Here is a 56,528-nt window from a genome sequence, read left to right as displayed (position 1 = left end):
ATGCCGGGGCCGGCGTCGTCGACCGAGAGCTCGAGCAGCCCGCGCCCCACCTCGGCCATCCCGACCCGCACCTGCGCGCCGGCCGGGCTCCACTTCGCGGCATTGTCGAGCACATTGAGGATCGCCCGTTCCAGTCCGGCCTCGTGGCCGTAGACGAACCACGGCCGCAGCGCCGCGACGAACTCGATGGAGCCGCGGCGGCGCCGCGCGCGTTCGAGAGCGCGTTCGGCGACCTCGCCGAGATCGACGCGCTCGTAGACTGTTTCCGGCGCGTCTTCCCGAGCCAGGTCGACCAGGTCGCCGACGAGGGTGGACAGCTCTTCGATCTGGGCGACCACATCGGCGCGCAATTCGGCCATGTCTTCGTCCGGAATCCGCGGCGCGCCGGGCCTGCCCGCGGCGATCAGCAGTTCCATATTGGTGCGCAGCGAGGTCAGCGGGGTGCGCAGCTCGTGGCCCGCGTCGGCGACCAGCCTGCGCTGCCGGTCGCGGGATTCGGCCAGGGCGCGCAGCATGGTGTTGAAACTTTCGGTGAGCCGGGCCAGCTCGTCGTCACCGGTGACCGGGATCGGCGTCAGGTCGTCGGTGCGGGCCACGCGTTCGGTGGCCGCGGTGAGCCGGGCGATGGGCCGCAATCCGGTGCGCCCGACCGCGGTACCCGCAGCCGCGGCCAGCAGCACGCCACACCCGCCGACCACGAACAGCAGCCAGGCCAGCCGGTCGAGCACCTCACGGGTGGGTTCCAGGCGCTGGGAGATCACCAGCGTGACACCCGAATCCATGCGCCGGGCCAGCACTCGCTGGTTGTTGTAGGTGCGCAGCGAGGACGTCTGTTCGCCCTTGGCGACCGCGATCTCCTCGGTGCCGATGGGCGGTTTGGTGGGCTGCGGCGGGATGTAGACCGGGAGGCTGTCGGGTGGACGCTCGCCCTCCGGCGCGGTCGGCGAGGACACCGAGAACGGGTAGATCAGGCCGACGCCGATGTTGTTGGAGAACAGTGTGGCCACCCCGAGCGATTGGAAGGCCATGCTGTCGATATCGCCGCTGATCATGGTCGCGGCCCTGGCGCGCAGCTGGGCGTCGACGTCGCCGTAGAGCGCGCGCGCGACCATCGCGTAGGCGGCGATGGAGGTGACCGCGACGGCGATGGCGACCACCGAGGCGGCCAGCAGCGTCACCCGCCAGCGCAGCGAGACCGTGCGGGTCAGCGGCGTCGGCGGGCGCATGGGCGCGGGCTCGGCGCCGCGACGGGGCTGCCCCAGTGGCGCCACACCCGCGGCGGTGCCGGATTTGCCCGGCCGTTTGGAAGCTGAACGTGCCATGTCCTCGCCCGCCTACGGCGGTGTCTCCCGTAGTACGTAGCCGACACCGCGCACGGTGTGGATCAACCGCGGTTCGCCCTCGGCTTCGGTCTTGCGCCGCAGGTAGCCGATGTAGACCTCGAGCGCGTTGCCGGAGGTGGGGAAGTCGTAGCCCCAGACCTCCTCCAGAATCCGGCCGCGGGTCAGCACCCGGCGCGGATTGGCCATCAGCATTTCCAGCAGTGAGAACTCGGTGCGGGTGAGGCTGATCGAACGGGATCCGCGCAGCACTTCACGCGTGACGGGATCCAGCGACAGATCGGCGAACCGCATCGTTTCCGAGGTCTCGCCCGGATCGGTGGTCCGGCGGCGCAGCAGCGCGCGCAACCGCGCGAGCAATTCTTCGAGCGCGAATGGTTTCGGCAAATAGTCGTCGGCGCCCGCGTCGAGACCGGCGACCCGTTCGGAAACCGAATCCCGTGCGGTCAAAACCAGAATCGGCAGATCGTCGCCGGTGCTGCGCAAACGGCGGCAGACCTCCAGGCCGTCCAGGCGCGGCATCATCACATCGAGGACGAGCGCGTCCGGTCGCTGCGCGGTGACTTTGTCCAATGCGTCGACACCGTCGACCGCGAGGTCGACGGTGTAGCCGTTGAAGGTCAGCGACCGTCGCAGCGATTCCCGGACGGCGCGATCGTCGTCGACTACCAGAATGCGCATGTCACCAGTTTGACCGCATCGACTGAGAGCGAACTGAGAGGGCTGCTCCGACACGCCGCCACCACCGCGTTCGGCGTCGGAAATGTTTGCCCGGTACCCGATAAACGATCTTGACCTGCGTATTTACCGGATTGCGCGGCCGCGGCTCTCGCGCGCGATCATTCGTTCGCGAATCTTGTTCTGCTCGGCCATATTCGAGGTTTAACGTGGGGAACGTCCAGATTGCCGATGCTCACTCTGCGGGGTATGTTCCCTGCGGTAAAAAGAAGACCTCAGGTTGGTTCTGGCGCGGTTCCCATCGAATCCAGAACTCCCCACGCACGGCCGGGGTCACTCGTGATGCGGAGGCGACACAAGCGGATGGAAGCTGCACCGCGACCCTGGCAATTCAGCCTGCCCAACTGGTCGGTTACCCGCAAGGTCGGCATCGTGCTGGTGCTGCCGGTGGTACTGGCCACCGCGTTCGCGGTGCTGCGGATCAACAACGAGCTCCAGACCATGGACCAGTTGGACGCGGCCACCGAACAGGCCATCATCATCCGGCCGATCGTGAGATTCGGCACCGCCACCGAACATCTGGCGGTGACCGCGACGTCGAGCTGGGGCAACCCCGCCGACCCGCGCACCGACGCCGCGCTGACCCGATTCGATCAGGCCTTGGCGGACATGGAAACCGCGCTCCAGGACACCGGCGTCAGCGGCAAGGTGACCGCCGAGCTGTCCTCCGCGGTGGCCATCGGCACCACCATGCGCAACAGCCTGCGCAGCGGATCACCGGCCATGGTCGGCGATCAGGCCGACGAGATCGGCATGCGCATCGGTAACGCGCTCGCGCTGTCGCCGTCGGTGGAAGACCTCGTCATCCAGCGATACTTTCTCCAGCTGACCACGATTCAGACCGCGCGCCGCGTGCTCACCGAGCAGCGCATGCTGATCAGCTCCCCCGACGCCGCCCGCAACCCGAGCATGCGGGCCAGGGTGCTCACCTCCGCCGGCGCCGAGCTGACCATGATCTACCAGTACGGCCAGATTCTGCCGGAGCTGGCCGGCAATATGCGTCCGCTGCTGGACGCGGTGCAGACCCGTCTGGCGACCTTCAGCCAGAACACCGCCGACCCGGCGAGCAATCCGGCGGTGCTGGACTCGTTGCAGGTCAGTGCCGACACCTATGACGCCACTACCGCGCAGCTGACCGACATCATCGACGCCGCACTGCTCGAGCGCACCACCACCGCGCAGAACAGCGCCCTGCGCGAGACCACGATCGTGATGGCGGTGCTGCTGGCCGGCCTGGCGCTGGCGCTGGCCGTCGCGCGGACCCTGGTGGTCCCGGTGCGCAGGCTGCGGCGCGACGCGCTCGAGGTCGCGCACGTCAAGCTGCCCGACGAGCTGTCGGTGGTGCGTGCCGGTGGCACCACCCCGAAGATCACCCCGGTCGCCGTGCACACCACCGACGAGATCGGTCAGCTGGCCCGAGCCGTCGACGAAATGCACGAACAGGCGCTCAATCTCGCCGCCGAACAGGCCCGCCTGCGGGTGCAGATCGGCAACATGTTCGAGACGCTGTCGCGGCGCAGCCAGTCGCTGGTGGAACAGCAGCTGGCGCTGATCGAGGATCTCGAACACGACGAGGACAACAGCGAACGGCTACAGAGCCTGTTCCGCCTCGACCACCTCGCCACCCGCATGCGCCGCAACGGCGACAACCTGCTGGTGCTCGCCGGTACGGCATTGCGCCGCGGCCAGCTGCAGCCGGTGCCGCTGTCGGACATGCTGTGGAGCGCGGTCTCCCAGGTCGAGGACTATCAGCGGGTCGAGATCGGCACCGTGCCCGACGGCGTGGTCGCCGGTGAGCCCGCGGTCGACATCGAGCATCTGCTGGCCGAGCTGATCGACAACGCGCTGCGCTATTCGCCGCCGACCACGCCGGTCGCGGTGACGGTCGCGCGCGCGGTCGACGGCGGCTACCTGATCGAGATCACCGACCGCGGCCTCGGCATGTCGGCCGAAGACCTGCAGGCCACCAACGAGCGCCTCGCCTCCGGTGGTGAGGTCACCGTCGAAACCGCCCGCCGGATGGGCCTGTTCGTGGTGGGCCGGCTGGCCAAGCGGCACAACATCACCGTCAGCCTGCGCCGCACCTCGACGATGGCCCAGCAGCCCGGTATCACCGCGAGCGTGCATCTGCCCGGTGCTCTCGTCGCGCCCGCGATGGACGACGCCGGCGGCAAGCCGCCGACCGATCCGTTCGCCGCGCTGCCGCCGGGCACGCCGCCGCAGCGCACCCTGGTATCGGTGCCGAACCTGCCGGAGGCCTCGCCGGCACCCGAATCCGAGCCGGTGCCGCTGTCGTCGTGGGGCACCACGAGTAACGGCCTGCCGCAGCGTCGCCCGTCCATCCGGGTGGCGGAGGCGCCGGAGCAGCCGTCGGTCTCGGTTCCGGCGAGCGCGCGCGCCGATTCCGGTTCGGAGCGTTCCGGCGCCGAGGACCGTTCCGGCAATACGCCGTTCGGCCCGCCGACGCCCGAGCCGCATCCGGGCGATGCCGAGACCGGCCCGAACCGGATCGTCAGCGCCGAACCGGAGGAAGAGCCGACGGGGCTGTGGGCCGAAACCACCGAGCACCCGATCGTCACCCCGCAGGCCGAACGCACTACGCCGCAGGCCGAACGCACGACCTCGCAGGCCGAACGCGTGACGCCGCAGGCGGAGCCGCAGCCGCGCGCCACCACCGCCGGGTCCGGTCTGCCGATCCGGCGTCCGGCTCCGGTGCGCGACGAGCCGCAGCAGGCGCCTGCGGCACCGCAGCCGCAGCAGCCCGAGACCGTCACCGTCACCGCCGAATCCGCGGCGGCGACCACGACCTCGACGCGCCTGCAGCCGGTCGGCGGCGATTCGCCGACCCCGATCTATCAGCGCATGGTCTCGGAGTGGCTGGTCGAGCCCGCCACCGCGCAGCCGTCGAGCGGCACCTGGTCCTCCCCCGCGGATGCGGGCTGGACGGCGGCCGAGGATGCCGCCAAGCCGACCACCAGCGGCCGGACGGTCGGCGGCCTGCCGATCCGCAGGCCTGGTGCGCAATTGGTGCCGGGTGGCCTGGCCCCGGTGGAAGAAGCGGGCGCTCGTGACCCGGAGGAGATCCGGAACAACCTGACCAGGCATCTCAGTGGGGTCCGCAGTGGACGGGCCGAAGCGCAGCACAACGACGGAGGGCTTGCATGACCAACCCGAACCCGAACAGCACCACGGACGAGAACCTGAATTGGCTGGTAGCCCGGTTCACCCGGGACGTACCCGGTGTCTCCCACGCGGTCCTGGTGTCGGCGGACGGCCTGTTGCAGGCCACCAGCCCGCATCTGCCCGCCGACCGCGCCGAACAGCTGGCCGCGGTGACCGCGGGCCTGGCGAGTCTGTCCACCGGTGCGGCACAGCTTTTCGACGGCGGCAAGGTGATGCAGTCGATCGTGGAGATGCAGCGCGGCTATCTGCTGGTGATGAGCGTCGGCAACGGCTCGCATCTGGCGGTGCTGGCGAACAAGTCGCACGATATCGGCCGCATCGGCTACGAGATGGCGCTGCTGGTCGATCGAGTGGGCTCGGTGGTTTCCGCCACCGCCCGCACTGCCGTCTGAGTGATCCATGTCCTCATTCGGCTCCGGGCCGTACAACCGGCCGACCACTCGCGTCAGACCCTATGCCCTGACGTCGGGGCGCACCGAGCCCGCGGTGGACCTGCCGCTGGAGGCGGTCATCGAGACCATCTCCTATACCCCGCGCGGTGATTGGCCCTCCGGTGATATCCGCATCGAGATCCTGCGTCTGGGTGCGCACCTGCTCTCAGTTGCCGAAATCGCCGCACACCTGGATCGTCCGCTCGGTATGGTCCGGGTCGTTATCGGCGATCTCGTCGTGGACGGGAACCTGCGAGTGCATTCGACTCTGACCGAACAGGCGAGCTATGACGAACGCCGTTCCCTGATGGAGAGGACATTGCGTGGACTCCGTGCCTTATAGGAGACCGGATCGGGGCTCCGCGCCCGAGGACACCGACAACCGCACCGCGTCGACCAAGATCGTCGTCGCCGGTGGTTTCGGTGCGGGCAAGACCACTTTCGTCGGTGCGGTCTCGGAGATCGTTCCGCTGCGCACCGAGGCGATGGTCACCCGGTTCTCCGACGGTATCGACGATCTGGCCGATACCCCGGAGAAGGAGACGACCACCGTCGCCATGGACTTCGGCCGGATCATCCTGCCGGGCAACCTGGTGCTCTACCTGTTCGGCACGCCCGGCCAGCGTCGTTTCTGGTTCATGTGGGACGACCTGATCCGTGGTGCCATCGGCGCCGTCGTGCTCATCGATACCCGCAGGCTGGAGGACAGTTTCGCGGCGGTCGACTTCTTCGAGGCGCGTAAGCTGCCGTTCCTGATCGCGGTCAACCGGTTCCCGGACGCGCCGCGCTTCCCGATCGCGGAACTGCGCGAGGCGCTGTCGGTGCGGCCCGGTGTGCCGATCGTGGATATCGATGCCCGCAACGCCGTCGAGGTGCGGCAGGCACTGGCCGCGGTGACCGAGTACGCGATCTCGGAATTGCAGGCCATGGAACTGGAAGGGGCCGCCAGGCATGGCTGACACGCTGGCTTCGGCGACCGGCCTGCTCGCGGCCGAGGCGAACGCCGACATGGAGTGGTTCGCCATGGGGTACTGGCTCATCGGGCTCTCGCTCGGGGTGTCGGCGCTCGGCGCGCTGGTCGGCCTGGCGTGTGTGGTGCACGGCAGGCGTTCGGCCCGGTTCCGCCCGGTCTGGCTGGGCGCGGCGGCGATCTCGATCGGCGGGGTGGGTATCTGGCTGGCGACGGCGGTGCCGCTGCTCGGGGTGGCGGTACCGGGGACGGTGCTGCGTTATGACGCGGCCACGCTGGGAGTTTCGCTGGCGGTGATCGTCATCGCGGTCTTCGGGGGGCTGGTGATCGTCGGGCGCGAACTGCGATTGCCGCGGTTGGTGACCGGCGGGCTGGTGATGGGTCTGGGCGCCGGGCTGATGCAGTACCTTCAGCTGTCCTCGGTGGATGTGCAGGGCTCGGTCGAGCTGACGGTGTGGCTGCTGGTGGTGGCCACGGTGATCGCGGTGATCGTCGCGACCGGGTGCCTGTGGGTGTTCCAGTCGATGCAGGTGCTCGCGGCGCGGATCGGCACGATCGTGTTGTTCGCCGCCGGTGTGGCCGGCGTGTACTACACCGGTGTGGCCGCACTCGGGTTCAGCCTCGATGACGCCGCCGAATCTCCGGGCGGTATGCAGTTGTTCGACTTCGTGTTCCCGATGTTCGTGCTCGGTTCGCTGGCGTTGGCGTTGCCGATCACCGCGGTGCTGGTCGCGCCGGATCGGCGGGAGCTGGCCGCGGTGGATCCGACGCCGCGTCCGGTGCTCGAGCCGGCGCACTGAGGCGGGGGCGGGGGATCCGGTGACGGCCGAGCAGGAAGCGTTGCTGCGTGAGTTGCGGGCGCAGATCGGGGAATTGCGCACCGAGGTCAGCGACTTGGAGGCGACGGTCGCCGATCTGGTGCAGCGGGTCGAGCAGCTGGCCGGACCGTCGCTGTACTGGCTGCTGTCGCTGCCGGTGGCGTTGATCGGTGAGGTGTTGCGCCGGGTCGGTGCCGCGGCGCAGGTGTTGCCGGGTGTACCGCGGTGCGGGGGTGCCGATTCCGGTGCGGCCGAGAGCGCCGGGGCGAGCAGCGGCTGAGGTCGTGGGCGCGAGCGAGAATCGCGACGGCGGGCGCGGTTTCGGCGAGGGCCGGAGAGACTTGGCGATGAGCGGGTTCTCCCTTTCGGGAGAACCCGCCCTCTCGAACGAGGGTACCGGCGAGCTATCCCGAAATCATCAGTGCGCCAGGACTTTTACTCAGGCCAAAAACCAACTCTCAGTACGAAATTCGAGAGTTGGCAATCCGCTCGCAATCGGCCCTTCGACTGTATCGCCAAGTCGCCTCACCAGCAAGGATAACCAGCCGATTGCCCTCTGTCGGCGAACCTCAGGAGCGCACGCCGGGTGAACGGCCGGGAAATAGTCGCGCGCCGATAGCCGACTTCCTCTCGAGTTCAGACCCCCTGACGCCATCGCGCGCGCTATCGTCGCAGGCGCACATGCAGGTTCGTCCGAAGGAGTTTCGTATGGCCGTCAACGTTGTGCTCGACAAGGTGCTCGACAAGGAGTACGAGAACAAGTCCCTCGCGGAGATCCTCGCCGCGCCCCCGTCGGCGCTCGCCGGCCTCACCGAGGCTCACGACAAGCAGCTGCTGGACGCCCTGAAGATCAAGACCATCGCGGATCTGGGCAACAACAAGTTCTTCCAGCTCGCCGCCGCTCTGGTTCAGCTCGAAGAACAAGAAGGCTGATCACTCCGACATGCGTAGGGGGCGGTGCCGCGATCGCGCGGTGCCGCCCCCTTCGCACTGCGGGCGAACGGAATGCCTCAGATCCGTTCCGGGTCGATCAGCCCGCGGCGCACCGCCTGGACCAGGCGGCGCGGTACCCGATGCACGACACCACCGACCGTGACCGGCACCAGGTCCGGCGGTGTCGCCTTCCAATTCGAGCGACGGCTTCGGGTATTGGACCGCGACATCTTGCGCTTGGGAACCGCCATGTCAGCCCTCCCCTCGTCCGGGCTGGGGCTGCGCGCCGCGCGCCCGCTTACCGTATTTCCGCTCGAACTTCTCCACCCGGCCCTGGGTATCGAGCACCCGGTGCGCGCCCGTCCAGAACGGGTGCGAGTCCGCGGTGACGTCGACCACCAGCAAGGGGTAGCTCTGCCCGTCGGTCCAGACCACGGTCCGGTCGCTGGTCGCGGTGGACCTGGTCAGGAACTGTTTGCCGGTACTCGAATCCTCGAACACCACCGGGTGGTAGTCCGGATGAATCCCTGCCTTCATCGATCGTCCTTTCTGTCGTGCGGTCGATGCCCTCTGCACGCGGGAAGCGCACGAGGCGACCGGATTCGGTGATTCACTCGGCGCCGCGCTGATCTCCGGCGATCGGCAGCCCGCTCGACTCGGAGGACTCGCACGGATCGGCATGCCACTCGCCGAACGGGTCGTCCCACTGCGCGACCCGCTCGGGTGCGCGCTCCACCAACCGCAATTCGTCGTCCTCGACCAGCGCCCAGTGCAGGGCCTGCCGGATGTCGGCCGGGTCGGCGTCGTGCACCAGGATCACCAGCGAGACATCGCGGTCGCCGAAGCGGTCGTCCCAGCGCAGCGCGGCCATGGCCCGGCGGTCCGGGTCGGCCTCGGCGAGTTCGTCCGGCGTCATCGCGGCGAGCCAGCGGCCCGCGCCGCCGACCCGCAAACCGCCACCGGCCGACTCCAGCCACACCACCTCGTCCGGCTGGGTGGCCAGCCACATCCGGCCGCGGGCGGTGACCACACCCTCGAACAGCACATCCAGCGCCTCGTGCAGGCGAGCTGGATGGAACGGGCGGCCCGCGGCGAATTCGACCAGGGTCACCCCGTGCTCGGTGCCCAGCGGCGGCTGGCCGCGCAGCAGCGGCGCGTGGGCGTCGAAAATCCGGCCGCGCCGCGAATCCGCCGGGATCCGGGCGAGCAGGGCTTCGATGTCGGACCCGCCGATCGCGTCGGCCGCGCACCAGTACACCGGCGCCTGCGGAACCAGCCGGGTGAGGACGGCACCGAGACGTTCGCGGTCCAGCGCGTCGACCCGGTCGACGCCGGTGACGACCAGCGCGTCGGCGAAATCGACCTGGCCGACCGCCACCTGCGCCACGGTGCGGTCGTCGTCGGCAGTGGCGAGACCGCATTCGGCGAGGGTTTCGTCGCCGGTCGCATCCGCCAGCCAGACCTGGGCATCGACGCAGGTCAGCACGGCCTCGATACGGACGTCGCGGCGAGCCGGGCCATCCACCCGTCCGATCACGCCTGCGACGACGACGTCGTCGATGGCGTGGCATACCGCTTCCGCCTCGAAGGCGGGGTCCAGGGCGAGCACGATGCGCGTCACCGAATCACGCGCGGCCAGGGTGCACAGCAGCGGGAGCAGATCCGCGCGCAGTGTGCAGGAGACGCATCCGTGGGCCAGCTCGAGCACCTCGACGCTCTCCGTGGCGCCGTCACGCACCGTCCGGCGGACGATGCCCTCCCGCAGTTCGGCCAGATCGTGGCGGACGACGACGGTGCCGGGGGCGGCGCCCAACGCACGGGCCACCTGGTCGACACCCTCGGTGGCGCGCCCGGAGGACCCGGCGACCACCACGACCGGTGTTCTGCGATCGGGAATCACAGCAACCCCTTTCGGTAACGGTTTTCATTAACGGCTCGCCACACGGTACAGTGCCGAGCGGTCGTTGTCGAAAACGATTGTCATCACCTATTGGAGGGAGCCCCGCCATGTCGGCCCATTGCCAGGTCACCGGCCGCCGGCCCGGTTTCGGCAAATCCGTCTCGCATTCGCACAAGCGGACCAACCGCCGCTGGAACCCGAACATCCAGCGCAAGACCTACTACCTGCCCAGCGAAGACCGCCGCATCACGCTCACCGTCTCGGCCAAGGGCATCAAGACCATCGACCGCGACGGAATCGAGGCCGTGGTGGCCCGCATCCGGGCGCGCGGCGACAAGATCTGAGCGGAGAACCACGATGGCATCGAAATCGACCGAACTGCGTCCGGTGATCAAGCTGAAGTCCACCGCGGGCACCGGCTACACCTACGTCACCCGCAAGAACCGGCGCAACGACCCCGACCGCATGGTGCTGCGCAAATACGACCCCGTCGTGCGCAAGCATGTCGACTTCCGCGAGGAACGCTGATGGCCAAGAAATCCAAGATCGCCCGCAACGAACAGCGCAAGCAGATCGTCGCCCGCTACGCAGCGCGGCGGGCCGAGCTCAAGGAACTGATCCGCAACCCGGCCACCCCCGACGCCGACCGCGCCGCCGCCCAGTCGGCCCTACAGCGCCTGCCCCGCGACGCCAGTCCGGTACGATTGCGCAATCGGGACGCCGCCGACGGACGACCGCGCGGACATCTCCGGAAGTTCGGGCTCTCTCGGGTACGTGTACGCGAGATGGCCCATCGGGGAGAGTTGCCCGGTGTGCACAAATCGAGCTGGTAGAAACCCTGATCTCGTGAGTAAGGAACCCGACTAATGGCAGTCAAGCGAGCACCGTCGAAGAAGGTCCGAGCCGAACAGGCCCGCAAGCCGAAGAAGAACCCGCTGATCGCCGCCGGTATCGAGACCGTCGACTACAAAGACGTCAACCTGCTGCGAACCTTCATCTCCGACCGCGGCAAGATCCGCAGCCGCCGCGTCACCGGCCTCACCCCGCAACAGCAGCGTCAGGTGGCGGTGGCGGTCAAGAACGCCAGGGAGATGGCGCTGCTCCCGTTCACCAGCCGCTGATCCGCGCCGCCGCGTCCACCAGCTCGCGGCACCGCGATACTCACGGCTCCCGCAGCGACCAAGGCCCCCGATGCGCCATCGGGGGCCTTGTCGTCTCCCGGGCGAACGAGCAGCAGTCGCGGCGGGCACCTGCGTTAAGGTGTGCCCATGTCGCTGCGCCGTGGCTGTGCCACCCTGCTCGCCGTTGCCGTCACCGTCTTGACCGTCGCCGCCTGCGGCGATGCCGATGACGGTGCCGCACAAGAGGTTACGAGCCCGGTGAGCACCTCCGCGCCGAACACCCCGACCGAGAACCCCGCCGCGGCGACGGGCGAGCCGTTCACCGCCGACCCCACCATCGTCGGCGCCCACCCGATCCCCTTCACCTCGTGGACCGCCCTGCCCGGCAACCGGATCGCGATCAGCTTCGAGACCGGAGCGCCGGAATGCTACGGCGTGGACGCCACCGTCACCGAGACCGACGAGGCCGTCACCATCGAATTGCGTTCGGGCACACGGGCCGACGCGGTGGGCAAGATGTGCGTGATGATCGCGGTCTTCGGCACGCTCGAGCTGCAATTGCAGGCGCCGGTGGGCGATCGGGAAGTGCGCAGCGCGGTGTAGGCGTTGGGCGATCGCGGGAAGCGCGCGACGAGGTTGGGCTGCTGATCGCATAGCTGGTGGGTCAGCTGCGCAGCGAGCCGCACGCGGTGTGCGCAGCGAGCCGCACGCGGTGAACATCACGCCTCAGCCGTGTGCCTGGAACGACCGACGCCGTGTCAGGGCTGGTGCCCCGACACGGCGTCGTGTGTTCGTTCGACGCTCAGTGCGCGAAGTGCCGCGAACCCGTCAGGTAGACGGTGACACCCGCCGCGCGCGCGACGTCGATCGTCTCCTGATCCCGCACCGAACCGCCGGGATGCACGATGGCCCGCACACCGGCCTGGATGAGCGCCTCCGGCCCATCCGGGAACGGGAAGAACGCGTCCGAGGCGGCGACCGAACCCTTGACCCGGTCCCCGGCCCGCTGCACGGCCAGCCCGACCGCGTCGACCCGGTTGACCTGGCCCATGCCGACACCGACGGAGGCACCGTCGTGCGCGAGCAGGATGGCATTCGACTTCACCGCGCGGCAGGCCCGCCAGGCGAAGGCGAGATCGGCCAGGGTCTGGGCGTCGGCGGGCTCGCCGGCCACCAGGGTCCAGTTGGCGGGATCGTCGCCCTCGGCGTCGAGGATGTCGCGCTGCTGCAACAGCGCGCCGCCGCTGATCGGCCGCAGCTCGACACCGGCCCGGCGCGGCGGCTCGGCCACCAGGATGCGCACGTTCTTCTTGCGCTGCAACACCTCCACCGCACCGTCGGCGTAGGACGGGGCCACGATCACCTCGGTGAAGATCTCGGCGACCTGCTGGGCCATCTCCACGGTGACCTCACGGTTGGCCGCGATCACGCCGCCGTAGGCGCTCACCGGATCGCAGGCGTGCGCCTTGCGGTGCGCCTCGGCGATGTCGGCGCCGAGCGCGATGCCACAGGGGTTGGCGTGCTTGATGATCGCCACCGCGGGATCGGTGTGGTCGTAGGCCGCCCGCCAGGCGGCGTCGGCGTCGACGTAGTTGTTGTACGACATCTCCTTGCCGTGCAACTGACGCGCCTGCGCCAGCCCCGGCGCGCCGTCGTTGGCGGTGTAGAGCGCGGCTTCTTGATGCGGGTTCTCGCCGTAACGCAACACCGCGGCACGCTCCCAGCTGCCGCCGATCCAGTCCGGGAAGCGTTCGGTGCCGGGCGCGAGCACGCTGGTCATCCAGCTGGCCACCGCGACGTCGTAGTTCGCGGTGTGCTGGAAGGCCTTGGCCGCCAACGCCGTCCGCTCGGCGAGGGTGAAACCGCCCGCGCGCACAGCGCTGAGCACCTGCTCGTAGTCGCCGCTGTCGACGACCACACCCACCGACGGATGGTTCTTGGCCGCGGCGCGCACCATCGACGGACCGCCGATATCGATCTGCTCCACGCATTCGTCGGGCGCCGCGCCACTGGCCACGGTCTCGGTGAACGGGTAGAGGTTCACCACCACCAGTTGGAAGGCCTCCACGCCCAGCTCGACCAGCTGATCGACGTGCTCGCTCTTGCGGGTGTCGGCGAGGATGCCCGCGTGCACCCGCGGATGCAGCGTCTTGACCCGGCCGTCCAGGGTTTCCGGGAATCCGGTGAGGTCTTCGACCTTGGTCACCGGAATTCCGGCGTCGGCGATGCGGGCCGCGGTCGACCCGGTCGAGACCAGTTCGACCCCGGCCTCGTGCAGGCCGGTCGCGAGCTCGACGAGCCCGGTCTTGTCGTAGACGCTCACCAGCGCCCGGCGGATCGGCTTGCGGTCGCTGGATTCACTCACCGGGAAACTCGCTCATCTGGGATTACTGCCTTTCGTCCGTCGGAGACAATGCCTCGGGTGGCGACGGCGGCGACAACCTCCGCCAGCAACCGTCGCTCGACAACCTTGATGCGCTCGTGCAGGGTGGCCTCGTCGTCATCGGGCCGCACCTCGACCGCTTCCTGCGCCAGGATCGGGCCGGTGTCGATGCCCTCGTCCACCAGGTGCACCGTCGACCCGGTGACCCGCACGCCGTAGGCGAGCGCGTCGCGGACGCCGTGCGCACCGGGGAAGGCGGGCAGCAGCGCGGGATGCGTGTTGATGATGCGGCCGCCGAACCGCTTCAGGAACATCGGGCCGAGGATCTTCATGAAACCGGCGGAGACCACCAGGTCGGGTTCGTAGGCCGCGACCGCGTCGGTCAGGGCGGTATCCCAGGCGCTGCGGTCGGGGAAGTCGGCGAGCGCGATGCGGAAATGCGGGATGCCCGCGGCGTCGGCATGCTCGGTGGCAGCGCAGGTCCGGTCGACACCGACGGCGACGATGCGGGCCGGATAGCCGGGGGCCGCGGTGGCCTCGATGAGCGCGCGCAGCAGCGATCCGGTGCCCGAGGCGAGTACGACGACGGTGGCCGGGGCCTTTTCGGATGGGGCCGGGGAGGTCAGCGCTCTACTCCTGGGAGTCGGGTCGGGCGGTGGCCGGATCGTTGCCACCGCCGTAGAGCCTAACGATCCTCGGTTCGGCCACTTTCCGGCAGGTCCGCCTCGACCACCTCGGCGTCGACGATCTCGGCGGGCGGCTCGGCCGGGTGCGCGGTGCGGTGGTCGAGCGCGGGCTGCTCCTCGACAACTTCGGCGTCGAGTTCCAGCGTCAGTTCCGGGCCGTCGTCGTAGTCGCCGAATTCGTAGTCGTCGTACTCGTCGTCGTACTCATCGTCGGCGTAGTCGTCATCGTCGTAATCGTCGTCGGGGTAGTCCTCGCCGTGGTCGTCGACGTAGCCGAACCCAGGGATCGGGGTGCCGACCGGCGTGATGAACAGGCGGGCGAAGACCAGCCCCGCATAACCGGTGACGGCAAGGAAGACCAAGGTCACGACGGCGAAGATCGGCAGATCGGGACCGATCCGGCCGAAGGTGCCGAGTTCGCCGCCCGCCACCGCGCCGAGCAGCACCAGCGCCACCGTCGCCAGCGCCGCGCCCACGAGCGTCGACCACGGGGCGAGGATGCGGTCGGGCGAAGTGCGTGCGGTATCGAGACCGCCGATCACACCGACGACGACGGGGATCAGCAGCAGCACCGGCCACCAGCCCGCCGCTGGACCCGTCGGCAGCGCGGCGAGCACCGGCATCGACGGCACCGGACCACCGACCACGGAGAACACCCCGACCGAGGCGTCACCGAATTCGACGCCCGCGCCGACCAGCACGGCCACCGCGCCGATCACCACATTGGGCAGATACAGCAGCGAGAGCACCGTCAGCCCGATGACGCCGCCGGCATTGCCCGCGCCGGAATAGCTGTCCCCGATCCGGGACCAGTGCGCGAGCAGCGAGACGATGGTGACGACGGCGGCGGCGCCGAGCATCCGCAGCACGGTGTGGGCGGCGACGTAGCCGGCGGCCACCGCCCAGTACGGCAGCCGATCCGCGCTGGCGGGCCAGAGTCCGGCGGCGATACCGCACCCGGCGGCCACCAGGTGCAGCCCGCCCACCCAGGCGAAGGCCGTCAGCGGATTCGGCGGCTGCATGGGCAGCACACCGGAAGCGTCCTCGGTGACGGCCAGGCAGACGGCGGTGACCAGCAGTGGCCCGCCCGCGGCCGCAGCGATCAGCCAGGCCAGATCGGCGCGAGACGGATCCGGTTCGACCGCGTGCGCGCATTCACGCGCGCACGCCCACATCATCAGTGCGGTGGGCAACAGCGGCAGCACACCGAGCGTGGTGGCGCCAATGACGACGGGCACCTGGTGCACCGCGAGCCAACTGCCCGCGATGGCACCGGAGATACCGGAAACGCCGCTGCCGGAGGCCAACAGCGTGGCAAGCATGGCGACGACGATGGCCGCGAGCCCGAAGGCGGCCGGGCGGGCGGCCACGAGCGACAACACCCGCGCGCGTTCGGGGGTGAGTGACAGAAAGCCGGGTTCATCGACCGGCGGCTCCGGCTCGGATCGGACCGGTGCGGTCCGTCGGACAAGCGAATTCCGCGGGGAGCTCATGAAGATTCAGGTTGGCAGCTCTCCCGGCGCGAGCGGGTCAGGCGCGCCGGGCGCCGGGAGAGCACCGATGACAACCGTGTGGTCGCCGGATTACTTGTTGTCGTCCGAGGGACGGAACGCCCGCGTCGGGTCGGCGGCCGGATCGGCGTTCTGCTCGCCACCGAACGGCTGGCCCTGCTGGCCCTGCTGCGGCTGCTGCTGACCGTACTGCTGCTGGCCGTACTGCTGCTGCTGACCACCGAACTGCTGGGTGGCGCCATCCGACGGCGACTGCTGCTGGCCACCGGCGTACGGCGACTGCTGCTGGCCCGCACCGTAACCGGGCTGCTGGCCGTAGGACGGCTGCTGCTGACCGTAGGGCTGCTGACCGGGCTGCTGGCCGTAGGCGGGCTGCTGGCCCGGCTGGCTGTAGGACGGCTGCGACGGGTACTGGCCGCCACCGAAACCGCCCTGGCCCGGCTGGCTCTGGCCGAACTGCTGCTGGCCGTAGCCACCCTGCTGCTGGCCGTACTGCTGCTGACCGTAACCCGGCTGCTGCTGGCCGTAGCCGGCCTGCGCCTGCTGCGCGGCCGGACGCGGTTCGGGCAGCTTGATGATGCCGGCCTCGAACAGCAGGACCGCGACGGCGATGGCCGCCTGGACGAACACGAAGAACAGCAGAACCCAGACGCCGAACTCGGCCTTGGTGCCCTCGGGGAAGCTGAACGACTGGAACAGCACGCCGACGAACGCGGCGACCGACACCGCCGCGGCGACTCCGGTCCAGTTCTGCTTGGGCAGCAGCGACAGACCCGCGAGCGCACCGCCGAGCAGCGCCAGCGCCAACAGCGCGGTGTGGCCGGAGACGAAGGCGTTCAACGAATCCGCCTCGCCACCGAAGTCGCCATCCGGGCCCATGAACGGCAGGAAGCCGAGCAGGAAGCTGATCACACCCAGCGCAGCCACGCCGATCGTCAGGAAGAACGGCAGCCCCTTGGCGGCGGCACCGGATTCGGTACCTGCGCCGGCCGGCGACTGGCCGGGGTTGGGGGAAGCGGAGGGCGTCGGCGCGGGCGCGTTGTACCCGGAGCCCCCGGTCGGGTATGACATGTCGTCGTCTCCTAGGTCGAGTCATACATGTGTGTTCACGACTGATTCCCTCCTGACGCTACTGCACTGGGGCGCGGAGGTCATCACCGAGCGATTCCCCTGTGGAGAGAATCGCCGCCTGTGGATAACGACGAAGGCCGCCGCCGGCGAACCGGAAGCGGCCTTCGAAGACCCATCGAATGGAATCGAGAATCAAGCGGTATCTGATTCGCCTGATTCGGGGGCCCTGCGTGGTGACGCTGCGCTACCGCCTCCGGGCCCTGACCGAATCAAGCGGTGACGCTTGCCTTCTCCAGGATCTCACGCGCCAGCGCGGCGGTCTCGGACGGCGTCTTGCCGACCTTCACGCCGGCGGCCTCGAGCGCGTCCTTCTTCGCCTGGGCGGTACCCGACGAACCGGAGACGATGGCGCCCGCGTGGCCCATGGTCTTGCCCTCGGGGGCGGTGAAGCCCGCGACGTAGCCGACGACCGGCTTGGTGACGTTGGCCTTGATGTAGGCCGCGGCCCGCTCCTCGGCGTCGCCGCCGATCTCGCCGATCATCACGATCAGCTCGGTCTCCGGGTCCTTCTCGAACGCCTCGATGGCGTCGATGTGGGTGGTGCCGATGACCGGGTCGCCGCCGATGCCGATGGAGGTCGAGAAGCCGAAATCGCGCAGCTCGTACATCATCTGGTAGGTCAGCGTGCCGGACTTGGACACCAGGCCGATCGGGCCCTTGCCGGTGATGTTGGCGGGGGTGATGCCGACCAGCGCCTCGCCGGGGGTGATGATGCCGGGGCAGTTCGGGCCGATGATCCGGGTCTTGTTGCCCTTCTCCACGTTGTAGGCCCACGCGTAGGCGGTGTCCTGCACCGGGATGCCCTCGGTGATGACCACCAGCAGCGGGATCTCCGCGTCGATGGCCTCGATGATGGCGTCCTTGGCGAACTTCGGCGGCACGAACGCGATCGAGACGTCGGCGCCGGTCTCCTTCATGGCCTCGGCCACGCCGGCGAAGACCGGCAGCTCGACGGCGTTGCCGTCCTTGTCGGTGTGCGAGACGGTGGTGCCCGCCTTGCGCGCGTTGACGCCACCGACGATCTGGGTGCCCGCCTTCAGCATCAGGGCAGTGTGCTTGGTGCCCTCGCCGCCGGTGATGCCCTGGACGATGACCTTGGAGTCCTTGTTGAGGAAGATAGACATGTTGTTGTCCTTACTCGGCCGTCGTTAGTTGGCGGCAGCCAGTTCGGCGGCCTTGTCGGCGCCTTCGTCCATTGTCTGCGCCAGCGTCACCAGCGGGTGCGCGGCGTCGGCGAGGATCTTGCGACCCTCCTCCACCCGGTTGCCGTCCAGCCGCACGACCAGCGGCTTGTTCGCCTCCGAGCCGAGGATCTCCAGCGCCTTCACGATGCCGTTGGCCACCGCGTCACAGGCGGTGATGCCACCGAAGACGTTGACGAACACGCTCTTGACCTGCGCGTCGTTCAGGATGACGTCCAGTCCGGCCGCCATCACCTCGGCCGAGGCGCCGCCACCGATGTCGAGGAAGTTGGCCGGCTTGACCCCGTTGTGCTTCTCGCCCGCGTAGGCGACCACGTCGAGGGTGGACATGACCAGACCGGCGCCGTTGCCGATGATGCCGACCTCACCGTCGAGCTTGACGTAGTTGAGGTCGTTCTCCTTGGCCTTGAGCTCGAGCGGGTCGGTCGCGTCGATGTCGGCGAACTCCGCGTGGCCCGGCTGCCGGAAGGAGGCGTTCTCGTCCAGGGTGACCTTGCCGTCGAGGGCGAGGATCTCGTCCTGCGGGGTGCGCACCAGCGGGTTGACCTCGACCAGGGTGGCGTCCTCGGCGACGAAGACCTCCCACAGCTTCTGGATGGTCACGGCCGCGGCGTCGAGCACCTCGGCGGGCAGGTGGCCCTGCTCGGCGATGGAGCGCGCGAACTCCAGGTCGACACCCTTGACGGCGTCGACGGGCACCTTGGCGAGGCGCTCGGGGGTCTTCTCCGCGACCTCTTCGATCTCCATGCCGCCCTCGACCGAGCACATGGCCAGGTAGGTGCGGTTGGAGCGATCCAGCAGGAAGGAGATGTAGTACTCCTCCGCGATGTCCTTGGCTTCGGCGACAAGGATCTTCTTGGTGATGTGGCCCTTGATGTCGAGGCCGAGAATGTTCGACGCGTGCGTGAAGGCGTCTTCCGGGGTGGCTGCGTACTTCACGCCGCCTGCCTTGCCACGGCCGCCGACCTTCACCTGGGACTTGATCATCACCGGCTTGCCGATTTCCTGCGCGATGGCGCGGGCATCTTCGGCCGTGTCCGTCACGCGGCCCTCCGACGAAGGCACTCCGTGCTTAACGAAGAGCTCCTTCGCCTGATATTCGAAGAGATCCATGTATTCACCGTCTCGTCTGCGTTGCTATGACAACGTCTTTGTTGGCGGCCCGACGTCGGAAGCGGGTCGGGTCGGACTCTAACCAGTCACATGGAAGGCCAATCGGCCACGTACATCCTAAGTGGCGCAGGTCACGGCCGAACCCCCGGGACGGGCAAAACCGCTGGCCAACGCTACTCGCGAGTAGCTTGTTGACGGGTCACCGGACGCCTGCTCGCGCGGCATCGAGGCCGCGGATCACAGACCCGTCACGACCAGGCAACCTCACTCCGGTGCCCAGAAACGCGTGAGTTGAATCGAGCTGTTATCGTGATACATCTCACAAGTGTGGCCGGAATGTGCACACCGCTTGCGCAGTGCGCAATCGTTTCGTTACCGTCGATGCGGTCGATATCACAACCCGGTCACGACTCCGTTGTTCCAGGTGATGAGGAGGACGGCAAGCTTGACGCACCACAGCACTCCGTCGGTGGAGAGCCGTTCCATGATCGACCCGTCGATGCCGCCCCCGTCCGGGCCGGACATGCGCACGAGATCCTTCCGCATCGCGATGCGGGCGCGCCGATGAACCATCACACGACCCTCGACCCCAGTCGCAACCGGTCGGGTCACCGATACCGCCACGAAGACGGCCCAGCGGCCGCACCCGCGCACAGCGGACACCACGGCTACGGCTTCCATGCCGCCCCCGGCGCGCACAACGCCCAGCATGCGGGCGAGGCACAGAACTCGTGGTCCGCCGAGAGCGCCTGGAACGACAACGCCTCCTGGTCCGAGGGCGACGCCTGGTCCGAAAGCGACAACGGCTGGTCCCCCGAGTGGTCCGAGCAGAGCTGGACCGAAGGCGAGACCTGGTCCGACGGCAGCGCTTGGAGCGGCGGCGGCGAAACCTGGCGCGAGGCCGACGAGCCCGCCGAGGAATCCGACGAGCCGGCCGCGCCGAAGGTCATCCCCGCCCGCGAGAGCCGCTCACGCAGCGGTGGCGCGCACCGACTACCGGCACCGCCCTCGGCGCTCAAAGGCCGGGCCGCGGTCGCCGCTGTGGCCGCGGGCGCGTTCGTCGCCGCGGGCCAGTGCGCCTTCGCCAGCCCCGAAGAACAGACCATGGCGGCCGACTACGAGGCCGACCAGATCTACGAGATCGCCTCGCACTCGCCGATGAACGCGGACGATCCGGCCGCCGCCGCGGCCACCTCGCCCGATTCACCGCAGGTGCTCACCGTCGGCGCGCCGGTCGATCTGAGCCAGTTCACCGACATCCTGGAAAAGGGCCAGAAGTACGCCGAAGACCTGGCCGCCCAGGAAGCTTCGAAGCTGCGGCCGCTGTTCGCCCGGTTCGCCGCAGGCAATTTCACCTCCGGCTTCGGCGCCCGCTGGGGCGTGCAGCATCTCGGCATCGACGTGGCGGGCCCGATCGGCACGCCCATCTACGCCGTCGCCGACGGCACCGTCATCGAGGCGGGCCCCGCCGCCGGATTCGGCATGTGGGTGCGGCTGCTGCACGACGACGGCACCGTCACCATCTACGGGCACATCGACACCGCCACCGTGTCGCAGGGTCAGCGCGTGCTCGCCGGCGACCAGATCGCCACCATGGGCAACCGCGGATTCTCCACCGGTCCGCACGTCCACTTCGAGGTCTGGCTCAACGGCACCGACAAGGTCGACCCGCTCCCCTGGCTGGCCACCCGCGGCATCAGCCTGGGCCAGATGCGCGACTGACCTACGCGTTTCACACCACACGGTCGGGGTGGCCCTTGCGCCATCGCGGCGGCTGTACGGCCCATGAACCACGCGGGTCTGGGTGGCGCGGCGAATCGTGATCGGCGCTGCGGCATAGACCGATTCCGTCCCGCAGCCCACGCGGTGATCAAGCGCACGCTTCCGCAGCACGGACGGGCCACATAGCGTCAGGCCATGGCTCGTACAACGACGTACACCCAAGTCCTAGCGCTGCCCGCCGCCGACATCTGGCGCATACTCGGCGACCCACAGCGACTGCCCGAATGGAATCCCGCGGTCACCTCGGTCGTCATGCACGGCCCGGTCGCCGCTGGAGCCACCGGCGACATCGTCCCGCGAGGACGTCTGCTCGGTCCGGTGCATCAGCGCAGCGCCGACCCGTTCGTCCTCACCACGGTCACCCCCGAACGCGAACTGACCCTCGAGCAGGACACCCCGATGGGGCGGATGTACCTCACCTGGACGCTCACCCCCGTGACCGGCGGAACCGAACTGGCACAACGACTCACCTTCACCGGCCCCTCCGCGGGCGCGGTGCGCGCGATCATCGGCACGCTGGTCGAGACGGACGCCCGAGTCTGCTTCGCCCGGCTGGCAACCCTCGCCGGAATCTCCCCGGCCGCCGACGCGCTCACTGCCGTTATCGCAGGCGGCTCCGGCGCGCTCGGCCGCCACATCGCCGCCGACCTGGTCTGCCGAGGCCACCGCGTCGTCATCCTCACCCGCCGACGCGATCCGGAACTCCCCTTCCCGCAACGGGAATGGGACGGCAGGACCGTCGGCGACTGGGCCGACGCCCTGGTGAATCCCGGACCCACCGCGATCATCAACCTGGCGGGCAAGCTGGTCGACTGCCGCCCGACCACCGAGAACATCGACGAACTCCGGCGCAGCCGAGTCGACCCGACCCGCGCGCTCGCCGCCGCCACGGCCGGACTCGACGCACCGATCGACTACTGGATCCAGGCCAGTACCACCGCCATCTGGTCCGATGCGGGCGAAGCCCGGTGCACCGAAACCACACCGCTGCCGACCGGAGCCGCCGCCCTGCCGCAGATGACGGGCGTAGCCGCAGCCTGGGAAGAGGCCTTCGACGGTGCGAAAGCCACCCACAGCACTATCCTGCGCACCTCCATCGTGCTCGACCCGCAGGCGCCCGCGCTGAAACGCCTGTGCCAGCTGACCCGCGCCGGACTCGGCGGCCGGATCGGCGACGGCAAGCAGTGGTTCAGCTGGATCCACATCGAGGACTGGCTCGCCATCGTCCGCGCCGCCCTCGGACTCGACCCGGAAGTGCGGTTGCCCGGCGGAATCCTGGTGGCGGCCACCGATTTCCCGGTGCGCAACCGCGACCTGATGACGACCCTGCGCAGGCACCTGCACCGGCCACCCGCGCCACCGACACCGAAACCGCTGCTGGCCCTCGGCGCCGTCGTGCTGCGCTCCGATCCGGCGCTCGGGCTCACCGGCCGGCATGCCACGTCAGCGGTGCTGCGCGAATCCGGGTTCCGGTTCCGCTACCCCACGCTCGACGACGCGCTGACCGACCTGCTGCCGAGCTGACGGGCCAGGGGCGCGGGGCGGGTCGCGGCGGGCCGGTACTGGACGATCATGCTCGCGCGCCGCGCGGGGGCCATCGCCAGGTTCGCGCGCGCCGCGGCCTGCGTCAGAGCTTGACCAGCGTCCGGCTGAACTGCGGGATGAGCCGGATCTTGCCCGCGGTACCGAAATCGATGGTGACCGTGGCCAGCGGGCCGACCCCGTCGGCGGCGACGACCCGGCCGAGCCCGTACTTGTCGTCGCTGACCCGGTCGCCCACGGCGAGCACGAGGTCGACGTTGTTGCGTTTCGCGCCAGCGCTGCGCGGCGCGGGGCGGCGATCCCGCACGCCAGGGCGCGGTTCCGACCAGCCTTCGGTCCAGTCGCGTTCGCCGTCGTCGTCGCCGCGACGGCGACCGCCGCGCATACCGGAGTTCTTGGGCTCCAACCGTTTCCAGTCGATCAAATGGCCGGGAATCTCCTGGAGGAACCGTGATTCCGGGTTCGATACCGGCTGTCCCCAGCCCGAGCGCACCACCGCGCGGCTCAGATACAGCCTGCGCCTGGCCCTGGTGATGCCGACGTAGGCGAGACGGCGTTCCTCGGCCAGCTCGGCCGGATCGCCGAGCGCCCGCATATGCGGGAACTGGCCGTCCTCCCAGCCGGTGACGAAGACAACCGGGAATTCCAGGCCCTTGGCGGTGTGCAGGGTCATCATGGTGACCACGCCCGCTCCCTCGTCCGGGATCTGATCAGTATCGGCGACCAGCGACACCCGCTCCAGGAAGGCCGCCAGCGAACCGGGTTCGGGTTCGCCGTCTGCGGCCTCGGGCAGCAGACCCTCCGCCCGCGCGGCCTCGGCGTTGTTGTGCGCTTCGGAGCTGAATTCCCTTGCGACACTGACCAATTCGTTGAGGTTGTCGAGCCGTGCACCGTCCTGCGGATCGTCGGAGGCTTCCAGCTCGGCTCGGTAGCCGGTGCGGTCGAGCACCGCCTCGACCACATTGCCGACATCGGGGAAATCGGCGTCCGGGCGCTGCCCCGCGGCCCTGATCTCCTCGAGCAGGTCGAGGAAACCCGCGATGGCGCGCTGGGCACGGGTGTTCAGCAGCGCGACCTTGCCCTCGGCGGCATCGCGCAGGGCCGCGGCGAAACCGATATCCCGCTGTTCGGCATGCACCGCGACACAGGCTTCGGCGCGATCGCCGATCCCGCGGCGCGGGGTGTTGAGGATGCGGCGCAAGCTCACCGCGTCGTCGGGATTTTCCAACACACGCAGGTAGGCGACGACGTCGCGGACTTCCTTGCGCTCGTAGAACCGCACGCCGCCGACCACCTTGTAGGGCAGGCCCATGCGGATGAAGATCTCTTCCAGCGCACGCGAGTTGTTGTTGGTGCGGTAGAACACCGCCACATCGCCATAGGTGGCTTCGCCGGCGTCGACCAGCCGATCGATCTCGCGGGCCACGAACGAGGCCTCGTCGTGCTCGTTGTCGGCGACGTAGCCGGTGATCAGATCACCCTCACCGGAATCGGTCCACAACCGCTTCTCCCGCCTGCCCTCGTTGCGGGCGATGACCGCGTTCGCGGCGGACAGGATGTGCTGGGTGGAGCGGTAATTCTGTTCCAGCAGGATGGTCTCGGCGTCGGGGAAGTCGCGCTCGAACTCCTCGATATTGCGGATGGTGGCGCCGCGGAAGGCATAGATGGACTGGTCGGCGTCACCGACGACGCACAGTTCGCTCGGCGGTACCCGATGCTGGTCGTCGTCGGCCCACTCGTCCTCGGCCCCTGCGGCAGCGGCCGCGCCCGCGGCGGCATCGGCGTCACCGGCCGCATCGGCGGGTGGGCGGCTCGTGTGATGGCCGACCAGCTCACGGACCAGGATGTACTGGGCGTGGTTGGTGTCCTGGTACTCGTCGACCAGCACATGCCGGAAGCGCCTGCGGTAGTACTCGGCGACCTGCGGATGGTTTTGCAGCAGCGCGACCGTCTCGCCGATCAGATCGTCGAAATCCAGTGCGTTGGCCGCGCGCAGCCTGCGCTGGTATTCCGTGTAGACCCGCGCGACCAGGCCCGGGAGCTCGGCGTCGTCGGATTCGGCGTCGGCGGTGGCCTTGGCGGGGTCGATGAGCTCGTTCTTCAGGTTCGAGATGGCGGTGGCGAGCAGGCGCGCGGAGTACTTCTTGGTGTCGATGTCCAGATCGCGGCTGATCATGGTGAGCAGACGACGGGAATCGTCGGCGTCGTAGATGGAGAAGTTCGAGTTCAGGCCGGGCAGCAGCGCCGACTGCATGCGCAGGATCCGCACGCAGCTGGAGTGGAAAGTCGACACCCACATGTTGTTCGCCCGGGGACCGACCAGCCCGATCACCCGCTCACGCATCTCCGCGGCGGCCTTGTTGGTGAAGGTGATGGCCAGGATCTGGCCCGGGGTGGCGCCCCTGGCGGCCAGCAGGTAGGCGATCCGCCGGGTGAGCACCGCCGTTTTGCCGGAGCCCGCGCCCGCCACGATCAACAGGGGCGCGCCGGTATGCACCACAGCGGCGCGCTGCTGCGGGTTGAGGCCGTCGAGCAGCCGCTCGGTCTCTTCGTCGCGCCGCCGCTCCTCTTCGGCGCGCCGCTGGCCCGCTTCGCTGCGACGCTGCTGCTGCTCGGCCGTGAGACGCTGTTGCTGGGCCCGTAGGCCACCCTGAGCCGTCGCGGGAGCAGCGGCCGCACTCTCCGGCGGCTGCGGTGCTCGACCAGCCTGTGGCGCGGGCTGGGCCTGCGATGAGGTGCCGGAATTCGGTTCGGGTTCGGGCCGGTGCCCGCCATGCGTCTCGGGAGCCAAGGTGCTGTCCATCGTCTGTCCACGCTACCGGCGCACACCGACAGAGTTGAACTCCTGTGCGGACTCGGTGGCCGCCGGATGAGCACAGTGGCGACGACCGGTGAACAGTCCCAGGTCGTTGCGGCCGCAAAGCCGTGAACGCGTTCTCAGCAGATTCACAAACGTAACCGTTTTGCATACCTTTCGACCCGTGGCAGACTGGCCACATGGTCAGGGCTCCCGCGAGACGTCCGCAACGGATGTCCCCCGTCAACGGGTATCGCGGACTTTGCACCTGAGCGCCCCCACTGGGGAGACAATGCTGGGGGGACAATGCAAGGCCCACCAGGTCTGTTTCACGGTGAAAGAACCGATCGGTAACGAGCTGCCCGCGTCGACCGATCCACGTTCTGACACGAGGAGATGAATGATGAGCACCCCTGCCACGACGACCGGGTCCGAATCGGCTCTGCCTCATACCGAGGCGGAGATCGAGAAACTCCGCAAGGAGATCGACCGGCTCGATGCCGAGATCCTCGCCGCGATCAAGCGCAGGACCGAGATCTCGCGGATCATCGGCCGCACCCGAATGGCGTCCGGCGGGCCGCGCCTTGTGCACAGCCGTGAGATGAAGGTGCTGGAGCGCTTCAGCGAACTGGGCCAGGAAGGCCACACCCTCGCGATGCTGTTGCTGCGCCTCGGCCGCGGCCGCCTCGGCCACTGAGCCCACGCCCCGATCACCGGCGCGCACGCGCCGGGTAGGCGGGCGTCCCACAACTTCGCGTCGGTTGCGAAATCGTCGCCTCCCCTATGGCCGCCCCGGGTGTTCACACCCCGGGGCGGTCGTCTCGTCTCTGCGGCCGGTCCGCTAGGTGAGCGCGATGTATTTGGTGGACAGGTACTCCTCGATGCCCTCGGTGCCGCCCTCGCGTCCGAAGCCGGACGCTTTCACCCCGCCGAAGGGCGCGGCGGGATCGGAGATCACCCCGCGGTTGATCCCGACCATGCCGCTCTCCAAGCCCTCGGCCACCCGCAGCGCCCGGTCCAGATCTCGCGTGTACACGTAGCTGACCAGGCCGAACTCGGTGTCGTTCGCCGCCGCCAGGCCTTCGTCCTCGGTGTCGAAGGTGACGATCGGCGCGACCGGGCCGAATACCTCTTCGCGCAGGATCCTGGCCTCGGCCGGGATATCGGTCAGGATGGTGGCCGGGTAGAACCAGCCGGGCCCGTCCGGGGCCTTACCGCCGAGCCGCACGGTCGCGCCGGCGTTCACCGCGTCGTCGACGAGTTCACGCACGGTGTCGCGCTGATTCTCGTTGATCAGCGGGCCGAGGGTGGTGTCCGGATCGGTGCCGCGGCCGAGCACGACCGACTCGCTCATCGCCTCGATCAGCTTGGCGGTGAACTCCTCGGCGACGCCGCGCTGGACGTGGAAGCGGTTGGCCGCGGTGCACGCCTCGCCGCCGTTGCGCAGCTTCGCCAGCGTCGCGCCCTGCACGGCGGCATCGACGTCGGCGTCGTCGAACACCACGAACGGTGCGTTGCCGCCCAATTCCATCGAGGTGCGCAGCAGACCGTGCGCGGACTGTTCGACCAGCGTGCGGCCGACCTCCGTGGACCCGGTGAAGGTGAGCTTGCGCAGCCGCGGGTCCTGCAGCAGCGGCCCGGTGACGGCGCCGGAACGCTTGGTGGTGATCACCGAGAGCACACCGTCGGGCAGGCCCGCCTCGCTGCACAGTTTGGCCAGCAACAGCATCGTCAGCGGTGTTTCGGACGCCGGTTTGACGATCATGGTGCAGCCTGCGGCGAGCGCGGGGCCGATCTTGCGGGTGCCCATGGCCAGCGGGAAATTCCATGGCGTGATCGCCAGGCAGGGCCCGACGGGCTGCTTGTGCACCATGATCCGGCCGGTGCCCGACGGTGCGTGCAGGTAGCGGCCGTGCACCCGCACCGCTTCCTCGCTGAACCAGCGGAAGAATTCGGCGCCGTAGCGCACCTCGTTGCGGCTCTCGGGCAGCGCCTTGCCCATCTCCAGGGTCATCAGCAGCGCGAACTCCTCGGCCCGCGCGGTGAGTTGTTCGAAGACCGCCCGCAGGATCTCGCCGCGTTCACGGGCGGGGGTGGCCGCCCATTCGGCCTGCACCGCGACGGCGGCGTCCAGAGCGCGCATCGCATCCTCGGGACTGGCGTCGGCGACGTGGGTCAGCACCTGTCCGTCGGCCGGGTTGTAGACCGGGAAGGTCGCGCCGCCGGTGGCGTCGGCTCCTGCGCCGATCCACAGCTGGGTGGGTACGGATTCGAGTACTTCGCGTTCGGAGGCCATGAGCCAAGGTTAGGCCCGCGCCGTCGGCGTTCGGTGCCGTTCGCGTGCACGCGCGCGAGGCGGCTACTACGCTCGGCGGACGTGAGCAGCGACATCACCGCATCGGCGGCCTGGCAGAAACTGCACGACCACCACAGCGCTGTTTCCGGCCGGACGCTACGTGAATTCTTCGCCGAGGATCCCGCCCGCGGACGCGAGCTGACGGTGACCGCGGGTGATCTGCACATCGACTACAGCAAGCACCGCATCACCCGGGAAACCCTGCAACTGCTGGTCGAATTGGCGCGCGAGGCGGGTGTGGAGGAGCGCCGCGACCGGATGTATCGCGGCGAGCACATCAATACCTCCGAAGACCGCGCCGTCGGCCATATCGCGCTGCGCCTGCCGGCGGGCCGCGCGCTGATCCTCGATGGCGCCGACGCGAACGCGCAGGTGCACGAGGTGCTCACGCGGATGGGCGCGTTCGCCGATCAGGTGCGTTCCGGGCAGTGGCGCGGGGCCACCGGCGAGCGCATCGCGACGGTGGTGAACATCGGCATCGGCGGCTCGGATCTCGGCCCGGTCATGGTGCATCAGGCGCTGCGGCACTACGCCGTGGGCGAGACACCCGAGACGACGATCGGCGCCCGTTTCGTCTCCAACGTCGATCCCGCCGACCTGGTCTCGACGCTGGACGGGCTCGATCCGGCCACCACCCTGTTCGTCGTCGCGTCGAAGACGTTCTCCACGCTCGAGACGCTCACCAACGCGACCGCGGCCCGGCGCTGGCTGGTCGACGCGCTGGGCGAGGACGCGGTGGCCAAGCATTTCGTCGCGGTGTCGACCAATGCCGAGCGGGTGGCCGAGTTCGGCATCGACACCGCCAATATGTTCGGCTTCTGGGACTGGGTCGGTGGCCGCTATTCGGTGGATTCGGCGATCGGGCTGTCGGTGATGATCACCATCGGCAAGCAGCGCTTCGCGGAGTTTCTCGACGGCATGCACAGCATCGACCAGCATTTCGCCACCGCGCCGCTGGAACACAACGCGCCGGTGCTGCTCGGCCTGCTCGGGGTCTGGTACGCGAACTTCTTCGGCGCGGAATCGCGTGCGGTACTGCCGTATTCGAACGATCTCGCGCGCTTCCCGGCCTATTTGCAGCAGCTGACGATGGAATCCAACGGCAAGTCGGTGCGCGCCGACGGCACCCCGGTCACCACCTCGACCGGCGAGATCTTCTGGGGCGAACCGGGCACCAACGGCCAGCACGCCTTCTACCAGCTGCTGCACCAGGGCACCCGGCTCATCCCCGCCGACTTCATCGGATTCGCCCGCCCCACCGACGATCTGCCGACCCGCGACGGCACCGGCAGCATGCACGACATCCTGATGAGCAACCTGTTCGCCCAGACCAAGGTGCTGGCCTTCGGCAAAACCGCCGACGAGGTGGCCGCCGATGGCACCGACCCGAAGCTGGTGCCGCACAAGGTGATGCCGGGCAACCGGCCGAGCACCACCATCCTGGCGCCGCAGCTCACGCCGTCGGTGCTCGGCCAGCTCATCGCGCTGTACGAGCACCAGGTGTTCGTCGAGGGCACCATCTGGGGCATCGACAGCTTCGACCAGTGGGGTGTGGAACTCGGTAAACAGCAGGCCCTGGCCTTGGCCCCGCTGCTGACGTCTGCCGAACAGCCGCAGTCGCAGGGGGATTCGTCCACCGACGAACTCATCCGCTGGTACCGCGACCATCGCTGACGGCGAAGAACGGCGCTGACGACCGAGACACTACGCCCGAGCGCGCGCCGCTCCGGCTCGAAGTATCGGTGTGAATTCGGCTGCGCGACCACCCCTGCCGGGCGCTAGACCGGCATTTCGGCCGGGACAACGTGCGAGCCGGCGCTGCTCCAGCTCGGAGTACCGGTGTGACGTCGGGTTGCGCGCCCCTCACGGCCACAGACCGGCACCGCGCCCGGGACGCGTGCCCGAGCGCGCGCCGCGCCGGCTCAGGCCGTCGGTGTGGTTTCGGGTTGCGCGTCCACCGCCGCACTCGCGGCAGGTCGCGGGCGCGCCAGGGCGGTGAGGACCGCAGCCACAACCGCCAGCCCCGCACTCGTCCACAACGCCGCCACGACCGATCCGCTGAGGCCGATGACAGCGCCGGCCACGGCGGGCCCGCCCGCGGCCCCGATATTGAACGCGGTGGTCGCGAAGGCACCGTTGAGCAGCGGCGCGACCGGGGCCGCCGCGGTGACGATGCGCCCGATCAGGGTGGATCCGACAGCGAAGGACGCCGCGCCGGCGAGCACCGTCATGCACAGCAGCGCGGGCAACAGTCGAGCGGTGAGCGCGGTGACGATCCAGATCAGCGGCAGCACGGCGACGCCCGCCGCGATCATGACGCCCGAATGCCGGTCCGCGTAACGGCCTGCGGCGTTCACGCCCGCGAACGAGCCGATGCCGAACAGGGCAAGCACCACCGGCACCCATGCCTGGCCCGCGCCACCGATATCGGTGGCGACCACGGCGAGGTAGGTGAAGCCCGCGAAGGTCGCCGCGTTCACCAGGGCGCCGAGCACCATGACCAGCCATACCGCGGGCCCTCCGAGAGCCCGCAGTTCACCGCGCACACGCGGTCGCTCGGCCGGCTCGGGGCGCTCCGGCTGCCCGGGCACCAGCAACCAGGTCGCGGCGAGGATAGGCGCACCGGTCAGCACTATCGCCCAGAACGCCGACTGCCAGCCGAACATCCGTCCCAGCGCGGCACCCGCCGGAACACCGGCGATGCAGGCCAGGGTGACGCCGGACAGGATGAGCGAGGTGGCCCGGCCGACGCGATCCGCGCCCACCAGCGCGGGCAGGGCGGCCAGTGCGACGGCCAGGAACCCGGCGTTCGCCACCGCCGCCACCAGCCTTGTTCCGAGCAGCACACCGAAATCCGTGGTCAGCGCGCCGACGATGTGGGCGCCGAGAAACAGCGCGAGAAAGCCCGCCAGCGAATACCGGACCGGCCAGCGGCGGGCAGTCGCCGCCATCACCGGCGCGCCGATGACCATCCCCACCGCGAACAGTGAGGTCAGCAGCCCGGCCGAACCGATGGGCACACCGAGATCGGCGGCCAAGGGTTCGAGGAGACCGGACAGCATGAATTCCGAGGTGCCCTGGGCGAATACCGCTGCGGCCAGGACGAATACGACAAGGGGCACGAGAAGACTCCGTGAGTGTGATGACCGGATCCGTCGGGGTTCACCGACGGAAAGGACTACGCGGGTAGGTAGCCGGCCTGATCTCGACGGCGCTCTGCGGGCACACCCGACACCGGTGACGTTCGAGTCGTCACCGCCTGTCGGTTCACCACGACGCCACCTGACAGATCGGCCAGATGGCTAGCGTCTGGAGGCCTCCGGGGACATCACGGCGGAGACGGTAGCAGGGCGTGCCGGGGCTTTGCGACGGATTTCTCGGTCGGCTCGAGCGGGAATGTCTCGGCATCGTCATCCGCGGCGTGGGGCGCGTAGGTCATGCGTGCGCCAGTCTGGATGACAGCGGAAGGCGGTGCCGGGTTCGGCCGTAGCTCGCGCGGTCCTCGACACCGACACCGAGCACGGCACACCGGCAGGCGTTCGGAAACGAGCACCTGGCTGGCGACCTCGGCCGCAACCCCGCCTGGGCGGAGACCTCGTAGTCGAAGCCGGAGACCGTGAGCCCGTCTTCGTCGGCCATCAGCAGCGCGCCGCCGAGCACCGGTATGACCGAGGTCTCCGCGCCGCTGATTGAGGGATGTCGGCTACCAGGTGCGCAGCTCGAGACCGAGGGGGCGGGCCGTGTCCTGGGCCAACCTGTACAGCGCCGCCGAATCCGCGATGAGTTCAGGGGCGAGGCTCACCACGGCGAGTGTGTAGGTGTCGCGGTCCCGGGACAGGTATCCCGACAGCCGGGTGCGTGGGCGGCGGGCGAAGGTCAGGCCTGGGTGGATGGCGCGGGCGGCGATGGCGGTGCATTCGTGCGGGCCGAAGCTGTGCAGGCTCGGGGGCAGGGTGCCGATATTGGAGCAGAGGATGTCGCGTTCGCCCGCCCCACGGGACATGGCGTAGGCCAAGCGATCCGGGACCAGCTGCAAGGTTTCCTCGGGCAGCCCGGCGGGGCTGGTCATCCGGCGCTCGTAGGCGGCGCGGGCTTCGGCGCGGATGATTCCGGGCGAATCGGCCCGGGTGATCGTGATCGCGGTCATCGCCAGATCGTTGTCGACACGCGGTTCGTCCCGGGTGTCGACCGGCAGCGCGGCCTCGATCGTCGCGCCAGGAAAGCCACTGGCCCACAGCATGTTCGCGACGAACCAGACGAACAAGCTGTTGCCGGTGCCCGCGGAGGTGGCAGCGGCGCGATGCCAGTCGGCGGCGGGGCAGCACAGCACGGCGCCGACGGTCGGCATCCTGGTGCTGCGCGGGTCGTCGACGGTCGCTGGATGGTCGGTGTCCACGTCGAACGACAGTGCCGACTTCTCCCCTATCCGACCGTGTTCCGGCGGCCGCGCCCACTCGGCTCGCGCATGTCCGCGGCCGGTGAGGGCAGGCGGACGAGGTGCGCCAGGCCCGTCATGACCGCGGTCGGCACGCGCGAGATCGGTCGTCCCGTCGGCTGCCGGTGAATGCGGCGGCCCGGCGGCTCGGGCGGCATCGGCGGAGTCGGCACGGGCGGAGTCGGCACGGGCGGAGTCGGCACGGATGTCGATACCGCGGCCGCTGCCGTCAGTGACCGCTGAGTTGTCATCGCCTGGTGAGCCGGCTTCCCTTGCCGAGTTGTCTTCGCCTGCCGCCGAGCCGCCCGCGATCGCGGTCTCCAACGCCGCACCACAAGACTTGGGCGCACGGTGCCCGGCCGCGATCGCGGTGCGCATTCGCAACGACGACCGCCTCAGCGCGGAACCGAGGGCCGCGGCGGTGCCACCGAGTACGGTGACGAGTTGTTTCCATGCATCGTTCCAGTCGGATTGCGGTGCGGCAGTCAGCTCCGAGATATGCGAATGTCCGGTCACGGCCGGTGGGCCGGCGGCAATCGAGAGGGCGGCGCCGGGTGACTTGTGCCCGGTCAGCGCTCGGGCGCGGGAGGACGCACCGGAATATGCGCCGGCGGTCAGGGCCGCGTCGACGGCGATGATCAGACCTCGTGCGTCGGCCAGGACGTGGGAGCAGGTCAGGGCGATGACGGTGCCGCCGTCGTCCAACGGAGCCGAGGACAATCGCCAGCCCGGCGCGTACTCCGGGTCCAGGTCGGCGCCGAGGTTGTCGGCCCATTCGAGGACTTCGGTCACGGCGATCTCATCGCGTTGGTCCAGCGGATGCGCGCGTACCGTCGGCTGCCAGGACCGGCGGGCACCCGGCACCCGCGGACGAACTACGCGACGGCCGAGTGGGCCACGGCGCAGTCGCGCGTGCAGATCCTCCAGCAACTCCGGCTCGACTCGGTCGCCGGTGCGCCACAACCCTTGCAGGGCGATGGGGGTGCCGAGGCCGCGGTGGGTGCGCAGGAAGATCTCGTCGACGACGGTGAGCCGCGTCGGGTCGCTCCCGCGCCTGGTCATCGCGTCATCGGAATTCGCCGTGGCGGCCCGCGCCGGCGGCGAACCGGGCCGCGCCGTCGAGAGCGCCGTCCATGAGTGCGCCCATACCGTGGCGGAATTCGTTGCGCAGGGCGGCGTCTTCCTCGAGACCGTCCTGCTCCAGCAGCGACATCCGGTCCGACCGCAGGCAGGTCTGCGGCAGCGCGGCGAGCTGACCGGCGATCTCCTCGGCCACCCTGCGGGCCTCGCCGGTCGGCACCACACGGCTGACCAGGCCCATCTGCAAGGCTTCCGGCGCGCTGACCGGGCGGCCGGTGAGCACCATGTCCATCGCGCGGCCCGTACCGACGATGCGCGGCAGCCGGACCGTGCCGCCGTCGATCAGCGGCACACCCCAGCGGCGGCAGAACACGCCGAAGGTGCTGTCCTGCTCGGCGATCCGCAGATCGCACCACAGCGCGAGCTCGAGCCCGCCCGCCACGGCATAGCCGGAGACCGCGGCGATCACCGGTTTGGACAAGCGCATCCGGGTGGGTCCCATGGGCCCGTCGCCGTCCTCGGTGACCTGGTTGGAGTTCTCCCCGCCCATGGCTTTCAGGTCCGCGCCCGCGCAGAAGGTGCCGCCCTCGCCCCACAGCACCGCGACGGCGGCGTCCGGATCGGCGTCGAAGGCGCGGAAGGCGTCGGCCAGCGCCCGCGCGGTCGGCCCGTCGACGGCATTGCGTGCCTGCGGCCGGTGCAGGATCACCGTGGTGACCGGGCCGGCGTGTTCGACTCTGACGCTCATCTGACCGACCATACGGCCTGACACCCCCTTGTGTGAAGAAGTGAATTCGTGCTTCACTTCTTGCGTGGTGTACCGCAGAACCCCCGCCGTACAGGCCAGGCTCGACGCCCAGGCCGCACTGATCGTGCAGGCCGCGACCAGGGTGCTGTCCCGTGATGGTTTCGCCGGCCTGTCCATGGCCGCCGTCGCCGCCGAGGCCGGCGTGGCCACCGGAACGGTCTACAAACACTTCGAGGGCAAGGCCGATCTCGTCACGGGCGTGTTCCGCAAAGTGGTCACCCGCGAGGTCGAGGCCGTCGCGGCGGCCGGTTCCGGCGGTGACGCCGCGCAGCGGGTCAGCGCGGCCGTCGAGACGTTCGCCGTGCGCGCGCTCAAGAATCCGAAACTCGCCTATGTCCTGCTCGCCGAACCCGTCGACCCGGCGGTCGACGCCGAACGCCTGCGCTTCCGGCGCGCCTTCGCCGAGACCTTCGAATCCGCGGTGGCCGACGGCGTCGCTCGCGGCGAGCTGCCGCCCCAGGACGCCCGCATCAGCTCCGCCGCCATGGTCGGCGCCATCGGCGAGGTGCTGGTCGGGCCACTCGCCCACGCACCGCACACCGAATCGGTCGTGCCCGAGCTGGTGTCCTTCGCCCTACGCGCCCTCGGCGTCCGCCGCGGTCCGCGCTCGGATATCAGCTGGCCGTCCACAGTCGTCTCCACCACGGCACCCACCGCCGAGCTGCCCGTCTTCGGCCCCGCGCCCGGCACGCAGCCGTCCGTCCACGATCCCGCCCTCACCGATGGCATGGCGACCATGCCGATGCCCGCGGTAAACCTCCCAGGAGCGCACGATGCAGACGCATGAAGTCTTCAACCAGGTCCCGCCGATCGTCCCGTTCGACTTCTCCCGCAATCCGGCGCTGATCGAAGGCCTGCACCGGGAGGGCGCGGGCTGGGCCGAGGCCGAAGTGCGTGAGCTGGGTGCGCTGGCCGGTGGAGCGCGCGCCCAGGAGTGGGGCCGCCTGGCCAATGAGAACCCGCCGGTGCTGCACACCCACGACCGTTACGGCCACCGCATCGACGAGGTCGAGTTCCATCCGTACTGGCACGAGCTGATGAACGTCGCGGTCTCGCACGGCCTGCACGGCGCGCCGTGGCTCGACGAACGTCCCGGCGCACACACCGCGCGCGCGGCGAAGTTCTACACCTGGGGCTCGGCCGAGGCGGGCCACATGTGCCCGATCTCGATGACGTACGCCGTCGTCCCGGCGCTGCGCAACAACCCAGAGCTCTCCGCGAAATACGAACCGCTATTGGGTTCGCGCACTTACGATTTCGGGCTACGGGAGCCGTCCACCAAGGCCGGTCTCATCGCGGGCATGTCGATGACGGAGAAGCAGGGCGGCTCCGACGTCCGCGCGAACACCACCACCGCCACCCCGCAGCCGGACGGCTCCTACCGCATCGTCGGGCACAAGTGGTTCACCTCCGCACCGATGTCGGACATGTTCCTCACCCTGGCGCAGGCGCCCGGCGGACTCTCGTGTTTCCTGCTGCCGCGAGTGCTGCCCGACGGCACCCGCAATCCGATCCGCATCCAGCGGCTCAAGGACAAGCTGGGCAACAAGTCCAACGCCTCCTCCGAAATCGAATACGAGAACGCCACCGGCTGGCTGGTCGGCCCGGAGGGCGCGGGCGTCAAGACCATCATCGAGATGGTGAACATGACCAGGCTCGACTGCGTGATCGGTTCGGCCACCGGGATGCGCGTCGGCGCGGTCTTCGCCGTCCATCACGCGCGCCATCGGGAAGCGTTCGGCGCCAAGCTCATCGATCAGCCCGCGATGGCGAACGTGCTGGCCGATCTGGTGATCGAATCCGATGCGGCCACCACCGTCATGATGCGTCTGGCGGGCGCCACCGACCGTGCGAGCAGCGATCCGGCCGAAGCCGCGCTGCGACGGATCGCGCTGGCCGTCACCAAGTACTGGGTGTGCAAGCGCGCACCCTCGCATGCCGCGGAAGCGCTGGAATGCTTCGGCGGCAACGGTTATGCCGAGGAGTCCGGGATGCCGCGGCTGTACCGGGAGGCGCCGCTGATGTCGATCTGGGAAGGTTCGGGCAATGTCGCCGCGCTCGATGCCCTGCGCGCGATGGGTCGCCAGCCGGAAACGGTCGAGGCCTACTTCAACGAGGTGAATTTGGCCCGTGGAGAGAACCCGCGCCTGGACGACGCCATCGACCGCGTCGGCAAGGAACTGTCCGACCTCAGCGATATCGAATACCGCGCCCGCCGCGTCGTCGAGCTGATGGCGCTGGTCCTCCAGGGAGCGCAACTGGTGCGGCACGGCCACTCCGCCGTCGCCGACGCCTTCTGCGCCACCCGGCTCGGCGACGACTGGGGCATCGCATTCGGCACCCTGCCCACCGGCGTCGACACCGCCGCCATCATCGAGCGAGCGTTCGTCGCCTGACACCACCTCCTGCTCGTCGCGGTGTTCGATCGCGCGGAGTGCGGGGCTCGGTTTCGTCCGCAGCGGGCCCTTTCGTTCGGGGCCGAGCCGGTCGCGGAGGAGGTCGCGCCGAGTACCTCGACCTTGCCCACGACAGGCTCCGATCGCCTGGGGTGTCGAGCGCTACACCCTGTGGATCAGGCAGCGGCGCACCGGCGAGCTGCTCGGTGTCAACGATCTGACCCTCGACGCTTGAATCCGGTCTGGGCCGGGGCAGTCGCGCTTGGGCCTCGGTGCGCGACGGCCGACTCCGCCGCCGCGGACCCCGGCCGCGCCCGACCGCGCGAGTACTGTCACCGCGGTGACGGAGGAGCTCGAGACAACGGTCGACGCGCTGGCCGAGCGGGTGCTGGACCGGGCCGGAGACTGCGCGGACCGCTACCTGCTCGGCATCGCGGGCCCGCCCGGCGCCGGTAAGTCGACGCTGGCGGCGGCGTTGCGCACAGCCGTCGACGCCGCGGCCGGGTCGAACGTCGCCGAGCTCGCGCCGATGGACGGCTACCACCTGCCCAATGCGCACCTGCGCGCCCTCGGGCGACTGGCGGGCAAGGGCGAACCCGACACCTTCGACGTCACCGGATTCGTCGACGGCCTGAACCGATTGCGGCACACCCCGATCGGCGAGCCGGTGCCATGGCCGACCTTCGACCGCACCACCGACGAACCCACCCCCGGCGGCATCATCGTCACCGGTCAGCGAATCATCATCACCGAAGGCAACTACCTGCTGCTGGACGACGGCCCATGGTCGAAGGTGCGCCCCCGGCTGGACGAATGCTGGTATCTGACCGCCGACCGGCGGACCCGCGTCGAACGGCTGCTGCACCGTCACCTGCGCGGCGGACGCGATGAGTCCGCCGCGCGGGCCAAAGTGCACAACAGCGACATGACCAACGCCGACCTGGTGGAGAGCACCGCCCACCGCGCCGATCTTGTGCTGCACGAACGCGACTCGCACTACTTCATCTATTGAGTGGCAGCGCCACGGACGCGCCTCCCGGACGATCAGCATCCCGACTACAGCAGTGACGACGGCCCGCGCAACCGGTCGCAATTCGCCAACGCTTGGCGTGTATCACCACCCGGCGCACCCACTCGGCCGATCATGGACCGATGACGGCGACCGCACGGCCCTCCAAGCGAGCACACGCCTTACGCAATATCGCCACGGTCGTGTGCGCGCTGCTGCTGTTCTACTTCGTTCCCGTCGGCTACGACTTCGCCGACGATTGGCCCGGCCGGGTCCTCACCCTGCTCGCCTTCGGCGCTGGCGTCATCGGATTGTGCTGGCTCGGATACCGGCGCATCTCGCAATACATCGCCGCCATGCACGACACCACTCGGCGCATCGACGGCCTGCTGCTGCTGGTGTCGGTGGTCGTGATGTTCTTCGCGCTCTTCTACTACGTGCTCGAACAACGCAATCCGGGCCAGTTCGAGGGCCTCGACACCCGTACCGACGCGCTGTACTACACGGTGTCGACCCTGGCCACCGTCGGCTACGGAGACATCCATGCCGTCGGCCAGATCGCCCGCGCCGCGAGCACCGTGCAGATGCTGTTCGACCTGGTCGTCATCGGCACCGTGGTGGCGGTGCTGACCACAAGCATCACTCGCCGGCTGGAGGCACGGCAGGCGTCGGGCGGAGACGCGAATTAACCTGGTGCCATGACCGATTCCGCCGAGTACGAACAGATCGCGGCGGTGAGCGCGCACGGTGTCGCGCCCGCCGCACCGGAAGAAGTCAGCGCCGCCTTGGCCGGACTCGGCTTCGCTCAGCCGGATTGGCGGGCGGTGCGCTGGGATACCGAGGACGGCACCGAGACACCGGGATCGAGGTCGGGCGCGGACACCGGCGAGCCCCACACCTGACGGGTCGGCAGCACGCCCGCCCACACACCGCCGGCGGCGATATCGTCCGCGTCGTCGTTCGGTCCTCCCGCCCGCGTTTTCACCGACGCCTCGGTGAGTTCGAGTGCGAGCACGGCGGTCGCGGCGAGCTCCTTCTTGTTCGGCCTCCGCACGCGCTCCCAGGAACCCGGCGCCGCATGGTCGACGATCACGCGCAAGCCGTGCAACCGCTGCTGCGGGTCGGTGACCTCGACGGCTCGGCCGAGCACTACGGCCGACCGGTAGTTCATCGAGAAATGCATCGCCGAGCGGGCGTATACGACACCGTCCACCAAGGTGACGGCCACCGAGACGTCGTGTTCCAGCGCGGCCCGCAAGTTGCCCGCACCGGTAGATCCGTGCAGGTAGAGCAGGTTTCCATCGCGGCCGTAAGCGGTGGGCAGCACGACGGGAGTGCCGCCGAGAAGCACGCCGAGGTGGCAGATGAGGCCCGCGTCGAGCACGGCATCCAGCTCGGCGCGGTCCTTGCGGGCGCGATCCTTCAGCCGGGTGGGCGTGCTGCGCGGGGTCGGCGACAGGGGTGGCCGGAGTAGTGCGTGTTCGGTCATGGGTATACCGTGCCGTCGATAGTGGCATCCTGGTATAGCCAATTCTGGACAACTTTGAAAGGCCAATTGCGCCGTGACCGAGCCGATCGCCGAGCTGCTCGACCTCGATCGCAGCGGCGCCGCGCCGCTATCGGTGCAGCTGGCCGACGGGCTGCGGCGGGCGGCGACCTCCGGGGTCTTGCGCGGCGGTGACCGGCTGCCGTCCTCGCGGTCGCTGGCCGCTCAGCTCGCCGTCAGCCGGACCGTGGTCGCCGCCGCCTACGACCAGCTGCATGCCGAAGGCTGGCTCACCGGCCGACGCGGATCGGGCACCTACCTCACCGCCGCGCCGGCACCCGCACGACACGACACCGCCGGGCTCGCCGCGCCCACCGATACCTCCGCACTCCTCGATCTGCGCCCGGGCGCGCCGTGCGTCACCGCGATCGGCCGCGCCGCATGGCGCCGGGCCTGGCGTGCGGCCGCAGACCATGAACCGGTGATCCGCAAGGAACGCGCGGGCGAGCCGCGGTATCTCACGGCGATCACCGATCATCTGCTGCGTCATCGCGGGTTGAGCGCCGCCGGCCCGACCGCGATCCTCGCGACCGCGGGGGCGAGTGCGGCGGTGAACGAGATCGCTTGTGCCGTCTTGCGCCCGGGCGACAGCGTCGCCATGGAAGATCCGGGGTATCAGCGTGCCGTCGGAGCGTTTCGGGCGGCGGGCGTCCAGGTACTGCCGGTGCCGGTGGACGGCGAGGGCCTGCGGGTCGAGGAGCTACCACCTGGCGTCAAGGCCGTGTATTGCACTCCGGCACATCAGTTCCCACTCGGCGGGCGGATGACGGCGCGCCGCCGGGTACAGCTGGTCGATTACGCCCGCGCCAACGACGTCCTGCTCATCGAAGACGATTACGACGGCGAATTGCGTTACGACACAGCCCCGTTGCCTTTGCTGGCAGCGATGGCACCCGACGTGGTCATCCATCTCGGCACGACCAGCAAGATCCTGTCCCCCACCCTCGGCGCCGGCTGGCTGGTCGCCGCACCCGAGATCGCCGACGCCGTGCTCACCTACCGCGAACAGATCGGCAGCACACCGAGCCCGGCCGGCCAGCTGGTCCTGGCCGAACTCGCCGCACACGGCGACCTCGCCCGGCATCTGCGCAGGCTCCGCCGTGTGATGCCGCCGCGGCGGGCGTTCGTCGTCGCCGAACTCGCCCGTCGCGGGCTGACCGTTCGCGGCGACGATGCGGGCTCGCACCTGGTGATCCCGCTGCCCAGCGCTGAAGCCGAGCAACGCGCCGTCGCCGAAGCCGCCCGCCGTGGGGTCGCCCTCGACGCGCTCGCCCGCCACCACGTCGGCCAGGCGCGCACCTTCGGTGTGGCCCTGGGCTATTCGGCGCTGTCGAACGACGGACTCGCCACCGCGGTCCCGATCGCTGCCGAATGCCTCGCCCGTGCCGGCACATGAGCGCCTCCCAGCGCCGTGCTCGTCCCGAGCCGCCGCACTTGCCAGATGGACCGCGCCCGCTCGGATGCGTGTCGGCTACAACATCCCGCGACCCGACGGGCTGGACCCCGCGCCATCGACCCGCGCTCGGCCACGTCGCAGCCCGGCATCGAGCCGGCCGGCAACATGCCGTCGCCTCTTGCCGGGGGCACCACGCCGACTCGATCAGCGGCGCCGCAACCCCGGATCGAGCAGGGCGGGCGTGGCGTCGTGTTTTTCGTGCGGGGCCAGGTCGACGCCCGGTGCGACGATCGCATCGATGGCGTCGAGCACATCGGCGGTGAGCGCCGTGTCGGCGGCGGCGAGCTGGGAGCGCAGGTGGTCCATGGTGCGCGGGCCGATCAAGGCCGTGGTCACCGCAGGGTGCGCGGTGACGAAGCCGAGCGCCAGCTGGATCATGGTCAGGCCGGACTCCTCGGAGAGAGCGGCCAGTTGTTCGACTGCGTCCATCTTGGCCTTGTTGGCGGGGACGGCGAGGTCGTAACGGTCCGGCATGAACGTCGAACGACTGGTGGTGATCTCGCGTCCCGCGCGGATCGCACCCGACAGCCACCCCGAGGCCAGCGGGCTCCATACCAGCACCCCGAGCCCGTACTGTTCGGTCACCGGCAGGACGTGGGCCTCGGCGCCGCGTTGCAGGATCGAATAGGCAGGCTGTTCGGTGACGTAGCGGCCCAGCCGGTGCTCGCGGGCCGCCCACTGCCCCTCGACGATGCGGTAGGCGGGGAACGTCGAGGAACCGAAGTAGCGGATCTTCCCGGCGCGCTGGAGATCGGTCAGTGCCGAGAGGGTTTCCTCGTCGCTGGCGCTCGGGTCCCAGCGGTGGACCTGATAGAGGTCGACGTGGTCGACGCCCAGCCGGCGCAGGCTGTCATCGAGCGCCTGGACCAGCCATCGGCGGGAACTGCCGCGATGGTTGCGGTCATCGTCCATCGGCATTCCGGCCTTGGTGGCCAGCACGATGTCGTCGCGGCGGCCCGCGATGGCGCGGCCGACCATTTCCTCCGATTCGCCGCGGCCGTACATGTCCGCGGTGTCGATGAGATTGATTCCGGCGTCGAGTGCGGCATCGACCATCGCGGTGGCCTCGTCCTGGCTCGTGCGGCCGATACTGCCGAAGTTCATCGCGCCCAGCGCCAGCGTGCTGACCTGTACGCCGGTGCGGCCCAAGCTGCGGTACTGCATGCGTATTCCTCTCGAATTGCACCGTGAACCGGTGCGCGGGTGGAGTCGACTCGCCCGCTCTGGCATCCTGGAACAAGCGGAACGACGTTCCGATATCAACGATACGGAACAACGTTCCGGTTGCCAACCGGAACCGACGAAGGGAGCGGCGGCGTGCGCGAAACCGCCAGCGATTCGCAGACCCCGCGCAAGCGGGCAGATGCCCGGCGCAACGAGCAGACCCTGCTCGACGCCGCCGCCGCGGCCTTCGTCGCTTCCGGCGTCGACGTCCCCGTGCGCGATATCGCCGCCAGGGCCGGCGTAGGGGTCGGCACGATCTACCGCCACTTCCCCACCCGTGCCGACCTGATCGTCGCGGTCTACCGCCATCAGGTCGAGGCCTGCGCGGAGGCGGGCCCCGCCCTGCTGGCCGCCGTCACCTCACCTCACGCGGCGTTGGCGCGGTGGATCAACCTGTTCGTGGACTTCCTGGTCACCAAGCACGGCCTGGCCGAGGCCCTCCAGTCCGACGACGCCGCGTTCGAGACGCTGCACGCCTACTTCCTCGACCGCCTCGTTCCCGTATGCGCGCAGCTACTCGATGCCGCCGCCGACGCCGGCGAGATCACCCGCGACATCGAGGCCTACGAACTGATGCGCGGCGTGGGCAACCTGTGCATCGGCGCGGGCGGCAACCCCCGCTATGACGCACGCAGGCTGGTCGGGCTGCTCATCGCGGGCCTGCGCCGTAGCTAGCCGCCCGCCTCCGCCACGCGGCAGACCCGACGGACCACTATCCACTGTTCGGCCAGGACGCCTCATCGGAGCCAATTCAGCAGGCAATGCGCGCGATCAGGCCGAATGGCACAGACCCACACATTGCGCGCCAACTCCAGCTAAGCGGAACTCGGTTCATGTTATCCAGCGCGAGAACACCCCCGGATGCATGCCGTAGTCGGCCACGATTCGCGCCCGGTGCCGGACCGGCTCGCACCTTCGACCCCGGCGAACCGCCCCCTCGACACCCGGATCTGTCGGTGCCCGCAGGTAATCTGAAACGCGTGCCCGAACTACCGGAAGTGGAGGCGCTGGCGCAGTTCCTGCGAGAACACGCGGTCGGCGCGGTGGTCGGGCGCGTGGACGTCGCGGCGTTGAGCGCGGTCAAGACCTTCGATCCGCCGGTGACGGCACTGTCCGGCCGCGACGTCACCGGTGCGGGCCGGTGGGGCAAATTCCTCGGCCTGGAGTGCAGCGGCATCTGGCTGATCACCCATCTCTCACGCGGCGGATGGCTGCGCTGGACCGACAATCCGAGCACCACCCCGCCCAAACCGGGCAAGGGTCCGCTGGCGCTGCGGGTGCATTTCTTCACCCCCGAGGGCGCGACCCCCGCCTTCGACCTCACCGAGGCAGGCACCAAGAAGCGGCTCGCGGTCTACGTCGTCGAGGATCCACACCAGGTGCCGGGCATCAGCCGGCTCGGCCCCGACGCGCTCGAGGTCACCGAAGACCAGTTCGCCGCGATCCTCGCCGACAGCACGCAACGGATCAAGACCGCACTGGTCGAACAGTCACTGCTGGCCGGCATCGGCAATGCCTACTCCGACGAAATCCTGCACACCGCCCGCATTTCGCCGTTCGCCACCGCGAAATCACTGTCGCCGGACAAGGTGTCGGAACTGTACGAGGCCATGCGCACGGTTCTGCTGGATGCCGTGCAACGCTCCGTGGGGCAGGACGCGGCCAGGCTCAAGGGCGAAAAGCGTTCGGGCATGCGGGTACACGCCCGCACCGGCCTGCCATGTCCGGTCTGCGGGGACACGGTGCGCGAGGTGTCGTTCGCCGAGCGGTCCTTCCAGTACTGCCCCACCTGCCAGACCGGCGGCAAGATTCTCGCCGACCGGCGCATGTCGCGCCTGCTCAAATAGCCGCCTATCCGAGATCGACTTCGCGCTGCTGCACCAGCCTCGGCATCCGCACGCCCTCCCACGCCAACCGCCGCGCCCGCTCCGGATCGTGTTCGACCCGGCTCGGCGCGTCGATGATCAAGGTGCTGCGACGGCTCTCGGTGTAGGCGGGCCAGGACGGCAGCGGCGCGCCGGTATGCGCGAAACGCAGCCAATTGTCCTGGAACTGCCTGGTCACCGACACCAGGCCGCGTCGCCCGCCGGCCGCGGTGAGCGCCCGGCCGAAGGGGGTGTCGGCCACGCCGAACACCGGGATGAGATCGGTGGCGTGGGTGGCGCCGATCCCGGCCAGCCGCAGCGCGCGCGGCGCGTAGTCGTAGCGGTAGGCGTAGGTCGGCGCGTGCCTGCTGTGCCCGGCCATCACCTCGATCGACGGCCGCCAGAACACGAAATCGCCGCCCGCCCGGATGGCCGCCTTCGGCGCGGGATAACCGGGGTAGGCGGCGCGTACGCGGGCCTCGATCTCGGCGTCGCCGACGGCGGCCCGCAGCCGCTGCGGTGTGGTCGGCAGCGCGTAGTCGGCGAACTTCGCGAACAGAGTGCCCTCGTTGTTGCAGGTGCCGATGATCAGCGGCACGCGGTGGGCGTTGCCGTCGGCGATGGCGTCGATCGGCGCCTGCGGCAGCAACGTCCCGTCGACGACGGGCGCGGCGGCGAAGAACCCGGGCCGCTCCTGCAACGACGCCCGCATCGCCCGCCCGAAGGCGCGATGGATGTCGTAGGCGTCGGCTTCGGACAGCACCCGCTGCGCGGTGTCCGGTGTCGCGCCGAGCGCTTCCACACAGCGGCGGGCGATCAGCCGCGCGTCGTCGGCGGTCAATGCCCAGTCGGCGGGCGGGCTCTGCGCGATGGCCTGGTGGAACAGCCCCGCCGCGGACGGGGTGGCGAGCAGGCTGAGCACCGCGTGCGCGCCCGCCGATTCACCGAAGATCGTCACATTGCCCGGATCGCCGCCGAAGGCCGTGATATTGGTGCGCACCCACTCCAGCGCGGCGATCTGATCGCGCAGGCCCAGATTGGAGTCGAACGGCCGCTCGTCGGTGCCGAACTCGCCGAAATCGGCGTAACCGAACACGCCGAGCCGGTAGTTCAGCGATACCACGATCACCTCGCCGCCCACCGCCAGCCGCGCACCGGAGTAGAGGCTCAGCGCCGAGGTGCCGAACATGTAGCCGCCGCCGTGGATGAAGACCATGACCGGCAGCGGTGTGCTGCCACGCGAGACCGGCGCGGTGACGTTGAGCGTCAGCGCGTCCTCACTGGTCGGCTGGTAGCGCCGAGCCCCGATCTGGGCACCGGTGCGGTGCTGCATGGCGGCGTTGGCGAACTCGGTGGCCTGGCGGACCCCGGTCCACGGCCGCACCGGACGCGGAGCCCGGAAGCGCAGCTCACCCACCGGCGCCGCCGCATAGGGAATCGACCGCCAGCGAATCACCCGGCGGCCACGGTGACCACGGACGACGCCGTCCGCGGTCGTGACATCAATCGACGCGACCATTGACCGATGGTAACGACAACTGGCGCGCGGCCAACAGAAGTAAACCGAAATTCGCAGGCGAATCACCCACCGGATCCGCGACCGTGCGCAAGACTGAACCCGTGCTCCGACGAAGCCACGAACGTGGCTCAGGCCACATTCCCGCGTTCGCGCCCATCCCGCCATCCGCCCACCGCGAACTCCCTGCCATGCGGGCGAGGAGACGATCATGACCAGAGATACGGGTCCCCTCCCGTTCATCGGCCCCGTCGTCCCCGATCACCTGGCCGGTGAGCGGGCGGCCTGCCCGGTCCGGCAGGGGAACGGCGAGGTCCGCCGCAGGCTCGACGGTCTGCTGAAGTCCACCGCGGCCGGTGACCAGGAAGCCTTCACGCATTTCTATCGCGAGACCAGCCCGCGCGTGTTCGGGCTCGCGCTGCGGGTGCTGCGCAGTCCGGCGGCGGCCGAGGAGACCACCCAGGAGGTCTTCCTCCAGGTGTGGTCGTCGGCCGAACGCTACGATCCGGCGCTGTCGAGCCCGATCGGCTGGCTGATGATGATCACTCACCGGCGCGCGGTGGACCGGGTGCGCAGCGAGAGTTCCGCAGCCGGGCGCGAGATCGTGTACGGGCACGCCCACCTCGGCCGCGATCACGACATCGTCGCCGAAACTGTCGGGCAGCGGATGGACGAACAGGCTGTGCGCGACTGCCTCGACACGCTGACGTCCACGCAGCGTGAAGCCGTCGCCCTGGCCTACTACAGTGGCCGCACCTACCGGGAGGTAGCCGACCACCTCGCCTCACCATTGCCGACCGTCAAAAGCCGCATCCGGGACGGGTTGAAGCGCCTCCAGGACTGCCTGACCGGAGTTTCGCACTGATGACCGACGCGCCCCCACCCGAGCATCCCGACGACCACGACCTACTCGATCTCGCCCACCCCTACGCCCTCGACGCCGTCTCCGACGCCGAACGCGCGAGCATCGAACACCGGCTGCGGGCCTGCGACCCGGACATCCGGCGAGCCTTCGACGAGATCGTGCGCCAGGTGCGCGAGGCGATGGGCGCCCTGTCGGTGCTCGACGCGCAGGCACCGCCGCAGGAGCTTGAGGGGCGAATCCTGGAGGCGATCGCCGAACGCGGTGCCGCTGGTCACGACCCGGCCGCGGTCTCCGACGCCGACCGGCTCAGTGCGCCCGCAGGCACCGATCCGCACGAGCGCAGCCGCGACGGCGAACTCGGCGAGCCCGCAGGCACCGGCCTGCGCCAGCGCTCCGGCGGCGGCGAACCGGGCGAGCCCTCGCGCACCGACCGCACCCACCTCGGTCACCCCAGCCGCACAGGCCCTGCCGCGGTTGAGCCGCCTTCGTCCGGCGCGGCCGGTGCCGATGGCACAGATCGGCCCGCCGCCGACGAACTCGCCGCCGCCCGCACCCGTAAGCGCAAGCTCGTGCGCTGGGTCGCCGCTGCCGCCGCGGTCGCCGCCGTCGTCGCGATCGGTGCCGCCGTGCTCGGTCAGCGCACCTCGGAGCAGGCGCCCGCCCGCATGGTGACCGCCGACCAGGTGCTGCAACAACCCGATGCCCGCACGGTGACCGGCCCGGTCAGCACCGGCGGCACCCTCATCGCCCATATCTCCGACGAGCTGGACGCCGTCGCGATCACCTTCGACGCCGTGCCCCCGCCCCCGGCGGGCCACGCCCATCAGCTGTGGTTGATCGGCCCCGAGGGTGTGCCCCGCTCGGCCGGCGTGCTGACCGACCTGCCCACTCCCGGTGCGCCCTACGTCACCGAATTCGCGGCCTCCGATCAGCTCGCGATGACCGTGGAACCCGCAGGTGGCTCACCGGGCCCCACCACGGACCCGATCGCCGCACTCCCGCTGTCCTGACGCGAGCTGCCCGCACCAGCGCCCGCGATGTGCCGCGGCACCCGCCATGGAGCTCGGCAATCCTGGGCGCCGCCGGCGACCGATCCGCCGATCCGATCACCACGCGGCCGATCTGAGACCGCCTGATCGCGCGCGGCCGGGCCCTCGATGGCCGCGGCGTCCAGGACGCGACAGCGGGATGTGGCGCCGATCGTGATGTGGTGGAGGCCCCGGCCACGATGACCATCGGTCGCCGCGCGCGATCCGGCCGCTGCGCTGCGTGGAACGCCGCTGTCCCGACGCGCTGGGCGATTACCGCCCGCTCAGGAACGCCAGGCCTCCAACAGCCGCAACCAGAATTCGCTGACCGCGGGGAACGCCGGGACCGCATGCCACAGGGTGTCCAGCGGGACGCGGCCGACCACCGCGATCGTCGCGGCATGCAATTGTTCGCCGACTTCGGGGCCGACGAAGGTGGCGCCGAGCAGGGCGTCGGCGGCGGTGTCGATCACCAGCTTCGCCCGGCCCGCGTAGTCGTCGCGGGCCAGTGCCGATCCGGCGACGGCGATATCGAGTTCGACGGTGTCGACCGCGTGGCCGGCTGTGCGCGCGGCCTCTTCGGTGAGCCCGACCGAGGCCAGTTCCGGATCGGTGTAGACGACCTGTGGTACCTGGGCGTGGTCGGCGGTGGCGGCGTAGCGCGCGCCGTTCAGGGTTCTGCCCTCGGCTCGGGCTGCGATGACGTCACCGCAGATCCGGGCCTGATACTTGCCCATGTGGGTGAGCGCGACGCGATGGTTCACATCGCCGACGGCGTAGAGCCAGGGCAGGCCGGGCACGGTCAGCTGGTCGTCGACCTCGACGTAGCCGGGCGCGAGCCCGACCGATTCCAGCCCGAGGTCGTCGGTGGAAGGCGCGCGACCGGCCGCCACCACGATCTCGTCGGCTTCGAGGTCGGTTTCGCCGGTGCGGTCGCGCACGGTGACCGTCACCGGACCGCCGTGGATCCACCCCTCGCCGGTGTCACCGACCTGCGGGCGCCTCACCCGCACCGGCTCGGTGCCGAAACGGATCCGGACCCCGCGCTCGGACAACGCCTCGGCGATCCGTTCGCGGGCGAACGGCTCGACCCGCCCCAGCAGCGACCCACCGCGCACCACCATGGTCACCACGGAGCCGAGCGCGGCCAGCCAGGTGGCGGCCTCGCAGGCCACCACCCCACCGCCGACGATCAGCACCCGGCGCGGCACCTCGGCCAGATTGGTGACATCGCGCGAGGTCCACGGCCGCGCGGCCCGCAGGCCCGGCACATCGGGAATGTTGGCCCTGGTGCCGGTGGCCAGCACCACCGCCTGACGCGCACGAAGCGTGCGTCCGCCGACCTCCACCAGCCGCTCACCCGCCAGCTTGCCCGCGCCGCGCACCACTTCGATGCCGTTGTCGTGTGCCCAGTCCGCCTGCGAGGAGTCGTCGTGGTTGTGCACGAATGCGTCGCGGCGCCGCAGCACCGCGGCCGCATCGAGTCCGTCGGCGCGCACGCCCGGCATGGCGCGGGCGCCGCCGAGCACATGCCCCGGTCGCAGCAGCGCCTTACTCGGGATGCACGCCCAATAGGAGCATTCGCCGCCGACGAGTTCGCGTTCGACGATCGCGGCGGTGCGTTCGCTCCCGGCGATGGCGTAGGAGGCGGCGTTCTCCCCCGCCGGTCCGCCGCCGATGACGATGACGTCGAATTCGGTGGTCTGCACGGGGGCGCCTACTGGAGGTAGCCCTCGACCTGCCTCGGCGAGCTCACCTGCGTCGTGTCCGGTGATTCACCCGCGTCGATGCGGGCGCGGCGCTGCCGCAGCAGATCCCAGCACTGATCGAGCATCACTTCGAGTTCGGCCAGACGCTGCCGTTCCGATTTCGGATCCAGCTCGCCGCTCGTGGCCTGCGACCGCAGCTTGTGCTCCTGCTCGACCAATTCCTTGATACGCCCCAGGATGTCCTGTTCGGTCATAGTGCCCACTCTACGGACCCGGGCCGCTGATCAGGGTTATTCGACGTCGCCGGTCGGCTCCGGTGCGCGCAGCAGGTAGGTGTCCATGATCCAGCCCTTGTCGGCGCGCAGCCGCTGTCTGCGTTCAGCGATCTGCGCGCCGACCTCGGCGACCGATCCCTCGATGAGCACCTGATCGGGCATGCCGAGGTAGGCGCCCCACCAGATCCGCGTGTCGCCGGGCAGATCGGTGAACGCGCAGTCCCCGTCGAGCATGACGACCGTCGATCCCGGGCCGAGGCCGTCCTCGCGCAGGCGGCGTCCGGTGGTGATGTGCACCGGTTCGCCGATGCGATGCAGCACCGTCCGGTGCGCGGCGGCCAGGGCTTGCACGCTGGTCACGCCGGGGATGACGGCGTAGTCGAAGCTGATCGTCGCGCGGGCGAGCACGCGTTCGACCATGCGCAGGGTGCTGTCGTAGAGGGATGGGTCGCCCCAGACCAGGATCGCGCCGACGCCGTCGACCCGCGCGAACTCGTCTTCCAGCAGCAGCGAGCGGCGTTCGTGCCAGTCGGCGACCACCTCGCGGTAGTCGGCGCCGTCCATCGGGGTGCGCGCCCGGGGCGGATCGGCGATCTCCACGATCCGGTACGGATGATCCATATGCTCGGCCAGGATGGTCGTGCGCACATCCACCAGTTCCTGCTTCTCGGCGCCCTTGCCGATCACGAAGAACACCTCGGCCTCGCGCATGGCCTTGATGGCCTGCACCGTTACCTGGTCCGGGTCGCCGGCGCCGATGCCGATCACGTACAGCTTCCGCATAGGGCGAGCCTATGGGGCGACGTCGAGCGCACCGACGCCGCCGGGGGCCGCCGCCGCGCGGCCCGGCTGGAAGTAAGGTCGAGGCGTGACCACCCCAGACACCCAGTACGAAAAGTTGCTCCGTCAGGTGCTCACCTCCGGCACGCCGAAGTCCGATCGCACCGGTACCGGCACCCGCAGCGTCTTCGGCCATCAACTGCGCTACGACCTGTCGGCCGGCTTCCCGCTGATCACCACCAAACGCGTGCACCTGAAGTCGATCGTCTACGAGCTGCTGTGGTTCCTGCGCGGCGATTCCAACGTGGGCTGGTTGCGCGAGCACGGCGTGACGATCTGGGATGAGTGGGCCGCACCGGACGGCGAACTCGGCCCGGTCTACGGCGTGCAGTGGCGGTCCTGGCCGACACCGGACGGCGGCCATATCGACCAGATCTCCCAGGTGCTGCGCACGCTGCGCGAGGACCCGGATTCGCGGCGCATGATCGTCTCGGCGTGGAACGTGGCCGAACTGGACAAGATGGCACTGGCGCCGTGCCACGCGTTCTTCCAGTTCTATGTGGCCGACGGCAAGCTGTCCTGCCAGCTGTACCAACGCAGCGCCGACCTGTTCCTCGGGGTGCCGTTCAATATCGCCAGCTACGCGCTGCTGACGCAGATGGTGGCGCAGCAGACCGGGCTGGAGCCGGGCGAATTCATCTGGACCGGCGGCGACTGCCACATCTACGACAACCACGTCGACCAGGTCACCGAACAGCTGACCCGCGAGCCGTACCCGTTCCCCACGCTGAAACTGCGCAAGGCCGCCTCGCTGTTCGACTACTCCTACGACGACGTCGAGATCGTCGACTACCGGCATCACCCGGCGATCAAGGCACCGGTGGCCGTGTGAGCCCGGACCGCGTCTTCGGCCTGATCTGGGCCCAGACGCCCGACGGAGTGATCGGCGCCGACAACCGGATCCCCTGGCGGGTGCCCGAGGATATGGCCAACTTCAAAGAGGTCACCATGGGTCATCCGGTGGTGATGGGCCGACGCACCTGGGATTCGCTGCCGCCGCGTTTCCGTCCGCTGACCGGGCGCCGCAATATCGTGGTGACCAGGCAACCGGACTGGGCGGCCGAGGGCGCCGAACGCAGCGCCTCGCTCCCCGAGGCGCTCGCGGTGACCGCACCCGACGATGTGTGGATCATGGGTGGCGGCGAGATCTATCGCGCCGCAATGGAATACGCCACCGAACTGCTCGTCACCGAGATCGACCTCGACGTCGCGGGCGATGCGTACGCGCCCGCCATCGACTCGCAGTGGCAGCCCGACGCCGACACGCCGTGGCAGCAGTCGAGTGCGGGCCCGCGGTACCGGATCCGCAGATTCACCCGACGCCGCTGAATTCCGCCCACCACACTCCCGGCTCGAACGCGCAACCGGCGCAAAACGCCCGAGCGCCGGTGACGGGTCGGGCATACTCAGCGATATCGGCCCCGAACACCAGCCCTGTTCCGGGTGTGATCTGCGAAAGGCAGTCCATGGACAAGAAATCGCTGACCGCGGTAGCTCGCCAGCAACTCAAGCTGGCCGCTACAGCCACGAGCGGCCGTAGCTCGCAAACGATCTACGGCGGCCACGCGCAAACGCTGCGCCAGACCGTCGTCGGTCTCAGCGCGGGCCAGAGCCTGGCCGAACACGACAACTTCGGCGATGCCACCCTGCTGGTGCTCAGCGGCACCCTGACCTTGATCAGCGGCGACAACGAATGGAAGGGCTCGGCGGGCGACCTGATCGTGGTACCCAAGGCCCGGCACAGCGTCAAAGCCGTCGACGACGTGGCCTTTCTGCTGACCGTCGCGAAATAGCGCGCCGACGTAGGTGAGGCTTACGAAACAGCAACGCGCGGCCCATGATCCGGGTGAGTATTAACACGCCCTCGGCCAATCGCTGCGGTCAGCACGCTCGCAGCTACTAGGCTTGTCGATCATGGGTGAGCCGCAGCCGATCCTCCAACCGCTCACACCGTCCGCGATCTTCCTCGTCGCCACCATCGACGAGGGTGGCGAAGCGGCGGTGCGCGACCTGCTCGCAGATCTCGCGGGCCTGCGCCGTTCGGTGGGGTTCCGGCTGCCGGGCGCCGGCCTCACCTGCATCGTCGGTATCGGCTCGACGGCATGGGATCGGCTGTTCTCCGGCCCGCGCCCCGCCGAACTGCACGAGTTCCCCGGATTCGCCGGCCCGCGTCATCAGGCGCCGGCCACCCCGGGTGATCTGCTGTTCCATATCAGGGCCGAGGTGCACGACGCCTGCTTCGAGCTGGCCATGGCGATCGGCAAACGGCTCGACGGCGCGGCCACCATCGTCGACGAGACCACCGGCTTCCGGTACTTCGAACAGCGCGATCTGCTCGGATTCGTGGACGGCACCGAGAACCCGGAGGGCGCGCTCGCCGATTCCCCGGCGGGCCGGGCGGCGCTGGTCGGCGACGAGGACCCCGAGTTCACCTGCGGCAGCTACGTCATCGTGCAGAAGTACGTGCACAAGATGAGCGAATGGGCGGCAACCTCGGTCGAGGAGCAGGAACGCGTCATCGGGCGCACCAAGCTCGACGATTTCGAACTGCCCGACGAGGTGAAACCGGCCGACTCGCACGTCGCGGTGAACACCATCGTCGATCCGGACGGCACCGAACGACAGATCCTGCGGGCCAATATGCCCTTCGGCAGCATCCGCGAGAACGAGATGGGCACCTACTTCGTCGGTTATTCGGCCACGCCGAGCGTCACCGAGCAGATGCTGACCCGCATGTTCCTCGGCTCCGACGAGGCCGCCTACGACCGGATCCTCGACTTCTCCACCGCCGTCACCGGTGGCCTGTTCTTCGTTCCCGCCCAAGACTTCCTCGACGATCTGCCCGACCCACCCGGGGCCTCACCGGCAGACGACGCCACCCCCGCCGCACCTGCCGCAGACGGCTCTCTCGGTATCGGCACGTTGAAAAGGAGCAGTTAACTCATGAACAACCTGCATCGTGAACTCGCGCCGATCACCTCCGAGGCGTGGTCGGCGATCGAGGAAGAGGCCACCCGCACCTTCAAGCGGCACATCGCGGGCCGCCGCGTCGTCGACCTGTCCGGCCCGCACGGCACCGACTACTCCGCCGTCGGCCTCGGCCGCACCACGCCCATCGCCGCCCCCGACGACGGCGTGCAGGCCCGGCAGCGGCTGGTCGCGCCGCTGGTGGAACTGCGGGTGCCGTTCACCCTCTCGCGCGAAGAACTCGACAATGTCGAGCGCGGCGCCGAAGACGCCGATCTGGACCCGGTGAAGGATGCCGCCAAGCGCATCGCCTGGGCCGAGGACCGCGCCATCTTCGAGGGCTACCCGGCCGCCAACATCACCGGTATCCGTGCCAGCGCCTCGAACGAGCCGGTCGCGGTGCCAAGCGATCCGCGGCTGGTGCCCGAGGCCGTGGCCCAGGCGCTGAGCGAACTGCGCCTGGCCGGTGTGGACGGCCCCTACTCGGTGCTGTTGAGCGCCGACCTCTACACCGCCGTCAGCGAGACCTCCGACCACGGGCACCCCATCCGCACCCACATCGAGCGCCTGATCCCCGAGGGCGAGATCATCTGGGCGCCCGCCATCGACGGCGCGTTCGTGCTCACCACCCGCGGCGGCGACTTCGACCTCCAGATCGGCCAGGACCTCTCGATCGGCTACCTCAGCCACGACGCGGAATCGGTGCAGCTGTACTTCCAGCAGAGCCTGACCTTCCTCGTCTACACCGCCGAGGCGGCCGTCGCGCTGCAAGCCTGAGCCGCCGTACTGGTGGCGACGTCCGCGCCGCGGCAGTATGGTCGCGACCAGCCAGTTGCGGTAGCGGACGGAGACGACATGACGTTGGTGCACGCGGGCGTGGTGCCCACCAGGCGCGCGATGATCTACGGCGTGCTCGGCATCGCCGTCACGGTCGCGCTGTGCCTGGGCACCATCGCCGCGTTCGGCATGAATCGGGTGTTCACCGGCCTGCTCGCCGGTGCGATCGCCGGCGTGGCGGTGCTCGTCGCCCTGTTCACCCGCGACGCCGTCGTGCTCACCGAAGGCGCCATCTACCGCCGCACCCCCTGGGCCGAAACCAGCATCGACTGGGACCGGGTGGTCGCGGGCCGCTTCACCCTCGACGAACGCTCCCGCTGGTCGCTGGCGCTGGACCTGGTCGGCGGCGACGAGGAACACGGCGAACTCGTGCTGCTGTCGATCCCGCCGGTGAGCGGACCGGTGACGAGCGCCTACGACATGCGCAAACGCGAGCAGGTGGATCAGATCCGGAACATGCTGCGCCGCAAGAAGATTCCGGTGATGGTGCTGCCGGAGATCGCGGGGGCGCTGCACGAGCACTGGAATATCGCGCCGCCCACGCACTGAGCGGTGGTTGCTGCCGGGGTCGTGCGGTGCACTCGGTGGTCGAGGCATCCGATCGCCGGGTGGCCGGGTCAATCATCCTCGGATACGTTGGCAATCGTGTCGATGATGAAGGGCGCCAACGTCGCTGTTCCACTGGCCGCGGTTCGCGTCGAAATGGGATGGCAATCCGGGCCCGGCGTTCCCGACGCGGACGCGTCCGCCTTGCTGCTGGCCGGTGGAAAGGTCCGCTCCGACAACGATTTCGTGTTCTACAACCAGCCCGCGCACCCGTCGGGCGCGGTGCGGCACGAGGGTAAGCAGCGGGGCGCGCAAATCATCGATGTGCTGGCCGTGCAGTTGGATCGGGTCGAACCGCAGATCGACACCATCGTCATCGCCGCCTCCGCCGACGGCGGCACCTTCGCCCAATTCCACGGTCTGTACGTGCGCCTGCTCGACCCCGCGAACGGCGCCGAGATCGCACGTTTCGACAGCACCGGCGCCACCAGCGAAACCGCCTTCGTGCTCGGCGAGCTCTACCGCAGGCAGGACGCATGGAAGTTCCGCGCGGTCGGGCAGGGGTACGACACCGGGCTCTCCGGGCTGGCCACCGATTTCGGCATCTCGGTCGACGACGATCCGGCGCCCACACCCACACCCGCACCCGCACCCGCACCGACGCTGCCGCCTACGCACGTAGCCGCGCCGCCGCCGACACCCGCCTCACCACCGACACCCACACCTCCGCCCGCACCTGCGCCTCCACGCGCACCCGCACCGCCGCCGCATACACCCGGGGCCGCACCGCAGGCTCAGCCGCCACGACCGGCGAGCAACAGCCCCATCAGCATGACGAAACTGTCGCTCACCAAGGACGAGCCGTCGGTCTCGCTCACCAAGCGCGGCGCGACCAGCGGCACGATGCGGGTGAATCTGAACTGGTCCAGCGGAAAACAGGGACTGTTCGGCACCCGCCGCGGCGCGGCCATCGACCTGGATCTGTGCTGCATGTGGGAGTTGGCCAACGGCAACAAGGGACTGGTGCACGCGGTCGGCAGTTTCGGTTCGCTGGACGCCGAACCGTATGTGCGGCTGGACAAGGACGATCGCACCGGCAGTGCGGCCACCGGCGAGAACCTCGATATCAACCTCGACCACATCGCCGATTTCCGCCGCCTGCTGGTGTACGCGACCATCTACGCGGGCGCCCCGGACCTGCGCGGTGTCGAGGCGACGGCGACGTTGTACCCGGTGGGGTCGGCGCCGATCGAGATGAACGTCGGCGGCTGCACCGACAATTCGAAGGCGATCGTGCTGGCGCTGATCGAGAATGTCGGCGGCGAGCTCGTCGTCCGGCGCGAGGGTGTCTTCGTGCGGCCGCCGGTCGACCCGCCACGGTGGGTGAACAAGGCCGTCGACCAGGCCTATGGATGGGGCCTGTCCTGGGTGCCGGCCAAAGGCAAGTCCTGAGCGTCAGCCGATGCGGCCGAGCAGGGCGCCCGCCTCGGCGCGCACCGAGTCCAGTGGGCCCGGCCAGCCGAGGACGCGCAGGACCGCGTCGGAGATGTCCGAACGGGCCGTCGCGGGCGCCGCGCCGTGATCGGATCGGATGCTGATCACGGTTTCGACCAGCCGGAACGGCAAGGTGGTCGCGGCCGGTACACCGGCTGCCCCCGCCTCGGCGACCACCTCGGCGGCCAGCTGTTCGTAGTGGGTGCGTAGCTCGTCCCGGCGCAGCCGAAACGATGCGAAGCGCTCCCCGCGCAGCTCCGGCAGCAGATACAAGGCGCCGAGATTCCAGCGTGACGCGCAGAGCTGGTCCACGTCCGACCAGGCCAGGGCATACAGCCGGACCGGCGCCCGTTCGTCGATCTCGCGCAGCTCGGCCGCCAAAGCCAATGGGACGGCGATGGTTTCGGCGAGCAGCGCGTCGAGGATGTCATCTTTGGCGGCGAAATGGTGATACAGCGAGGCCTGCCTGATGCCGACGGCGTCGGCGATCCCCCTGGTCGAGGTGCTGCCGTAGCCGTTGGTGGTGAACAGCTCGGCGGCGGCGTCGAGGATCTCCTCGCGCGGTGTGCTGCCGCGGCGCAAGCGTTGCTCGACGCGCGGACGTCCTGGACCGAGATTGACCACGTCCTCATTCTCGCATCGCCGCGATCACGGCCAGTGGCCGCGCACCCCGCCCGCCTCGCCGTGCGCCCAAC

The 56,528-nt window shown here is 69.5% G+C and carries 56 protein-coding genes and 1 pseudogene (1 of these 57 only partly in view); 32 read left to right on the top strand and 25 right to left on the bottom strand.

All coding sequences use genetic code 11. The features are described from left to right. Both FEK34_RS22400 and FEK34_RS22395 read right to left on the bottom strand, forming a co-directional pair. A protein-coding gene (locus tag FEK34_RS22400) for an ATP-binding protein (RefSeq protein WP_432760979.1) crosses the window boundary here: on the bottom strand, positions 1-1,322 show its 5' portion. The gene continues 229 nt to the left of window position 1, outside the view; only the first 1,322 of its 1,551 coding nucleotides appear in the window; its start codon is at positions 1,320-1,322; its stop codon lies beyond the left edge, outside the window. A gap of 12 nt (positions 1,323-1,334) precedes the next feature. Then, positions 1,335-2,021 carry a response regulator transcription factor gene (locus FEK34_RS22395; protein WP_138450700.1) on the bottom strand — a complete coding sequence of 229 codons (687 nt, stop codon included), beginning with the start codon at positions 2,019-2,021 and terminating at the stop codon, positions 1,335-1,337. Between the two features lie 360 nt (positions 2,022-2,381). On the opposite strand from FEK34_RS22395, the gene FEK34_RS22390 reads away from it, so the two are divergent. The 7 genes from FEK34_RS22390 to FEK34_RS22360 all read left to right on the top strand — a co-directional run bounded on the left by FEK34_RS22390 (position 2,382) and on the right by FEK34_RS22360 (position 8,413). Continuing rightward, positions 2,382-5,243, top strand: coding sequence for a sensor histidine kinase (locus tag FEK34_RS22390; RefSeq protein ID WP_138450698.1), 2,862 nt, complete (start codon positions 2,382-2,384; stop codon positions 5,241-5,243). Beyond that, the gene (locus FEK34_RS22385) at positions 5,240-5,653 is read left to right on the top strand and encodes a roadblock/LC7 domain-containing protein (RefSeq protein WP_014352949.1); all 414 of its coding nucleotides are present in this window, start codon (positions 5,240-5,242) and stop codon (positions 5,651-5,653) included. Before FEK34_RS22390 ends, FEK34_RS22385 begins: the two co-directional genes overlap by 4 nt. Before the next feature lie 7 nt (positions 5,654-5,660). Further along, the gene (locus FEK34_RS22380; RefSeq protein WP_036540042.1) at positions 5,661-6,035 is read left to right on the top strand and encodes a DUF742 domain-containing protein; all 375 of its coding nucleotides are present in this window, start codon (positions 5,661-5,663) and stop codon (positions 6,033-6,035) included. Continuing rightward, positions 6,025-6,651: a GTP-binding protein gene (locus FEK34_RS22375; protein WP_014352951.1), complete on the top strand. Its 627-nt coding sequence runs from the start codon at positions 6,025-6,027 to the stop codon at positions 6,649-6,651. The genes FEK34_RS22380 and FEK34_RS22375 overlap by 11 nt, the downstream gene beginning before the upstream one ends. After that, complete coding sequence (locus tag FEK34_RS22370) at positions 6,644-7,462, top strand: hypothetical protein (protein WP_138450697.1); 819 nt, start codon at positions 6,644-6,646, stop codon at positions 7,460-7,462. The genes FEK34_RS22375 and FEK34_RS22370 overlap by 8 nt, the downstream gene beginning before the upstream one ends. A 19-nt stretch (positions 7,463-7,481) precedes the next feature. Then, positions 7,482-7,760 carry a DUF4200 domain-containing protein gene (locus tag FEK34_RS22365; protein WP_138450695.1) on the top strand — a complete coding sequence of 93 codons (279 nt, stop codon included), beginning with the start codon at positions 7,482-7,484 and terminating at the stop codon, positions 7,758-7,760. Positions 7,761-8,188: 428 nt separating this feature from the next. Then, a complete protein-coding gene (locus FEK34_RS22360) occupies positions 8,189-8,413 on the top strand; it encodes a hypothetical protein (RefSeq protein ID WP_138450693.1) in 225 nt (74 codons plus the stop codon). 77 nt (positions 8,414-8,490) lie between these two features. On the opposite strand, the gene rpmF is transcribed toward FEK34_RS22360, so the two are convergent. The 3 genes from rpmF to mrf all read right to left on the bottom strand — a co-directional run bounded on the left by rpmF (position 8,491) and on the right by mrf (position 10,313). Next, positions 8,491-8,664, bottom strand: a complete 174-nt coding sequence (gene rpmF, locus FEK34_RS22355) for a 50S ribosomal protein L32 (RefSeq protein WP_048833652.1) — start codon at positions 8,662-8,664, stop codon at positions 8,491-8,493. Position 8,665: 1 nt separating this feature from the next. Then, the gene (locus FEK34_RS22350) at positions 8,666-8,950 is read right to left on the bottom strand and encodes a type B 50S ribosomal protein L31 (RefSeq protein WP_138450691.1); all 285 of its coding nucleotides are present in this window, start codon (positions 8,948-8,950) and stop codon (positions 8,666-8,668) included. Between the two features lie 73 nt (positions 8,951-9,023). Continuing rightward, complete coding sequence (mrf, locus tag FEK34_RS22345) at positions 9,024-10,313, bottom strand: ribosome hibernation factor-recruiting GTPase MRF (RefSeq protein WP_138450689.1); 1,290 nt, start codon at positions 10,311-10,313, stop codon at positions 9,024-9,026. A gap of 107 nt (positions 10,314-10,420) precedes the next feature. Between mrf and rpmB the strand changes: the two genes are divergently transcribed. The 5 genes from rpmB to FEK34_RS22320 all read left to right on the top strand — a co-directional run bounded on the left by rpmB (position 10,421) and on the right by FEK34_RS22320 (position 12,037). Further along, complete coding sequence (gene rpmB / locus FEK34_RS22340; RefSeq protein WP_014352957.1) at positions 10,421-10,657, top strand: 50S ribosomal protein L28; 237 nt, start codon at positions 10,421-10,423, stop codon at positions 10,655-10,657. A gap of 13 nt (positions 10,658-10,670) precedes the next feature. Further along, a complete protein-coding gene (gene rpmG, locus FEK34_RS22335; protein WP_036540055.1) occupies positions 10,671-10,841 on the top strand; it encodes a 50S ribosomal protein L33 in 171 nt (56 codons plus the stop codon). Continuing rightward, entirely contained in the window at positions 10,841-11,146 is a 306-nt protein-coding gene (gene rpsN, locus FEK34_RS22330) for a 30S ribosomal protein S14 (RefSeq protein WP_138450687.1), read from the top strand. Before rpmG ends, rpsN begins: the two co-directional genes overlap by 1 nt. Before the next feature lie 33 nt (positions 11,147-11,179). Next, positions 11,180-11,434: a 30S ribosomal protein S18 gene (rpsR, locus tag FEK34_RS22325; RefSeq protein WP_036540059.1), complete on the top strand. Its 255-nt coding sequence runs from the start codon at positions 11,180-11,182 to the stop codon at positions 11,432-11,434. 147 nt (positions 11,435-11,581) lie between these two features. After that, positions 11,582-12,037: a hypothetical protein gene (locus tag FEK34_RS22320; protein WP_138450685.1), complete on the top strand. Its 456-nt coding sequence runs from the start codon at positions 11,582-11,584 to the stop codon at positions 12,035-12,037. Between the two features lie 199 nt (positions 12,038-12,236). Here FEK34_RS22320 and purH read toward each other — a convergent pair whose 3' ends face one another. The 7 genes from purH to FEK34_RS22285 all read right to left on the bottom strand — a co-directional run bounded on the left by purH (position 12,237) and on the right by FEK34_RS22285 (position 20,033). Continuing rightward, a complete protein-coding gene (gene purH / locus FEK34_RS22315) occupies positions 12,237-13,799 on the bottom strand; it encodes a bifunctional phosphoribosylaminoimidazolecarboxamide formyltransferase/IMP cyclohydrolase (protein WP_138450683.1) in 1,563 nt (520 codons plus the stop codon). Further along, on the bottom strand, positions 13,796-14,491 hold the full coding sequence (purN, locus tag FEK34_RS22310) for a phosphoribosylglycinamide formyltransferase (protein ID WP_432760978.1): 696 nt from the start codon (positions 14,489-14,491) through the stop codon (positions 13,796-13,798). Before purN ends, purH begins: the two co-directional genes overlap by 4 nt. A gap of 11 nt (positions 14,492-14,502) precedes the next feature. Then, on the bottom strand, positions 14,503-15,996 hold the full coding sequence (locus FEK34_RS22305) for a cell division protein PerM (RefSeq protein ID WP_138450681.1): 1,494 nt from the start codon (positions 15,994-15,996) through the stop codon (positions 14,503-14,505). 90 nt (positions 15,997-16,086) lie between these two features. Further along, positions 16,087-17,085, bottom strand: a complete 999-nt coding sequence (locus FEK34_RS22300; protein WP_138450679.1) for a DUF5336 domain-containing protein — start codon at positions 17,083-17,085, stop codon at positions 16,087-16,089. A gap of 269 nt (positions 17,086-17,354) precedes the next feature. Then, entirely contained in the window at positions 17,355-18,269 is a 915-nt protein-coding gene (gene sucD / locus FEK34_RS22295) for a succinate--CoA ligase subunit alpha (RefSeq protein WP_138450677.1), read from the bottom strand. A gap of 24 nt (positions 18,270-18,293) precedes the next feature. Then, a complete protein-coding gene (gene sucC / locus FEK34_RS22290; protein WP_138450676.1) occupies positions 18,294-19,460 on the bottom strand; it encodes an ADP-forming succinate--CoA ligase subunit beta in 1,167 nt (388 codons plus the stop codon). Positions 19,461-19,853: 393 nt separating this feature from the next. After that, the gene (locus tag FEK34_RS22285) at positions 19,854-20,033 is read right to left on the bottom strand and encodes a hypothetical protein (RefSeq protein ID WP_138450674.1); all 180 of its coding nucleotides are present in this window, start codon (positions 20,031-20,033) and stop codon (positions 19,854-19,856) included. On the opposite strand from FEK34_RS22285, the gene FEK34_RS22280 reads away from it, so the two are divergent. Next, a complete protein-coding gene (locus FEK34_RS22280; protein WP_138450672.1) occupies positions 20,025-21,182 on the top strand; it encodes a M23 family metallopeptidase in 1,158 nt (385 codons plus the stop codon). The genes FEK34_RS22285 and FEK34_RS22280 overlap by 9 nt on opposite strands. Positions 21,183-21,377: 195 nt before the next feature. Next, complete coding sequence (locus FEK34_RS22275) at positions 21,378-22,766, top strand: DUF1731 domain-containing protein (protein ID WP_138450670.1); 1,389 nt, start codon at positions 21,378-21,380, stop codon at positions 22,764-22,766. Between the two features lie 103 nt (positions 22,767-22,869). Here FEK34_RS22275 and FEK34_RS22270 read toward each other — a convergent pair whose 3' ends face one another. After that, positions 22,870-25,587 (bottom strand): UvrD-helicase domain-containing protein, encoded by a 2,718-nt coding sequence (locus FEK34_RS22270; protein ID WP_138450669.1) that lies wholly within the window; start codon positions 25,585-25,587, stop codon positions 22,870-22,872. A 397-nt stretch (positions 25,588-25,984) separates the two neighbouring features. On the opposite strand from FEK34_RS22270, the gene FEK34_RS22265 reads away from it, so the two are divergent. After that, a complete protein-coding gene (locus FEK34_RS22265; RefSeq protein WP_081505625.1) occupies positions 25,985-26,278 on the top strand; it encodes a chorismate mutase in 294 nt (97 codons plus the stop codon). A 144-nt stretch (positions 26,279-26,422) separates the two neighbouring features. Here the strand turns inward: FEK34_RS22265 and FEK34_RS22260 are convergent, their stop codons facing one another. Next, a complete protein-coding gene (locus FEK34_RS22260) occupies positions 26,423-27,877 on the bottom strand; it encodes an NAD-dependent succinate-semialdehyde dehydrogenase (RefSeq protein WP_138450667.1) in 1,455 nt (484 codons plus the stop codon). Between the two features lie 81 nt (positions 27,878-27,958). Between FEK34_RS22260 and pgi the strand changes: the two genes are divergently transcribed. Further along, positions 27,959-29,611 carry a glucose-6-phosphate isomerase gene (pgi, locus tag FEK34_RS22255; protein WP_138450665.1) on the top strand — a complete coding sequence of 551 codons (1,653 nt, stop codon included), beginning with the start codon at positions 27,959-27,961 and terminating at the stop codon, positions 29,609-29,611. Between the two features lie 248 nt (positions 29,612-29,859). Here pgi and FEK34_RS22250 read toward each other — a convergent pair whose 3' ends face one another. The 4 genes and pseudogenes from FEK34_RS22250 to FEK34_RS22235 all read right to left on the bottom strand — a co-directional run bounded on the left by FEK34_RS22250 (position 29,860) and on the right by FEK34_RS22235 (position 34,200). Further along, positions 29,860-31,059 (bottom strand): Cmx/CmrA family chloramphenicol efflux MFS transporter, encoded by a 1,200-nt coding sequence (locus FEK34_RS22250; protein ID WP_138450663.1) that lies wholly within the window; start codon positions 31,057-31,059, stop codon positions 29,860-29,862. Between the two features lie 410 nt (positions 31,060-31,469). After that, a pseudogene (locus FEK34_RS30950) lies at positions 31,470-31,603 on the bottom strand (DNA polymerase III subunit beta); the annotation flags it as partial. Between the two features lie 37 nt (positions 31,604-31,640). Beyond that, on the bottom strand, positions 31,641-33,434 hold the full coding sequence (locus FEK34_RS30475; protein ID WP_212748805.1) for a hypothetical protein: 1,794 nt from the start codon (positions 33,432-33,434) through the stop codon (positions 31,641-31,643). A gap of 4 nt (positions 33,435-33,438) precedes the next feature. Next, positions 33,439-34,200, bottom strand: a complete 762-nt coding sequence (locus FEK34_RS22235; protein ID WP_138450661.1) for a crotonase/enoyl-CoA hydratase family protein — start codon at positions 34,198-34,200, stop codon at positions 33,439-33,441. 64 nt (positions 34,201-34,264) lie between these two features. Here FEK34_RS22235 and FEK34_RS22230 point away from each other — a divergent pair, with 64 nt between their 5' ends. From FEK34_RS22230 to FEK34_RS22215, 4 genes are all read left to right on the top strand, one after another. Beyond that, positions 34,265-35,047 (top strand): TetR/AcrR family transcriptional regulator, encoded by a 783-nt coding sequence (locus FEK34_RS22230; protein ID WP_138450659.1) that lies wholly within the window; start codon positions 34,265-34,267, stop codon positions 35,045-35,047. Next, positions 35,034-36,656, top strand: coding sequence for an acyl-CoA dehydrogenase family protein (locus FEK34_RS22225; protein ID WP_138450658.1), 1,623 nt, complete (start codon positions 35,034-35,036; stop codon positions 36,654-36,656). The genes FEK34_RS22230 and FEK34_RS22225 overlap by 14 nt, the downstream gene beginning before the upstream one ends. A 340-nt stretch (positions 36,657-36,996) precedes the next feature. Further along, the gene (locus FEK34_RS22220) at positions 36,997-37,668 is read left to right on the top strand and encodes a nucleoside/nucleotide kinase family protein (protein ID WP_138450656.1); all 672 of its coding nucleotides are present in this window, start codon (positions 36,997-36,999) and stop codon (positions 37,666-37,668) included. Positions 37,669-37,808: 140 nt separating this feature from the next. Beyond that, positions 37,809-38,354: a potassium channel family protein gene (locus FEK34_RS22215; protein WP_138450654.1), complete on the top strand. Its 546-nt coding sequence runs from the start codon at positions 37,809-37,811 to the stop codon at positions 38,352-38,354. 116 nt (positions 38,355-38,470) lie between these two features. Here the strand turns inward: FEK34_RS22215 and FEK34_RS22210 are convergent, their stop codons facing one another. Continuing rightward, entirely contained in the window at positions 38,471-39,154 is a 684-nt protein-coding gene (locus FEK34_RS22210) for a pyridoxamine 5'-phosphate oxidase family protein (protein WP_138450652.1), read from the bottom strand. A 73-nt stretch (positions 39,155-39,227) separates the two neighbouring features. Here FEK34_RS22210 and FEK34_RS22205 point away from each other — a divergent pair, with 73 nt between their 5' ends. Further along, positions 39,228-40,607 (top strand): PLP-dependent aminotransferase family protein, encoded by a 1,380-nt coding sequence (locus tag FEK34_RS22205; protein WP_138450650.1) that lies wholly within the window; start codon positions 39,228-39,230, stop codon positions 40,605-40,607. Positions 40,608-40,811: 204 nt separating this feature from the next. Here FEK34_RS22205 and FEK34_RS22200 read toward each other — a convergent pair whose 3' ends face one another. Next, entirely contained in the window at positions 40,812-41,831 is a 1,020-nt protein-coding gene (locus FEK34_RS22200; RefSeq protein ID WP_138450648.1) for an aldo/keto reductase, read from the bottom strand. A gap of 153 nt (positions 41,832-41,984) precedes the next feature. Between FEK34_RS22200 and FEK34_RS22195 the strand changes: the two genes are divergently transcribed. Both FEK34_RS22195 and FEK34_RS22190 read left to right on the top strand, forming a co-directional pair. Beyond that, positions 41,985-42,566 carry a TetR/AcrR family transcriptional regulator gene (locus FEK34_RS22195; RefSeq protein WP_138450646.1) on the top strand — a complete coding sequence of 194 codons (582 nt, stop codon included), beginning with the start codon at positions 41,985-41,987 and terminating at the stop codon, positions 42,564-42,566. Between the two features lie 305 nt (positions 42,567-42,871). Further along, entirely contained in the window at positions 42,872-43,738 is an 867-nt protein-coding gene (locus FEK34_RS22190) for an Fpg/Nei family DNA glycosylase (protein ID WP_138450644.1), read from the top strand. Between the two features lie 4 nt (positions 43,739-43,742). On the opposite strand, the gene FEK34_RS22185 is transcribed toward FEK34_RS22190, so the two are convergent. Continuing rightward, on the bottom strand, positions 43,743-45,275 hold the full coding sequence (locus tag FEK34_RS22185) for a carboxylesterase/lipase family protein (RefSeq protein WP_138450642.1): 1,533 nt from the start codon (positions 45,273-45,275) through the stop codon (positions 43,743-43,745). Positions 45,276-45,483: 208 nt separating this feature from the next. Here FEK34_RS22185 and sigK point away from each other — a divergent pair, with 208 nt between their 5' ends. Both sigK and FEK34_RS22175 read left to right on the top strand, forming a co-directional pair. After that, positions 45,484-46,137 (top strand): ECF RNA polymerase sigma factor SigK, encoded by a 654-nt coding sequence (gene sigK / locus FEK34_RS22180; RefSeq protein WP_138450640.1) that lies wholly within the window; start codon positions 45,484-45,486, stop codon positions 46,135-46,137. Further along, entirely contained in the window at positions 46,137-47,147 is a 1,011-nt protein-coding gene (locus FEK34_RS22175) for an anti-sigma factor (RefSeq protein ID WP_138450638.1), read from the top strand. Before sigK ends, FEK34_RS22175 begins: the two co-directional genes overlap by 1 nt. Positions 47,148-47,449: 302 nt before the next feature. Here the strand turns inward: FEK34_RS22175 and FEK34_RS22170 are convergent, their stop codons facing one another. The 3 genes from FEK34_RS22170 to cobF are packed head-to-tail and all read right to left on the bottom strand — an operon-like array spanning position 47,450 to position 49,932. After that, positions 47,450-48,874 carry a dihydrolipoyl dehydrogenase family protein gene (locus tag FEK34_RS22170; protein ID WP_138450636.1) on the bottom strand — a complete coding sequence of 475 codons (1,425 nt, stop codon included), beginning with the start codon at positions 48,872-48,874 and terminating at the stop codon, positions 47,450-47,452. 8 nt (positions 48,875-48,882) lie between these two features. Next, entirely contained in the window at positions 48,883-49,128 is a 246-nt protein-coding gene (locus FEK34_RS22165; protein ID WP_036540231.1) for a DUF2630 family protein, read from the bottom strand. A 36-nt stretch (positions 49,129-49,164) separates the two neighbouring features. Beyond that, entirely contained in the window at positions 49,165-49,932 is a 768-nt protein-coding gene (cobF, locus tag FEK34_RS22160; RefSeq protein WP_138450634.1) for a precorrin-6A synthase (deacetylating), read from the bottom strand. An 85-nt stretch (positions 49,933-50,017) separates the two neighbouring features. On the opposite strand from cobF, the gene FEK34_RS22155 reads away from it, so the two are divergent. The 7 genes from FEK34_RS22155 (at position 50,018) to FEK34_RS22125 (ending at position 55,791) form a co-directional block, all read left to right on the top strand. Beyond that, the gene (locus FEK34_RS22155; RefSeq protein ID WP_138450632.1) at positions 50,018-50,821 is read left to right on the top strand and encodes a thymidylate synthase; all 804 of its coding nucleotides are present in this window, start codon (positions 50,018-50,020) and stop codon (positions 50,819-50,821) included. Further along, entirely contained in the window at positions 50,818-51,318 is a 501-nt protein-coding gene (locus FEK34_RS22150; protein ID WP_138450630.1) for a dihydrofolate reductase, read from the top strand. The genes FEK34_RS22155 and FEK34_RS22150 overlap by 4 nt, the downstream gene beginning before the upstream one ends. A 137-nt stretch (positions 51,319-51,455) precedes the next feature. Then, positions 51,456-51,782 carry a cupin domain-containing protein gene (locus FEK34_RS22145; protein ID WP_138450629.1) on the top strand — a complete coding sequence of 109 codons (327 nt, stop codon included), beginning with the start codon at positions 51,456-51,458 and terminating at the stop codon, positions 51,780-51,782. A gap of 121 nt (positions 51,783-51,903) precedes the next feature. Continuing rightward, positions 51,904-52,929, top strand: coding sequence for a Dyp-type peroxidase (locus FEK34_RS22140; protein ID WP_138450627.1), 1,026 nt, complete (start codon positions 51,904-51,906; stop codon positions 52,927-52,929). Between the two features lie 3 nt (positions 52,930-52,932). Continuing rightward, entirely contained in the window at positions 52,933-53,733 is an 801-nt protein-coding gene (locus tag FEK34_RS22135) for a family 1 encapsulin nanocompartment shell protein (protein ID WP_138450625.1), read from the top strand. A gap of 78 nt (positions 53,734-53,811) precedes the next feature. After that, positions 53,812-54,342, top strand: coding sequence for a hypothetical protein (locus FEK34_RS22130; RefSeq protein ID WP_138450622.1), 531 nt, complete (start codon positions 53,812-53,814; stop codon positions 54,340-54,342). Positions 54,343-54,444: 102 nt separating this feature from the next. After that, positions 54,445-55,791 carry a TerD family protein gene (locus tag FEK34_RS22125; RefSeq protein WP_138450933.1) on the top strand — a complete coding sequence of 449 codons (1,347 nt, stop codon included), beginning with the start codon at positions 54,445-54,447 and terminating at the stop codon, positions 55,789-55,791. Between the two features lie 3 nt (positions 55,792-55,794). Here FEK34_RS22125 and FEK34_RS22120 read toward each other — a convergent pair whose 3' ends face one another. After that, complete coding sequence (locus FEK34_RS22120) at positions 55,795-56,457, bottom strand: TetR/AcrR family transcriptional regulator (protein WP_138450620.1); 663 nt, start codon at positions 56,455-56,457, stop codon at positions 55,795-55,797. Positions 56,458-56,528 lie beyond the last annotated feature (71 nt).

Source organism: Nocardia cyriacigeorgica (assembly GCF_005863245.1).
GTDB lineage: Bacteria > Actinomycetota > Actinomycetes > Mycobacteriales > Mycobacteriaceae > Nocardia > Nocardia cyriacigeorgica_C.
Note: the sequence above shows the minus strand (reverse complement) of the source record. Positions and strands in the feature narration are given on the sequence as shown.

Bases quoted from the DNA above. Each gene is read 5' to 3' on its own strand.
- FEK34_RS22130 (WP_138450622.1), top strand. From the start codon at position 53,812: ATGACGTTGGTGCACGCGGGCGTGGTGCCCACCAGGCGCGCGATGATC.
- FEK34_RS22390 (WP_138450698.1), top strand. From the start codon at position 2,382: ATGGAAGCTGCACCGCGACCCTGGCAATTCAGCCTGCCCAACTGGTCG.
- FEK34_RS22185 (WP_138450642.1), bottom strand. From the start codon at position 45,275: ATGGTCGCGTCGATTGATGTCACGACCGCGGACGGCGTCGTCCGTGGT.
- FEK34_RS22210 (WP_138450652.1), bottom strand. From the start codon at position 39,154: ATGACCGAACACGCACTACTCCGGCCACCCCTGTCGCCGACCCCGCGC.
- rpsR (WP_036540059.1), top strand. From the start codon at position 11,180: ATGGCAGTCAAGCGAGCACCGTCGAAGAAGGTCCGAGCCGAACAGGCC.
- cobF (WP_138450634.1), bottom strand. From the start codon at position 49,932: ATGCGGAAGCTGTACGTGATCGGCATCGGCGCCGGCGACCCGGACCAG.
- FEK34_RS22360 (WP_138450693.1), top strand. From the start codon at position 8,189: ATGGCCGTCAACGTTGTGCTCGACAAGGTGCTCGACAAGGAGTACGAG.
- FEK34_RS22225 (WP_138450658.1), top strand. From the start codon at position 35,034: ATGCAGACGCATGAAGTCTTCAACCAGGTCCCGCCGATCGTCCCGTTC.
- FEK34_RS22280 (WP_138450672.1), top strand. From the start codon at position 20,025: ATGAACCATCACACGACCCTCGACCCCAGTCGCAACCGGTCGGGTCAC.
- FEK34_RS22125 (WP_138450933.1), top strand. From the start codon at position 54,445: ATGATGAAGGGCGCCAACGTCGCTGTTCCACTGGCCGCGGTTCGCGTC.
- FEK34_RS22350 (WP_138450691.1), bottom strand. From the start codon at position 8,950: ATGAAGGCAGGGATTCATCCGGACTACCACCCGGTGGTGTTCGAGGAT.
- rpmB (WP_014352957.1), top strand. From the start codon at position 10,421: ATGTCGGCCCATTGCCAGGTCACCGGCCGCCGGCCCGGTTTCGGCAAA.
- rpmG (WP_036540055.1), top strand. From the start codon at position 10,671: ATGGCATCGAAATCGACCGAACTGCGTCCGGTGATCAAGCTGAAGTCC.
- FEK34_RS22135 (WP_138450625.1), top strand. From the start codon at position 52,933: ATGAACAACCTGCATCGTGAACTCGCGCCGATCACCTCCGAGGCGTGG.
- FEK34_RS22145 (WP_138450629.1), top strand. From the start codon at position 51,456: ATGGACAAGAAATCGCTGACCGCGGTAGCTCGCCAGCAACTCAAGCTG.
- FEK34_RS22275 (WP_138450670.1), top strand. From the start codon at position 21,378: ATGGCTCGTACAACGACGTACACCCAAGTCCTAGCGCTGCCCGCCGCC.
- FEK34_RS22165 (WP_036540231.1), bottom strand. From the start codon at position 49,128: ATGACCGAACAGGACATCCTGGGGCGTATCAAGGAATTGGTCGAGCAG.
- FEK34_RS22285 (WP_138450674.1), bottom strand. From the start codon at position 20,033: ATGGTTCATCGGCGCGCCCGCATCGCGATGCGGAAGGATCTCGTGCGC.
- FEK34_RS22270 (WP_138450669.1), bottom strand. From the start codon at position 25,587: ATGGACAGCACCTTGGCTCCCGAGACGCATGGCGGGCACCGGCCCGAA.
- FEK34_RS30475 (WP_212748805.1), bottom strand. From the start codon at position 33,434: ATGACCAGGCGCGGGAGCGACCCGACGCGGCTCACCGTCGTCGACGAG.
- FEK34_RS22140 (WP_138450627.1), top strand. From the start codon at position 51,904: ATGGGTGAGCCGCAGCCGATCCTCCAACCGCTCACACCGTCCGCGATC.
- sucD (WP_138450677.1), bottom strand. From the start codon at position 18,269: ATGTCTATCTTCCTCAACAAGGACTCCAAGGTCATCGTCCAGGGCATC.
- sucC (WP_138450676.1), bottom strand. From the start codon at position 19,460: ATGGATCTCTTCGAATATCAGGCGAAGGAGCTCTTCGTTAAGCACGGA.
- FEK34_RS22215 (WP_138450654.1), top strand. From the start codon at position 37,809: ATGACGGCGACCGCACGGCCCTCCAAGCGAGCACACGCCTTACGCAAT.
- FEK34_RS22260 (WP_138450667.1), bottom strand. From the start codon at position 27,877: ATGGCCTCCGAACGCGAAGTACTCGAATCCGTACCCACCCAGCTGTGG.
- rpmF (WP_048833652.1), bottom strand. From the start codon at position 8,664: ATGGCGGTTCCCAAGCGCAAGATGTCGCGGTCCAATACCCGAAGCCGT.
- FEK34_RS22320 (WP_138450685.1), top strand. From the start codon at position 11,582: ATGTCGCTGCGCCGTGGCTGTGCCACCCTGCTCGCCGTTGCCGTCACC.
- FEK34_RS22305 (WP_138450681.1), bottom strand. From the start codon at position 15,996: ATGAGCTCCCCGCGGAATTCGCTTGTCCGACGGACCGCACCGGTCCGA.
- FEK34_RS22300 (WP_138450679.1), bottom strand. From the start codon at position 17,085: ATGTCATACCCGACCGGGGGCTCCGGGTACAACGCGCCCGCGCCGACG.
- FEK34_RS22235 (WP_138450661.1), bottom strand. From the start codon at position 34,200: ATGAGCGTCAGAGTCGAACACGCCGGCCCGGTCACCACGGTGATCCTG.
- FEK34_RS22265 (WP_081505625.1), top strand. From the start codon at position 25,985: ATGAGCACCCCTGCCACGACGACCGGGTCCGAATCGGCTCTGCCTCAT.
- FEK34_RS22175 (WP_138450638.1), top strand. From the start codon at position 46,137: ATGACCGACGCGCCCCCACCCGAGCATCCCGACGACCACGACCTACTC.
- sigK (WP_138450640.1), top strand. From the start codon at position 45,484: ATGACCAGAGATACGGGTCCCCTCCCGTTCATCGGCCCCGTCGTCCCC.
- FEK34_RS22385 (WP_014352949.1), top strand. From the start codon at position 5,240: ATGACCAACCCGAACCCGAACAGCACCACGGACGAGAACCTGAATTGG.
- rpsN (WP_138450687.1), top strand. From the start codon at position 10,841: ATGGCCAAGAAATCCAAGATCGCCCGCAACGAACAGCGCAAGCAGATC.
- FEK34_RS22370 (WP_138450697.1), top strand. From the start codon at position 6,644: ATGGCTGACACGCTGGCTTCGGCGACCGGCCTGCTCGCGGCCGAGGCG.
- FEK34_RS22395 (WP_138450700.1), bottom strand. From the start codon at position 2,021: ATGCGCATTCTGGTAGTCGACGACGATCGCGCCGTCCGGGAATCGCTG.
- FEK34_RS22200 (WP_138450648.1), bottom strand. From the start codon at position 41,831: ATGCAGTACCGCAGCTTGGGCCGCACCGGCGTACAGGTCAGCACGCTG.
- FEK34_RS22380 (WP_036540042.1), top strand. From the start codon at position 5,661: ATGTCCTCATTCGGCTCCGGGCCGTACAACCGGCCGACCACTCGCGTC.